57 protein-coding genes, 1 tRNA gene, 2 pseudogenes and 2 other annotated features (1 of these 62 only partly in view) are annotated in these 57,671 nt (G+C 36.4%); of the genes and pseudogenes, 42 read left to right on the plus strand and 18 right to left on the minus strand.

Annotated features, from left to right (window positions below):
- Together Q9B79_RS13650 and Q9B79_RS13655 are read right to left on the minus strand one after the other, a co-directional pair.
- Positions 1-125: the beginning of a YjcG family protein gene (locus tag Q9B79_RS13650; protein WP_000765878.1), read on the minus strand. Its footprint begins 394 nt before the window's first position; 125 of the gene's 519 nt are visible here — the first part of the coding sequence; it begins with the start codon at positions 123-125; the stop codon falls past the left edge of the window.
- A 92-nt stretch (positions 126-217) separates the two neighbouring features.
- The gene (locus tag Q9B79_RS13655; protein ID WP_306185043.1) at positions 218-949 is read right to left on the minus strand and encodes an alpha/beta hydrolase; all 732 of its coding nucleotides are present in this window, start codon (positions 947-949) and stop codon (positions 218-220) included.
- A gap of 202 nt (positions 950-1,151) precedes the next feature.
- On the opposite strand from Q9B79_RS13655, the gene Q9B79_RS13660 reads away from it, so the two are divergent.
- The 3 genes and pseudogenes from Q9B79_RS13660 to Q9B79_RS13670 form a co-directional block, all read left to right on the plus strand.
- Positions 1,152-2,063, plus strand: a complete 912-nt coding sequence (locus Q9B79_RS13660) for a DMT family transporter (protein ID WP_098667945.1) — start codon at positions 1,152-1,154, stop codon at positions 2,061-2,063.
- 76 nt (positions 2,064-2,139) lie between these two features.
- Positions 2,140-2,355, plus strand: a pseudogene (locus Q9B79_RS13665) (PH domain-containing protein); the annotation flags it as partial.
- A 152-nt stretch (positions 2,356-2,507) separates the two neighbouring features.
- Positions 2,508-2,687, plus strand: a pseudogene (locus Q9B79_RS13670) (PH domain-containing protein); the annotation flags it as partial.
- A gap of 24 nt (positions 2,688-2,711) precedes the next feature.
- Here Q9B79_RS13670 and Q9B79_RS13675 read toward each other — a convergent pair.
- Together Q9B79_RS13675 and putP are read right to left on the minus strand one after the other, a co-directional pair.
- On the minus strand, positions 2,712-3,110 hold the full coding sequence (locus tag Q9B79_RS13675) for an Ig-like domain-containing protein (protein WP_306185045.1): 399 nt from the start codon (positions 3,108-3,110) through the stop codon (positions 2,712-2,714).
- Between the two features lie 212 nt (positions 3,111-3,322).
- Complete coding sequence (putP, locus tag Q9B79_RS13680; RefSeq protein WP_306185047.1) at positions 3,323-4,801, minus strand: sodium/proline symporter PutP; 1,479 nt, start codon at positions 4,799-4,801, stop codon at positions 3,323-3,325.
- 306 nt (positions 4,802-5,107) lie between these two features.
- Positions 5,108-5,345 (plus strand) — a binding site (T-box leader).
- A gap of 42 nt (positions 5,346-5,387) precedes the next feature.
- Positions 5,388-5,632, plus strand: a binding site (T-box leader).
- A 52-nt stretch (positions 5,633-5,684) separates the two neighbouring features.
- Here putP and trpE point away from each other — a divergent pair.
- From trpE to Q9B79_RS13730, 10 genes are all read left to right on the plus strand, one after another.
- Positions 5,685-7,103 (plus strand): anthranilate synthase component I, encoded by a 1,419-nt coding sequence (trpE, locus tag Q9B79_RS13685; RefSeq protein WP_306185049.1) that lies wholly within the window; start codon positions 5,685-5,687, stop codon positions 7,101-7,103.
- Entirely contained in the window at positions 7,100-7,687 is a 588-nt protein-coding gene (locus Q9B79_RS13690; protein ID WP_306185051.1) for an anthranilate synthase component II, read from the plus strand. Before trpE ends, Q9B79_RS13690 begins: the two co-directional genes overlap by 4 nt.
- Positions 7,684-8,709 (plus strand): anthranilate phosphoribosyltransferase, encoded by a 1,026-nt coding sequence (gene trpD / locus Q9B79_RS13695; protein WP_306185053.1) that lies wholly within the window; start codon positions 7,684-7,686, stop codon positions 8,707-8,709. The genes Q9B79_RS13690 and trpD overlap by 4 nt, the downstream gene beginning before the upstream one ends.
- A 1-nt stretch (position 8,710) precedes the next feature.
- The gene (gene trpC, locus Q9B79_RS13700; protein ID WP_306185055.1) at positions 8,711-9,472 is read left to right on the plus strand and encodes an indole-3-glycerol phosphate synthase TrpC; all 762 of its coding nucleotides are present in this window, start codon (positions 8,711-8,713) and stop codon (positions 9,470-9,472) included.
- Positions 9,469-10,083, plus strand: a complete 615-nt coding sequence (locus Q9B79_RS13705) for a phosphoribosylanthranilate isomerase (protein ID WP_306185057.1) — start codon at positions 9,469-9,471, stop codon at positions 10,081-10,083. Before trpC ends, Q9B79_RS13705 begins: the two co-directional genes overlap by 4 nt.
- On the plus strand, positions 10,080-11,273 hold the full coding sequence (trpB, locus tag Q9B79_RS13710) for a tryptophan synthase subunit beta (RefSeq protein ID WP_306185059.1): 1,194 nt from the start codon (positions 10,080-10,082) through the stop codon (positions 11,271-11,273). Before Q9B79_RS13705 ends, trpB begins: the two co-directional genes overlap by 4 nt.
- Before the next feature lie 3 nt (positions 11,274-11,276).
- On the plus strand, positions 11,277-12,053 hold the full coding sequence (gene trpA / locus Q9B79_RS13715) for a tryptophan synthase subunit alpha (protein ID WP_306185062.1): 777 nt from the start codon (positions 11,277-11,279) through the stop codon (positions 12,051-12,053).
- Between the two features lie 74 nt (positions 12,054-12,127).
- Positions 12,128-12,487 (plus strand): DUF4029 domain-containing protein, encoded by a 360-nt coding sequence (locus Q9B79_RS13720; protein WP_306185064.1) that lies wholly within the window; start codon positions 12,128-12,130, stop codon positions 12,485-12,487.
- Positions 12,488-12,601: 114 nt separating this feature from the next.
- The gene (locus Q9B79_RS13725; RefSeq protein ID WP_306185067.1) at positions 12,602-14,101 is read left to right on the plus strand and encodes an L-lactate permease; all 1,500 of its coding nucleotides are present in this window, start codon (positions 12,602-12,604) and stop codon (positions 14,099-14,101) included.
- A 90-nt stretch (positions 14,102-14,191) separates the two neighbouring features.
- Complete coding sequence (locus Q9B79_RS13730) at positions 14,192-14,875, plus strand: DUF2278 family protein (RefSeq protein ID WP_306185069.1); 684 nt, start codon at positions 14,192-14,194, stop codon at positions 14,873-14,875.
- Positions 14,876-14,889: 14 nt separating this feature from the next.
- On the opposite strand, the gene Q9B79_RS13735 is transcribed toward Q9B79_RS13730, so the two are convergent.
- Positions 14,890-15,723 (minus strand): hypothetical protein, encoded by an 834-nt coding sequence (locus Q9B79_RS13735; RefSeq protein ID WP_306185071.1) that lies wholly within the window; start codon positions 15,721-15,723, stop codon positions 14,890-14,892.
- Between the two features lie 197 nt (positions 15,724-15,920).
- On the opposite strand from Q9B79_RS13735, the gene Q9B79_RS13740 reads away from it, so the two are divergent.
- A complete protein-coding gene (locus tag Q9B79_RS13740) occupies positions 15,921-16,706 on the plus strand; it encodes a zinc ribbon domain-containing protein (protein WP_306185073.1) in 786 nt (261 codons plus the stop codon).
- A 19-nt stretch (positions 16,707-16,725) separates the two neighbouring features.
- On the plus strand, positions 16,726-17,961 hold the full coding sequence (locus tag Q9B79_RS13745) for a TcaA 3rd/4th domain-containing protein (protein ID WP_306185075.1): 1,236 nt from the start codon (positions 16,726-16,728) through the stop codon (positions 17,959-17,961).
- A gap of 43 nt (positions 17,962-18,004) precedes the next feature.
- On the opposite strand, the gene Q9B79_RS13750 is transcribed toward Q9B79_RS13745, so the two are convergent.
- A complete protein-coding gene (locus tag Q9B79_RS13750; protein ID WP_306185077.1) occupies positions 18,005-18,427 on the minus strand; it encodes a hypothetical protein in 423 nt (140 codons plus the stop codon).
- Positions 18,428-18,626: 199 nt separating this feature from the next.
- Here Q9B79_RS13750 and Q9B79_RS13755 point away from each other — a divergent pair, with 199 nt between their 5' ends.
- From Q9B79_RS13755 to Q9B79_RS13765, 3 genes are all read left to right on the plus strand, one after another.
- Complete coding sequence (locus Q9B79_RS13755; RefSeq protein WP_306185079.1) at positions 18,627-19,961, plus strand: FAD-dependent oxidoreductase; 1,335 nt, start codon at positions 18,627-18,629, stop codon at positions 19,959-19,961.
- Between the two features lie 100 nt (positions 19,962-20,061).
- The gene (locus tag Q9B79_RS13760) at positions 20,062-20,550 is read left to right on the plus strand and encodes a GNAT family N-acetyltransferase (RefSeq protein ID WP_306185081.1); all 489 of its coding nucleotides are present in this window, start codon (positions 20,062-20,064) and stop codon (positions 20,548-20,550) included.
- Between the two features lie 146 nt (positions 20,551-20,696).
- Positions 20,697-21,107 (plus strand): DUF3908 family protein, encoded by a 411-nt coding sequence (locus Q9B79_RS13765; protein WP_306185083.1) that lies wholly within the window; start codon positions 20,697-20,699, stop codon positions 21,105-21,107.
- 30 nt (positions 21,108-21,137) lie between these two features.
- Here Q9B79_RS13765 and Q9B79_RS13770 read toward each other — a convergent pair whose 3' ends face one another.
- The 6 genes from Q9B79_RS13770 to odhA form a co-directional block, all read right to left on the minus strand.
- Entirely contained in the window at positions 21,138-21,728 is a 591-nt protein-coding gene (locus Q9B79_RS13770) for a class I SAM-dependent methyltransferase (protein WP_306185084.1), read from the minus strand.
- Between the two features lie 92 nt (positions 21,729-21,820).
- The gene (locus tag Q9B79_RS13775; RefSeq protein WP_306185086.1) at positions 21,821-23,362 is read right to left on the minus strand and encodes a SagB family peptide dehydrogenase; all 1,542 of its coding nucleotides are present in this window, start codon (positions 23,360-23,362) and stop codon (positions 21,821-21,823) included.
- A gap of 16 nt (positions 23,363-23,378) precedes the next feature.
- A complete protein-coding gene (locus tag Q9B79_RS13780; RefSeq protein WP_306185088.1) occupies positions 23,379-25,328 on the minus strand; it encodes a TOMM precursor leader peptide-binding protein in 1,950 nt (649 codons plus the stop codon).
- The gene (locus tag Q9B79_RS13785; RefSeq protein WP_306185090.1) at positions 25,325-27,244 is read right to left on the minus strand and encodes a putative thiazole-containing bacteriocin maturation protein; all 1,920 of its coding nucleotides are present in this window, start codon (positions 27,242-27,244) and stop codon (positions 25,325-25,327) included. Before Q9B79_RS13785 ends, Q9B79_RS13780 begins: the two co-directional genes overlap by 4 nt.
- Before the next feature lie 123 nt (positions 27,245-27,367).
- Positions 27,368-28,627: a 2-oxoglutarate dehydrogenase complex dihydrolipoyllysine-residue succinyltransferase gene (gene odhB / locus Q9B79_RS13790; RefSeq protein ID WP_000569897.1), complete on the minus strand. Its 1,260-nt coding sequence runs from the start codon at positions 28,625-28,627 to the stop codon at positions 27,368-27,370.
- 134 nt (positions 28,628-28,761) lie between these two features.
- Positions 28,762-31,629 (minus strand): 2-oxoglutarate dehydrogenase E1 component, encoded by a 2,868-nt coding sequence (gene odhA / locus Q9B79_RS13795; RefSeq protein WP_306185093.1) that lies wholly within the window; start codon positions 31,627-31,629, stop codon positions 28,762-28,764.
- Between the two features lie 841 nt (positions 31,630-32,470).
- Here odhA and Q9B79_RS13800 point away from each other — a divergent pair.
- The 7 genes from Q9B79_RS13800 to Q9B79_RS13830 all read left to right on the plus strand — a co-directional run bounded on the left by Q9B79_RS13800 (position 32,471) and on the right by Q9B79_RS13830 (position 35,419).
- Entirely contained in the window at positions 32,471-32,680 is a 210-nt protein-coding gene (locus Q9B79_RS13800) for a helix-turn-helix transcriptional regulator (RefSeq protein WP_306185095.1), read from the plus strand.
- A gap of 2 nt (positions 32,681-32,682) precedes the next feature.
- Positions 32,683-33,060, plus strand: a complete 378-nt coding sequence (locus tag Q9B79_RS13805) for a permease (protein WP_306185097.1) — start codon at positions 32,683-32,685, stop codon at positions 33,058-33,060.
- A 28-nt stretch (positions 33,061-33,088) separates the two neighbouring features.
- The gene (locus Q9B79_RS13810; protein WP_306185099.1) at positions 33,089-33,271 is read left to right on the plus strand and encodes a DUF3976 domain-containing protein; all 183 of its coding nucleotides are present in this window, start codon (positions 33,089-33,091) and stop codon (positions 33,269-33,271) included.
- Between the two features lie 134 nt (positions 33,272-33,405).
- Positions 33,406-33,762 carry a hypothetical protein gene (locus Q9B79_RS13815; RefSeq protein ID WP_306185100.1) on the plus strand — a complete coding sequence of 119 codons (357 nt, stop codon included), beginning with the start codon at positions 33,406-33,408 and terminating at the stop codon, positions 33,760-33,762.
- Positions 33,763-33,819: 57 nt separating this feature from the next.
- Positions 33,820-34,038: a hypothetical protein gene (locus Q9B79_RS13820; protein ID WP_306185101.1), complete on the plus strand. Its 219-nt coding sequence runs from the start codon at positions 33,820-33,822 to the stop codon at positions 34,036-34,038.
- Positions 34,039-34,119: 81 nt separating this feature from the next.
- Positions 34,120-34,665 (plus strand): hypothetical protein, encoded by a 546-nt coding sequence (locus Q9B79_RS13825; RefSeq protein WP_306185103.1) that lies wholly within the window; start codon positions 34,120-34,122, stop codon positions 34,663-34,665.
- A 157-nt stretch (positions 34,666-34,822) separates the two neighbouring features.
- Complete coding sequence (locus Q9B79_RS13830; RefSeq protein WP_306185106.1) at positions 34,823-35,419, plus strand: hypothetical protein; 597 nt, start codon at positions 34,823-34,825, stop codon at positions 35,417-35,419.
- A gap of 64 nt (positions 35,420-35,483) precedes the next feature.
- On the opposite strand, the gene Q9B79_RS13835 is transcribed toward Q9B79_RS13830, so the two are convergent.
- The 3 genes from Q9B79_RS13835 to Q9B79_RS13845 all read right to left on the minus strand — a co-directional run bounded on the left by Q9B79_RS13835 (position 35,484) and on the right by Q9B79_RS13845 (position 37,004).
- Positions 35,484-35,556: transfer RNA gene (locus Q9B79_RS13835), tRNA-Val, on the minus strand.
- A gap of 189 nt (positions 35,557-35,745) precedes the next feature.
- Positions 35,746-35,970: a hypothetical protein gene (locus Q9B79_RS13840; protein ID WP_249709213.1), complete on the minus strand. Its 225-nt coding sequence runs from the start codon at positions 35,968-35,970 to the stop codon at positions 35,746-35,748.
- A gap of 278 nt (positions 35,971-36,248) precedes the next feature.
- Positions 36,249-37,004 carry a class I SAM-dependent methyltransferase gene (locus Q9B79_RS13845; protein ID WP_306185109.1) on the minus strand — a complete coding sequence of 252 codons (756 nt, stop codon included), beginning with the start codon at positions 37,002-37,004 and terminating at the stop codon, positions 36,249-36,251.
- A 365-nt stretch (positions 37,005-37,369) separates the two neighbouring features.
- Between Q9B79_RS13845 and Q9B79_RS13850 the strand changes: the two genes are divergently transcribed.
- From Q9B79_RS13850 to calY, 6 genes are all read left to right on the plus strand, one after another.
- Complete coding sequence (locus Q9B79_RS13850; protein ID WP_306185111.1) at positions 37,370-37,597, plus strand: hypothetical protein; 228 nt, start codon at positions 37,370-37,372, stop codon at positions 37,595-37,597.
- A 155-nt stretch (positions 37,598-37,752) separates the two neighbouring features.
- Positions 37,753-39,039, plus strand: a complete 1,287-nt coding sequence (locus Q9B79_RS13855; RefSeq protein WP_306185113.1) for a D-alanyl-D-alanine carboxypeptidase family protein — start codon at positions 37,753-37,755, stop codon at positions 39,037-39,039.
- A 184-nt stretch (positions 39,040-39,223) separates the two neighbouring features.
- On the plus strand, positions 39,224-39,793 hold the full coding sequence (sipW, locus tag Q9B79_RS13860; protein WP_306185115.1) for a signal peptidase I SipW: 570 nt from the start codon (positions 39,224-39,226) through the stop codon (positions 39,791-39,793).
- Positions 39,794-39,855: 62 nt separating this feature from the next.
- Complete coding sequence (locus Q9B79_RS13865) at positions 39,856-40,443, plus strand: CalY family protein (protein WP_131932890.1); 588 nt, start codon at positions 39,856-39,858, stop codon at positions 40,441-40,443.
- A 162-nt stretch (positions 40,444-40,605) separates the two neighbouring features.
- Complete coding sequence (locus Q9B79_RS13870; RefSeq protein WP_306185119.1) at positions 40,606-41,460, plus strand: DUF4047 domain-containing protein; 855 nt, start codon at positions 40,606-40,608, stop codon at positions 41,458-41,460.
- Between the two features lie 402 nt (positions 41,461-41,862).
- Positions 41,863-42,456 carry a biofilm matrix protein CalY gene (gene calY / locus Q9B79_RS13875; protein ID WP_306185121.1) on the plus strand — a complete coding sequence of 198 codons (594 nt, stop codon included), beginning with the start codon at positions 41,863-41,865 and terminating at the stop codon, positions 42,454-42,456.
- A gap of 75 nt (positions 42,457-42,531) precedes the next feature.
- Here the strand turns inward: calY and Q9B79_RS13880 are convergent, their stop codons facing one another.
- Both Q9B79_RS13880 and Q9B79_RS13885 read right to left on the minus strand, forming a co-directional pair.
- Positions 42,532-42,855 (minus strand): helix-turn-helix domain-containing protein, encoded by a 324-nt coding sequence (locus tag Q9B79_RS13880; RefSeq protein ID WP_000578877.1) that lies wholly within the window; start codon positions 42,853-42,855, stop codon positions 42,532-42,534.
- Between the two features lie 79 nt (positions 42,856-42,934).
- Positions 42,935-43,069, minus strand: a complete 135-nt coding sequence (locus Q9B79_RS13885) for an anti-repressor SinI family protein (RefSeq protein ID WP_000276218.1) — start codon at positions 43,067-43,069, stop codon at positions 42,935-42,937.
- A 343-nt stretch (positions 43,070-43,412) separates the two neighbouring features.
- Between Q9B79_RS13885 and inhA1 the strand changes: the two genes are divergently transcribed.
- The 11 genes from inhA1 (at position 43,413) to Q9B79_RS13940 (ending at position 56,550) form a co-directional block, all read left to right on the plus strand.
- Complete coding sequence (gene inhA1, locus Q9B79_RS13890) at positions 43,413-45,803, plus strand: M6 family metalloprotease immune inhibitor InhA1 (RefSeq protein WP_306185124.1); 2,391 nt, start codon at positions 43,413-43,415, stop codon at positions 45,801-45,803.
- A 171-nt stretch (positions 45,804-45,974) separates the two neighbouring features.
- A complete protein-coding gene (locus tag Q9B79_RS13895; protein ID WP_306185125.1) occupies positions 45,975-47,342 on the plus strand; it encodes an aldehyde dehydrogenase in 1,368 nt (455 codons plus the stop codon).
- Positions 47,343-47,580: 238 nt separating this feature from the next.
- Entirely contained in the window at positions 47,581-48,564 is a 984-nt protein-coding gene (potA, locus tag Q9B79_RS13900) for a spermidine/putrescine ABC transporter ATP-binding protein PotA (RefSeq protein WP_000720319.1), read from the plus strand.
- On the plus strand, positions 48,561-49,409 hold the full coding sequence (gene potB, locus Q9B79_RS13905) for a spermidine/putrescine ABC transporter permease PotB (RefSeq protein WP_306185127.1): 849 nt from the start codon (positions 48,561-48,563) through the stop codon (positions 49,407-49,409). Before potA ends, potB begins: the two co-directional genes overlap by 4 nt.
- A 6-nt stretch (positions 49,410-49,415) precedes the next feature.
- On the plus strand, positions 49,416-50,216 hold the full coding sequence (gene potC / locus Q9B79_RS13910) for a spermidine/putrescine ABC transporter permease PotC (RefSeq protein ID WP_000714198.1): 801 nt from the start codon (positions 49,416-49,418) through the stop codon (positions 50,214-50,216).
- Between the two features lie 38 nt (positions 50,217-50,254).
- Positions 50,255-51,304 carry a spermidine/putrescine ABC transporter substrate-binding protein PotD gene (gene potD / locus Q9B79_RS13915; protein ID WP_098596748.1) on the plus strand — a complete coding sequence of 350 codons (1,050 nt, stop codon included), beginning with the start codon at positions 50,255-50,257 and terminating at the stop codon, positions 51,302-51,304.
- A gap of 59 nt (positions 51,305-51,363) precedes the next feature.
- Positions 51,364-52,011: a phosphatase PAP2 family protein gene (locus tag Q9B79_RS13920; protein ID WP_306185130.1), complete on the plus strand. Its 648-nt coding sequence runs from the start codon at positions 51,364-51,366 to the stop codon at positions 52,009-52,011.
- Positions 52,012-52,120: 109 nt separating this feature from the next.
- The gene (locus Q9B79_RS13925; protein ID WP_306185133.1) at positions 52,121-54,313 is read left to right on the plus strand and encodes an MMPL family transporter; all 2,193 of its coding nucleotides are present in this window, start codon (positions 52,121-52,123) and stop codon (positions 54,311-54,313) included.
- A gap of 101 nt (positions 54,314-54,414) precedes the next feature.
- Complete coding sequence (locus Q9B79_RS13930; protein ID WP_048526774.1) at positions 54,415-54,831, plus strand: hypothetical protein; 417 nt, start codon at positions 54,415-54,417, stop codon at positions 54,829-54,831.
- A 98-nt stretch (positions 54,832-54,929) separates the two neighbouring features.
- Positions 54,930-55,853, plus strand: a complete 924-nt coding sequence (locus Q9B79_RS13935; RefSeq protein ID WP_306185135.1) for an RluA family pseudouridine synthase — start codon at positions 54,930-54,932, stop codon at positions 55,851-55,853.
- 91 nt (positions 55,854-55,944) lie between these two features.
- Positions 55,945-56,550: a DUF1648 domain-containing protein gene (locus Q9B79_RS13940; protein WP_306185137.1), complete on the plus strand. Its 606-nt coding sequence runs from the start codon at positions 55,945-55,947 to the stop codon at positions 56,548-56,550.
- A 40-nt stretch (positions 56,551-56,590) separates the two neighbouring features.
- Here the strand turns inward: Q9B79_RS13940 and Q9B79_RS13945 are convergent, their stop codons facing one another.
- On the minus strand, positions 56,591-57,406 hold the full coding sequence (locus Q9B79_RS13945; protein WP_306185139.1) for a CAP domain-containing protein: 816 nt from the start codon (positions 57,404-57,406) through the stop codon (positions 56,591-56,593).
- Between the last annotated feature and the right edge of the window lie 265 nt (positions 57,407-57,671).

Below are 57,671 nucleotides of genomic sequence, written 5' to 3' on the forward strand. Positions count from 1 at the left end.
TCAAAGGGTGTTTTCAATGTAATATGTGGCGGAACTAATGCGTAGTGCGGATCATAACGTTTACGCAATCCGTTCGCTTTATCTTGAATCATTTTAGATGGAAAAATTACAATGCCTAATTTCATGTTCCAATTCCTCCCTTTGTAAGTCTAGTTAGATTTTGAGAAAATAACTCTCTTAATCTATTATATCAAATTATTCTGAATACTGCTCTCTATTATTTCATTGATAGCATATGAGAGAAAGCTTTCGGTAAATCAGTTTGCCAATATTTCCACGTATGATTACCTTGAAATTCCTCGTAATGTGTAATGAAATTTCTATCTGTCAGAAGTGTATTAAGCTCACGGTTCGGCCCTATGAAATCAGATACTTGTCCATCCGTGCGCTTTACAGCTGTTTCTTCTGTTCCAATGACGTGATAAAGTTCTAGCGCCTCCGGATTTTTGAATTCTTTCGCTAAATTCATCACTGTTTCATCCACAAATGGTGATTGCATAACGACTTTACCGAATGTATGCGGATACATAAGTGCAGTCATAAAGGAAACTGTTCCGCCAAGAGAATCACCAATTAACACACGACCTTTTCCCATTTGGTACGTTGGATAATTTTCGTCGATATATGGTGCAAGTTCATGAGCAAGGAAGCGAATATAAGCAGCGTTTTTTACTTCATTTGGGAAATATTTTTCTTTACGATCGTGTACATTTTTATATGGAATACCGACAATAATTGTACGGTCAATTTCTTCAGTTTCACGAAGGCGCTCAATTACACGGTGCGCTTTACCAAGCTGAAAATAATCTCTACCATCTTGTGCAATGACCACTGTATGTTTGTGCAGTGGTGTGTAATTTACTGGTAAGTAAACGAGAAGTGTAACATCTTCTTGAAGTGATGCACTATAAAATGAAATCTCTTCAATTCTCCCTATTGTTTGATTCATGTGGATCCCCCTAAATAAAAATTTACTGAATGATTGTAAGAGCGACGCTTGTAGTGAAAAAGAAAGAAATATTCACTAATAGGTGCTTTCGTTTCTATTTTACCATAATGGTACGAAGAATCTAAAAAATTAGTATTTAAGTTAGGAAAGAAAACGGATATAATGAAGTGGGATTTTTGACAGGTGAGAGGGGAGACGGAATTTGAAACAAGAAAGATCGATTGCACTACCATTAGCTATTTCCATTATAGCCATTTCATTCGCAGCAGTTTTTGTAAAGATGTCCTCAGCACCATCTTCCATATTAAGCATGTATCGATTATGGATTATCGTACTTATTATGTTGCCTATTGTTTGGAAAAAACGGGAAGAGTTTAGTAAGATTCAAATAAAAGATTGGGGACTTTTAATTGGATCTGGTTTCTTTTTAGCACTTCATTTTCTTTTATGGTTTGAATCTTTAAAGCATACGACAGTTGCGAGTTCGACGATTATATTAGCGCTTCAGCCAATCGTATCTTTAGTTGGAGGTTTTTTCTTATTTAAAGAAAGAACAACATACTCAGCTATTGCGACAATGGGAATTGCGATATTAGGCGTAATGTGTATTGGGTGGGGGGATTTAGGACTAAGTGAACAAGCAATTTATGGAGATATATTATCCTTCTTAAGTGTAATAGCAGTTGTCGGTTATTTATTTATCGGACAAACGACAGTAAAGAAAGTATCACACTGGATTTATAGCTTTACAGTCTTTGCATTCGCAGGTATTTTTATGGGGATTTATAATATAGTATTGCAAGTGCCTTTTATAGGTTATACGAAGTGGGATTGGACCGTTTTTCTTTTACTTGCGGTCGTGCCGACAGTGTCACACGTCATTAATAACTGGCTATTAAACTACGTAAATGCAACAACAATTTCAATGAGTATTTTAGGTGAACCAGTTGGAGCATCAATACTAGCTTTCTTCTTACTCGGGGAAAGATTAAATGCCATGCAAGTGATCGGTAGCATACTTGTATTGTTTGGTGTATCTGTTTTCTTACTACAGCAACAAAAGCGAACGGCAAAAAATGTAGTAAACGAGCCAGCGTATACACAGGAATTATAATGTTAAGAGAGAAAAGAGAAGTGGTGATACTTCTCTTTTTGTTTTATAGAAATACGGGCGTAGAAGGGGTAGGGAAATGGAGTTTCCATCAAAAAAAGATGTCTGGTTATATCCGATTTTTTTCGTTGTCATTGGAGCGTGTTTTGCTCCTTTATTTGCAGGTAGAGAGTATTTTCTTTTATTCTTTACAATCCCATTAGCCATAATATTCATGTGGAGTTGGTTTTCGACAATATACATCGTCGAGGAAGAAACGATTACTATTAGATCCGGTTTCGTGAAAAAGCGCATATTTATCCCGCATTAACGGGCAGTAAGACCCCCACCTCAAAATTCAGGGGAAGCAAAGAATTTAGGAGGGGGATCAACTGCCCGTAAAAGCCCGATTGGTTCAACTAATAATCAGTGGGGGATGAACAAAACCCCCACTGATTAAAGTTTCACTTTATACGAGATATAAAACAAATTTCAAATACGAAAAATCCAATTGCGGCTCATGCTTTATCATTTGATCGATTTGAAATTGTTTACGGCGCGCATCAAACAGAAATTATTTCTCCTAAAGATAAAGCGCAATTCATCCATCTCATTAAAAGTAAAAATCCACATATTGAAATGAAGTAAAAGAGTGGCTACGAAGCCACTCTTTTACTTTGGATTTGTCATATAAGGTTGTACATGAATCATACATAGATCACGGAACTTTCCTTCAGCAGTTGTGACAATGACGACTGCTCTTCCGGCACTTTTTCCAGTAATCGTTACCGTATCCCCCTTTGGATACATTGTGATAACATCGGCATTCATATTTGTCCAAATAAGTTCTTTATTCGTCGCTTGCATCGGCAACACGGAAGCTGATAACTCAGCGCTTTGTCCCGTTCTTATTTTCAACTTATTTTTTTCCATATGAACACCAATGACTGAAATAACAGAAGGAGCAATTGAAATTTTAGGTGGATTAGGTTGTATGTTTAAACAAGACGTAGAAGTATTTGTAATAGGTGAAAATTTTCGTGTTTGTTGTTGCTGGAAAGCTGCTAACATATTGGAGTCCCCTTTCTGTATAAGTGCTGATAGTACTACTATAAAGGAGTAGTGTTATATTTAATTTAACGGAACATAAAGAAATTGTTAAATTCAAGCCGAAGATTGTCGAACTTTGATAATGTGAAACTTTAATCAGTGGGGGGCTTACTGCACGTTAATGCGGGATAAAAAGAAAGCTCTGTTGATACGATATCAGCAGAGCTTTCTTTTTATAGATTATGACTATGTTGTTTTTCGAAATTCTCAAATTGCTCTTCAACTTCTTTTGAAGGTTGTGTTAGTAAACTAACAATTACGATGGCTAGTAAACTAATAGCGAAACCAGGAATCATTTCATATAAGAAATCTTTTAAGAATTCGAATTGAGTCCATATAATAACAGTAGCGGCACCAGAAATCATACCAGCAAGCGCGCCCCATTTCGTCATACGTTTCCAATATAAGCTTAATAAAATAGCAGGTCCGAATGAAGAACCGAACCCAGCCCAAGCGTATCCAACAAGAGCTAAAATCGTATCATTTTGTTTAAACGCTAAAGCGCACCCAACTAATGCAATAACAAGTACAGCCATACGACCGACAAATACAAGTTCTTTATCAGAAGCAGAACGTTTAAAGAATGTACGATATAAGTCTTCCGTTACGGCACTCGAAGTAACGAGTAACTGAGATGAGATTGTACTCATAATCGCTGCTAAAATAGCGGCTAATAAAAATCCAGTAATAAGTGGGTGGAATAAAATTTTTCCTAGTTCAAGGAAAATTGTTTCTGGGTTAGATAATGTTAACCCTTGTTGTGAATAGTAAGCAATACCAATAAGACCAGTAAACATAGCTCCGATAACAGAGAAAATCATCCAGCTCATACCAATTCTTCGTGCGCTTTTCAGTTCTTTTACAGACGAAATCGCCATAAAGCGTACGATGATATGAGGTTGTCCAACATAACCAAGGCCCCATGCGAATAAAGAAATCATTCCTAAAGTAGAGGCACCTTTAAAAATATCTAGACGTGTTGGATCTACAGAACGAATTGTATCAAATGCAGGTCCAAGTCCGTTCGAATTCATAATTGTTACGATAGGAACAAGAATAAGAGCAATTACCATAATGATTCCTTGCACGAAGTCTGTCCAACTTACTGCTAAGAAACCACCAAATAACGTGTAAGCTACAACAACGCCTGCAACAATGAATAATCCAACATGGTAGTTCATACCAAATGAATTTTCAAATAATACAGCACCTGAAACTAATCCTGAAGCTACATAAAAAGTAAAGAAAATCATAATAACAAGTCCAGATACTAAGCGTAGCATATGAGATTTGTCGTGGAAACGGTGTTCCAAAAATTCTGGGATAGTAATAGAGTTGTTTGCAATTTCAGAGTAGGTACGTAAGCGAGGAGCAACATATAGCCAGTTTGCGTATGCGCCTAGTGTTAGGCCGATCGCAATCCAACTACTACTTAATCCAACGCTAAACATTGCACCGGGTAGTCCCATTAAAAGCCAACCACTCATATCGGATGCTCCAGCGCTTAATGCTGTTACTGCGGGGCCTAGTGTACGCCCGCCAAGCATATAATCTGTTAAGTTGGACGTTCGTTTATAGGCGAAATAGCCAATGACTAACATCCCGAGCATGTAAATAGAGATTGAAGTTAAAGTTAACATCTGCGTACTCATGTAGTTCCCCTTCCTTTTGTCATGTCTTTTGATGCGTTATGCATATTTATAATCTATCATGATTATTCTGAAAAATCCATACAGAAATATGAATTTTCAGAAATGTAAGCGTTTTTTGATAACATTTTACTTTTTTAATATATAATATTCATACAAAAAACCTTATTTTTAATAGAGTATTTATTATATTTACATAAAAAGAGGTTGTTTTGTCAATATAATATTGAAAGGAGAGAAAAATAAAATTTTTTAAAAAGTATTGACTTATGAAAAAAGTTAAGTCTATAATGAGTGCAACTTAAAAAAATGCAAGCGTTGATGAAGAAGAGTACACATGATGAACATGTCAGAGAGCTGATGGTTGGTGCGAATCAGTATGGAATTGATGTGGAATGGGCTTCGGAGCTTCCAAACCGAAACGAAAGAAGTAGGCTTTGGCGACATGATCTCATCGATACAAGAGACACGTATTGTTTTTGATACGGTAAAGTGCGTTACGTTCGTAACGAATTAAGGTGGCACCACGGGAGTACCCGTCCTTTCTATAGGATGAGTACTCCCTTTTTGTGTATAAAAAATTAAATAAATGAAATCGTTTAAGTAAGAAGAGTACGTATAATGGAGACGTTACAGAGAGCTGGGGATAGGTGGGAGCCCGGTGCGGTACCGTATACGGAATGGGCTTACGAGAGGTATGCTGAACAATTATTTTCAGTAGGCAACCCGGGTTCCGCCGTTACAAGGATAAGGTATATATTTTGTACCTGAATAAAGCGGGATGCTTTTGCATCCAACACGAGGTGGTACCGCGGTAAATTTATCGTCCTCTACATATTTTCGATATGTAGAGGACTTTTTTATTTTTCAGATTGAGGTGAAAGGCATGATGACAAAAGAGGAATTTATGAAGCAAAAAGAACAGGGAAGAGCATTTTTAGTAATCGCTGAAGAAGAAGGAGATAGCATTACGCCAATTTCTTTATATAGACGTATGAAAGGGAAGAAAAAGTTTTTATTAGAAAGTTCGCAACTTCATCAAGATAAAGGGCGCTATTCTTACTTAGGATGTAATCCATATGGTGAAGTGAAGAGTGTTGGTACGGAAGTGGAACGAACGATTTACGGCCGGACAGAAAAGTTGCAAGGTAACGTACTACAAGTGTTAGAAGAAGAAACCCGGTCAGCTCAAGTAGACAGTCCATTCCCGTTTTGCGGAGGAGCAGTTGGTTATATTGGCTATGACGTCATTCGGCAATATGAAAACATTGGAGCAGATTTACATGATCCATTGAATATTCCAGAAGTACACCTTTTACTGTACCGTGAGTTTATCGTGTATGACCACTTACGCCAAAAATTATCATTTGTATATGTATGCAGGGAAGATGATTCAGCAGATTATGAAGAAGTATATAAAAGATTGCAAGTATATAAAGAGCAAGTGTTACAGGGAGAAGAAGCAGAAGTAACTGAAATAAGATCAACATTATCATTCACTTCTTCTATAACAGAAAAAGAATTTTGCGTGATGGTAGAAACGGCGAAAGAACATATTCGGGCCGGGGACATATTCCAAGTCGTATTATCCCAGCGTTTGCAAAGTGAATGTATTGGTGATCCATTCGCGTTATACCGAAAACTTCGCATTGCCAATCCATCACCATATATGTTCTATATCGATTTTCAAGATTATGTTGTACTCGGTTCTTCGCCCGAAAGTTTGTTATCAGTAAGAGAGGATAAAGTGATGACGAATCCAATTGCGGGTACGAGGCCGAGAGGGAAAACGATGCAGGAAGATGCGGAAATTGAAAAAGAGCTGTTAGAAAACGAGAAAGAACGAGCAGAGCATATGATGCTTGTAGATCTTGGGCGAAACGATATTGGTAGAGTGAGTGAAATCGGCTCAGTTACGATAGATAAATATATGAAAGTAGAAAAATATTCTCACGTTATGCACATTGTAACTGAAGTTTACGGAACATTGCGAAAACGAATGAGCGGGTTTGATGCATTAGCGTATTGCTTACCAGCGGGGACTGTATCAGGTGCTCCGAAAATTAGAGCGATGGAAATTATAAATGAGCTAGAGAATGAAAAAAGAAATGTATACGCCGGTGCAGTTGGATACGTTAGTTTTTCAGGAAATCTTGATATGGCGCTCGCCATTCGAACGATGGTCGTAAAGGATGAAAAAGCATACGTTCAGGCAGGAGCGGGTATCGTCTACGATTCAGATCCAGTAGCTGAATATGAAGAAACATTAAATAAAGCGAGAGCGCTATTGGAGGTAATGAAATGATTGTACTGATTGATAATTACGATTCATTCACATATAACTTGTACCAACTATTAGGCGAATACGAGGAAGAAATTGTTGTCGTAAGAAATGATCAAATAACGATAGAACAATTAGAAGAAATGAAGCCGAAAGGAATTGTGCTTTCACCAGGACCAGGAAAACCAGAAGATGCTGGTATTTGTATTGAAGTGATTCGTCATTTTTATAAGAACGTTCCCATATTAGGTGTTTGCCTTGGTCATCAAGCAATCATATCGGCATTTGGAGGAGAGATTGTAAGAGCAGAACGCGTTAAACACGGAAAAACATCGCGTGTGAAACATAACGGAACGTCAATCTTTTCATACGCTACACAGCCGCTAACGGCAATGCGCTATCATTCTCTTGTTGCAGAGCAAACGAGCTTGCCAGAGTGTTTTGACATACTAGCGACAGCGATGGACGATGGAGAGATAATGGCAGTTCGTCACAATTATTATCCGCTATTCGGATTACAGTTTCACCCGGAATCAATCGCAACAGAGGAAGGCGGAAAGTTAATACGTGCCTTTATAGGCGAAGTGAAAGAGGAGGAAAGAGTATGAATAACTATCTTCGTAAATTAGTGGAGGGCCAACATTTAACAGAAGAGGAGATGTATAGAGCAGGGCTTCTTTTATTAAATGAAAACATATTGGAAAGTGAAATTGCAGCTTTCTTAGTATTACTGAAAGCGAAAGGTGAAACAGCAGAAGAAATATATGGTCTCGTTCGAGCTCTTCGTGACAAGGCATTACCGTTTTCGAACCATATACAAGGAGCGATGGACAATTGCGGGACAGGTGGTGACGGTGCCCAAACGTTTAATATTAGTACAACATCGGCATTTGTACTGGCGGGAGCTAGCGTAAAGGTTGCAAAACATGGTAATCGTGCTGTTTCTAGTAAAACAGGAAGTGCAGATTTATTAGAAGAACTCGGTGTAAATATTAGCAGTACGCCAAATGAAATTGATTATTTATTAGAGCATGTCGGGATCGCATTTTTATTCGCACCAGCGATGCATCCAGCATTAAGACGCATTATGAAAATAAGAAAAGAATTGAACGTGCCGACGATCTTTAACTTAATTGGCCCTTTAACAAATCCGGTGAATTTAGAAACACAATTTGTCGGCATTTATAAACGAGATATGTTACTACCAGTTGCACAAGTATTACAGAAACTAGGAAGAAAACAAGCGGTCGTCGTAAACGGGAGTGGTTTTTTAGATGAAGCCTCATTACAAGGAGAAAATCATGTTGTCATTTTAAAAGATAATGAAATAGTAGAAACGAGTATTGAACCTGAGAAATATGGTTTCTCAGTAGTGAAAAATGAAGAGATTAGAGGCGGGAATTCGAAAGAGAATGCAAAGATTACGCTCGGAGTATTAAGCGGGGAAAAGAGTGTTTACCGCGATACTGTTTTATTCAATGCAGGTCTAGCTCTTTTTGCAAATGGAAAAACGGAAACGATTGAAGAAGGAATTACACTAGCGGCACATAGCATTGACTCTGGAAAAGCATTAGCCAAATTAAACTTATTAATAGCAGCAAGTAATGAGAAATTAGAAAGGGTGAATTAACGTGGGGACGATTTTAGACAAAATTGTAGACCAAAAGAAAAAGGAAGTTGCGGCATTATATGAAACGTATACACCAGTAAAAGAAAGTAGAAAGACACATTCACTTGTAGAAGCATTACTGCAGTTTACTGTCATTGCAGAAGTAAAGCGAGCATCACCATCAAAAGGAGATATCAATTTACACGTTGATGTACGAAAACAAGTGAAAACATATGAAGAATGCGGTGCAGGAGCAGTTTCTGTTTTAACAGACGGTCAGTTTTTTAAAGGATCGTTTCATGATTTACAAACGGCGAGAGAAGAAAGTAACATTCCGCTTTTATGCAAAGATTTCATAATCGATAAAATTCAAATTGATAGGGCGTATGAAGCTGGCGCAGATATTATTTTATTAATCGTAGCGGCGTTAACGAAAGAGAAGTTAAAAGAGCTGTATCACTACGTACTAGAAAAAGGATTAGAAGCAATTGTTGAAGTTCATGATGAGCAGGAATTAGAAATTGCGGTCCAATTAAATCCGCACGTTATCGGTATTAACAACCGTAATTTAAAAACGTTTGAAGTGGATTTAGGCCAAACGGAAAAGCTTGGAAAACGATTAAATGAGGAGAAATTACTTTGGATTAGTGAGAGCGGGATTCATTCAAAAGAAGATATGATCCGCGTCAAGCGAGCCGGGGCAAAAGGTGTATTAGTTGGAGAAGCACTTATGACATCATCTTCTATTCGCACTTTTTTTGAAGATTGTAAGGTGAACATATGAAAGTGAAAATTTGCGGCATCACGAATATCGAAATGGCAAAACGTGCTTGCGAATATGGAGCTGATGCACTCGGATTTGTTTTTGCAGAAAGTAAGCGGAAAATTACTCCAGGGTTAGCGAAAGAAATCATTCAGGAACTTCCAGCAAACGTGTTAAAGGTCGGTGTTTTCGTAAATGAATCAGTAGAGGTAATCCAAAAAATTGCAGATGAATGCGGGTTAACGCATGTGCAACTACATGGAGATGAAGATAATCATCAAATTAAGAGATTGAATATTCCGTCTATAAAATCACTAGGAGTAAATTCAGAGAATGATTTGAAAAATGCTCAAGTATATGAAACGGATTATATATTGTTTGATAGCCCGAAGGAAAAGTTTCACGGAGGAAATGGAAAGACATTTTCATGGGAGCTACTCACACATATGCCAAAAGAGTTACGCGAGAAAACGATAGTGGCTGGTGGATTAAACGCTCTTAATATAGAAGAAGCGATTCGAACGATTCAGCCATACATGGTCGATGTAAGTAGCGGAGTGGAGACAGAAGGAAAGAAAGACGTAGAGAAAATAAAACAATTCATAAAAAAAGCGAAGGAGTGTTCCAAATGAATTACGCATATCCAGATGAAAAAGGTCACTACGGTATATACGGAGGACGATACGTTCCAGAAACGTTAATGCAATCTGTATTAGAACTAGAAGAAGCATATAAAGAAGCGATGCAAGATGAGGCGTTTCAAAAGGAATTAAATCATTATTTAAAAACGTACGTCGGAAGAGAAACACCGCTTTATTTCGCTGAAAATATGACGAAGTATTGCGGCGGTGCAAAAATTTATTTGAAACGTGAAGATTTGAACCATACAGGAGCTCATAAAATTAACAATACAATCGGTCAGGCACTTCTTGCAGTACGAATGGGCAAGAAAAAAGTTGTCGCTGAAACAGGGGCAGGACAACACGGTGTTGCAACCGCTACTGTATGTGCTCTACTCGGATTAGAATGCGTCATCTTTATGGGAGAAGAAGATGTGAGACGTCAAAAATTAAATGTGTTCCGAATGGAATTACTCGGAGCGAAAGTAGAAAGCGTAGCAGCAGGTAGCGGCACATTAAAAGATGCGGTGAACGAGGCGCTTCGCTACTGGGTTTCACACGTGCATGATACACACTACATTATGGGATCTGTTCTCGGACCGCATCCATTCCCGCAAATTGTTCGTGATTTCCAAAGTGTAATTGGGAAAGAAACGAAAAAACAATATGAAGCGTTAGAAGGGAAGTTACCAGAAGCTGTCGTTGCTTGTATTGGCGGTGGTAGCAATGCGATGGGCATGTTTTATCCGTTCGTGCATGATGAAGAAGTTGCTCTTTACGGCGTAGAAGCAGCTGGAAAAGGCGTTCATACAGAAAAGCATGCAGCTACTTTAACGAAAGGAAGCGTTGGTGTTTTACACGGATCGATGATGTACCTTCTGCAAAATGAAGAAGGACAAATTCAAGAAGCTCACTCTATTTCAGCAGGACTTGATTATCCGGGTGTTGGGCCAGAACATAGTTTACTAAAAGATATTGGCCGCGTTTCTTATCATTCCATTACTGATGATGAGGCGTTAGAAGCATTTCAATTATTAACGAAAAAAGAAGGAATTATTCCAGCTTTAGAAAGCTCACATGCTGTCGCATATGCATTAAAATTAGCGCCGCAAATGAAGAAAGACGAAGGGCTTGTCATTTGTTTATCTGGCCGCGGAGATAAAGATGTAGAGAGTATAAAACGTTATATGGAAGAGGTATAAAAAATGGGAGTAGAAAAAATTAAAGCAGCGTTTGAAACTGGTAAGAAAGCATTTATTCCGTACGTAATGGGGGGAGATGGTGGCCTTGAAAAATTAAAAGAAAGAATTCGTTTTCTAGACGAAGCAGGAGCAAGCATCGTTGAAATTGGCATCCCGTTTTCAGATCCAGTTGCAGATGGTCCAACAATTCAAAGAGCAGGGAAACGAGCGCTAGATAGCGGTGTAACAGTAAATGGTATTTTTCAAGCATTAATAGAGGTAAGGAAAGAAGTACAAATTCCGTTTGTACTCATGACATATTTAAATCCAGTACTCGCATTCGGAAAAGAAAGATTCATCGAAAACTGTATAGAAGCAGGTGTAGACGGCATCATCGTTCCGGATTTACCGTATGAAGAACAAAATATTATTGCCCCGTTACTGCAAGAGGCAAACATAGCGCTAATTCCACTCGTTACCGTAACGAGCCCAATTGAGCGAATCGAAAAAATTACGAGTGAATCAGAAGGATTCGTCTACGCTGTTACAGTAGCGGGCGTAACAGGCGTACGTCAAAACTTTAAAGAGGAGATTCATAGTTACTTAGAAAAAGTAAAATCACATACGCATTTACCGGTAGTGGCAGGGTTCGGTATTTCGACGAAGGAACATGTAGAAGAAATGATTACAATATGTGACGGAGTTGTCGTTGGAAGTAAAGTCATTGAGCTGTTAGAAAACGAAAAACGAGAAGAAATATGTGAATTAATACAGGTAACAAAACAAAAAGAAGAGGCGTAAGTCTCTTCTTTTTGTTTTGTGTAATAAATGTTAAAATATACAGAAAATACATATGATTTAGAGGGTGAGATAGCATGCTAAGACGGAAACTACTATATCTTCTTTTAACTGTACCATTCTACGCTTGGCTCATTAGCATGACGAAAATAGAGTTGATGGCTCTATTTTTAGGATATGTATTCATCTTTTCCAACTTAAATCGTATTCAAGAGCAATCTATTTTAGAAATATGTATATTTTCGATTAGTATAGAACTATTTAGTATCGTTTCAATTGTATTATTAAATGAATTATTCCGATGGATCCATTCATTTGAATTCATGAAGTTTGGAAATGTTGTATTGCAAGTCATATGTGCTTATATTGTGTTTGTTCTGTTAGACAAAATGGTCGGACAGCAGACAGTTTTTCAGGATAATAGAAAATGGGAGTAATTAAAAAGGAGCCGGTCGGTTCCTTTTTTTTATCTGTTGCAAAAACAATTGAAATTTATGATATCTGTTATATAATAGTTAAAAATTGTATTTTTAATGAAAAGAGATGATAACATGGCCATATTGTTGGCACTTATCCCAATTATGATGATTTTCATTTGTTTATTTTTATTTAAACAAACGTCATTAAGGTCTTCTTTAATTGCTTACGTTGTGTCTGTTGGAATCGTTTTACTCTCGCCAACGTTTCAACTAGGGATAAGTGAAACTGTGCATGCAACGATTAAAGGTTGGTTAATTTGTTTTATTGTCGGGTACGTTTTATTTTTCGGTATTTTTTTATTTCACCTCATGAACAAAATGGGGTACATCGATCAAGTAGCACGTTTTCTAGAAGAAGTGACACACGATCGTTTATTACAAATGCTTCTTATGTGTTTTGGTATTTGCCCACTAATTGAATCAGTAAGTGGATTTGGAATTGGCTTTATGGTTGCAGCACCTATTCTTCTCTCATTAGGCTATAAACCGTTTCAAGCTGTACTGCTCTCGTTTATCGGTTTACTAGCTAGTTCATGGGGCGCAATGGCAACTGGTACGATTATCGGTTCGCAGCTTATAAACATGCCCCTTACAACACTTGGCACAAATACAGCACTACTAAGCATTCCGATGTTTGCTTATTTCGTCATCCTTTCTTTACACATTGTCGGTGGCTGGCTGGCCGTGATTGAAAAGTGGAAGGAAGGATTCGGTTTCTTTCTATTATTTTCTCTCGGAATCTACCTTTCTAACGCATATGTAAGTGTTGAACTTGCAGGTATATTAAGTTCTATCGTTACAATTACATTTGGCTTTATTATCGTTAAATTAAAAGGAAAAAGGGAGCAAAATCTAATAACAGAACATGCTGCAGCAACGGAAAGAGAAGCATCTATTATAAAAATTATTAGCCCTTATATATTCTTAACTGTTTGTATATTGCTTTCTCGCCTCGTGCCAGCATTATATGATTTGTTCAGATCATATGCAGTCTTAGATTTAAAATCATACTCTTATAAACTAGAGTTACTATATTCACCAGGATTTTGGCTCGGTATGACTTGCTTATTTACGATTATTTTCTTCCGTATTCCATCTCATATTATTAAACAATCGATCACGCAAACGATAAAACAATGGATTCCTTTTGCGATTACGACGACAATGTTTATCGCCATTTCAGAACTAATGGGTGCATCTGGCATGCATTCATTACTGGCAAAAACAGCCGGTGAAACGTTTGGAACGTTTTTCGTTTTCGTTGCTCCGTTTATCGGAGGAATCGGTGGATTCTTAACAGGTAGTAACGCAGGATCAAATGCGATGTTTATAAAACTACAAATGCAAACTGCGCAAAATGTAGCACTCCCGTGGCAATACGTTACAACACTGCAAAACACCGCATCATCAGTAGCGACAATCGCTTGCCCGTCACGTATTACACTTGGCGCTTACTTATGTAACATCCCATATCGTGAAAATGAACTATTAAAGAAGACGACGTTAATGATCTTTGGTGCGGTGTTGCTCGTAGTAGTAGAGGTTATTGTTTGGTATATGTTGAGAAATTAAAAATCCTCCTAACATAGGAGGATTTTTTTTATGATTGGATAATGTTTTAAATATGTAAAGCTTCTACTAAATGAATAGGAGATGAAATGTATGCCCCTAAAAAACTACGGCGTATTAAAAGGTACAGTTATACAATCGAAGATCGGAAAAGGGAAAACTCCTCATTATCAAGTTCATTTACAAGGTGAAGCAGAGGTAGATTATCGTATTGCAATTAACGTGAAATCGCAAAGTTATCCGTCAGAGGTTTTATATTTTGCGAGTAACAATATTCGGTCAGAGGCGATTCATATTTTACCAACATTACCGTTTGGTTTTACAGAAGTAAAAAACAATGAACCAAAAGTAGCTTTAGACTATGTGAGAGGTAATTTATTTGATTCAAAACAAATGATTCCTTTACCTGCTGAAAAAGTAGGAGTAGACAATGATTTAAATGAAAAAATAGAACATTATATAAAACGAGCGATAGAAGAAAAAGCGATTATTTACGCGTTCGGTGAAAGATGGGGACCAGAAGAAAATACACCCGATTCTTACTTCCATTTCGAACCAGGAAACGGTATACACGATATTCACATGAATCAAGGGAATGTAGAGAAATGGAAAGGCGATAATGGTATATGGCAAGACGGAGGCATACTCATTCACTTCGAAAAGGAAAAAGAATGGATCGGTATCTTTCTCGCCTTCCAGTCGCAGTCATGGTGTACGGATGAAGAAGGACATGCTCGTGTGCCGGTTGAGCAGTGTGATTATAAGGGGAATAATTGAGGAGAGGAGGGCGTTCAAAACGAACGCCCTCCTCTTATTTTATAAAACCCAAAACTAACAAGTGTAGAAATACAAGAAAATAGTAGTGCCACACTAGAAAATGCGATGAGGTACATATTATACTTCATCACTTTGCCAATGAGCTGGTTACTGTCGTACTGGAACAGTCCTGCGATTATGTTGAATAAAAATAATACGATAAACATGACGATTACACCATCTATTGATCCTTTAATGTCTGGTTGACTTAAAGCGATATGTGCAGAAATACAAATGGCGATAAATAAAAATAGCCAGAAAGAAGGATTCAATAAATTATTCAGTGTAAATAAGCTTTTCAATAATACAAACGTCGACAAGAGCATGTTTTGAACCATTTCTACATTAATAGAAGTAGAAGCGATTGTTTTTTCGAGAGTTGTATTAAATAAGAAATATGAATTTGGTACGAAATAGCGCATTAAAAGGATGAGTGCAGTAATACCGGAAATAATAGGGCCAATTCCAATGAAGAAGTTCCCAATTCGTTGATATACACTTTTTTGATTGTATTGATGTTGTACGTAGCCTAAAGCGCCCTGACTTGTATCTGTTGGGAAAAACTGCGTTGCTACAATTTTATGACGAAATAGTACGCACATAATGGCATGTCCAAGTTCGTGAATCGGAACGCCGATCCAAGCTGTTAAAAGGAATCCTTTTCTTCCGAAAGCTCTCGACCAATACATGCGTGTAAGAGATTCTAAATAACCGAATAGAAATCCAATTACAATGATAACGCCAATTAAGGAAAATAATTGGATTACGCTTGTAAGGAGTATTTGAAAAATTGAGTTTACCAATTCCATTGCCAGTCATCCAATCTGTTCAAAATGTTATTTGTTCTGTTTCATAATAGCATTATTTTTCAAGATTGCTAGCACATATATTTTCATTTGAAAGAAGGATTTCATAATCTTTTTCTTGTAGTCATGTTTTATGTACAAAGTCATATATTGAATTTGTAACACCCTATATGGTATCTGCTTAAGGGGGGAATGCGAGAATGAAATGTCCAGCGTGTCATACGGAAAATACAGCAGAGGCAAAATTTTGCGGGAATTGTGGACATTCGTTGACGGAGGAAGTAGTAGCGAGTGGTGCACAGGAGGAAGGTGAGCAACAAGCACGCGTAGCACCAGCAAAGGAAACTCGACCAAATGAAACGGTAGAGCAAGCGAAGCGGTTTGCAAGTGGCTATTTTCAGTTTTTTAAACACGCATTACAAGTACCGACAGCGATTATGAAAAGTGGAAAGGTTGAAGTACGAAATGGAATTGTAAGTCTTGTTCTTATTTGTTTTTTAGGGGCATGTATTTTTTATAGAATGACGAGTGCTGCAGCAGCTGTTACGAAAACATTTGCACCAGATATATCTACTTCTACATTCTTTTTGGACTCTGTAACGGTCTTTTTATTTTTACTCATTTTAACTTTATTTGTCGGATTTATTATTTTTGTCAGTGGGAGGATGATGAAATCATCTTTTTCGTTTCTTGAAGTATTCGGTATATGGGGAACGATAGCGACGCCAGCTCTTGCTATATTAGTTCTTTCTTTTCTTTTTAGTTTTTTATTAATCTTTTTCTTACCAATTTTATTAGGGCTGGCTACAACATATATGGCAATTAGTATAATTGTAGCTATAGTAAAACTAGATAACGGTGGATTAGATCTTGTTTACACTCTTTTTATCGCAAATATTTTCATTGGAATTGCAACGTTTATCGTGTTTTGGTCTTACATAAACACGATAATGCAAACCTTTACACAGGGATTAACTGGTCTCTAAAGAAAAGGTGGTTGAATGGATGAATGTATGTACAATGTGTGGGACCCAGCTTGAAGAAGGTGTGCAATTTTGTCAAAGCTGCGGTCAGAAGAGGGAGAGTCTGGCAGTAAAGAAGAAAATGAGCAGCGGTACAAAGGTTGGCATTACACTCTTAACATTACTTGCTGTAGTGATTATTGGACTGTATTTGTATGGATCATCGTATTATAAGCAGGCAGCACAAGTAGATCGGATCATTACTATTTTACAAGAGAGGAACGGGGAGAAGTTAGCTGAAATCGTCACGGCAGATGATCCATCAGTTACTATAACGAGAGAGAGTCTAATGCCACTAGTTTCGTATATAAAAGAAAATCCATCTTATGTGAATGAATTGAAAGAACAGTTGAGGATAGGTGAAAAACAAGGGAACGGAATCGAAAGAGTAGACTTTTCGTTAACAAAAGACGGAAAGTATTTCTTTTTATTTGATCGGTATAAATTGAAAGCGAAGACGTATTATACGACATTGCTTTCCAATGAAAAAGGTACATCTTTAAAAATGAATGGAAAAGAAATAGATAAAACGGATGACAAAGAGTTTGAGAAGCAATATGGACCGTTTCTTCCAGGGGCTCAAGTGTTTCAAGCAGAATATAAAAATGACTATGTGAAATTATCACGTGAAGAAAAGGTTGTACTTATGAAACAAGGACAAAATAACGTAACGATAGATTTAACGTTGCAAGGAAAATATATTACGGTTCAAACGAACGCGCCTGATGCGACATTGTACGTGAATAAAAAACCAGTTACAGCGCTAGCGGGAGAAGAAATTACGTGGGGACCGGTAGCAACTGATGGAAGTGCAATGATTTATTTAGAACGAAATGGAGAAAACGGAAGGGAAACGACGAAGGTAGAAACCGTAACGGCACTTCCTTCTTATCATCTTCCATTCCAAAAGAAAAGTACAGAAAAAACAGTTGTTTATAATGTTACTCCGCCATCTACCACTCCGGATGTATATAATGGTTTCATTTTCCCAGATAGTGATATTCGAAAACTAACGAGTATGGACTTAGCATATTTATCGAAAGAACAATTGAAAATAGCGAGAAACGAAATATATGCAAGACATGGACATATGTTTCAAACGAGAGATATGCAAGAGTATTTTTTAAAACAATCTTGGTATAGAGAAAATCCGTATTTTACAGGAAAGCTAACAGATATTGAAACTTATAATGTTGAATTGATTAAATCAAGAGAATAAACACGTGGAAAAGGTACAGTGCATAACTGTACCTTTTTTATGGTTATTTAGCTGGAATAGGATCTCTCGAGAAAAAGATATGAAAGAGGAAAGTGACTTTGCTTGCTCCACCTGATGTACGTGCTTGCACATCAGATAACGCGCTAGATGTTAAAGCAGCTTCAGAGCGAGGAGGAACGATTATTTTTAGAGCATCATCTGATTCTGAGGATATAGTAACTGTTATTGTATCCTCAGAAAAATTTAAAATTTTAACAGTACCAACTGGGAAGATGGACTTATTAGCGTGTGATGCGGAAGAGAAGCGAGAGGATTTCCAAATAGTTTGTGAGAAAGTGTCATTGTCAGATAACCAAGCACGAGCGCTGTATAAAGTTGTACTAATGGTAAACTCTTGCTCAAGTGGGAGGGCGGGTTTTGGTTCTCTTGGTTCTTCTGGGAGCTGGGCGAGAAGGCCGGCACACATGTATGTTTCACCTACTTTCGATTGTTACTGTAATAGCATATTAAACATGTTATTTATAAGACACGACGGCTACCTATTCAGGCATAGGTTTGTGCACCAAATTTGAAGATGAAATGCTCTTTCTTTACAATGGAAATAGGTGTTATTTCTGAAAAATATGGAAAACGTAAAGAGTATGTAGAAAAGAAGGAGTGGTAAAGTGAACTATGTCATTATTGGCGGAGATGCAGCTGGTATGAGTGCAGCTATGCAAATTGTTAGAAACGATGAAAATGCAAACGTTGTAACGTTAGAAAAAGGTGAAATTTATTCGTACGCGCAGTGTGGATTACCGTATGTCATTAGTGGTGCTATCGCTTCAACGGAAAAATTAGTCGCGCGCAATGTGAAGACGTTTCGTGATAAATACGGCATTGATGCGAAAGTACGACACGAAGTAACGAAAGTAAATACGGAAAAGAAAATCGTGTATGCAGAGCATACGAAGACGAAAGATATTTTTGAATTTCCGTACGATCGATTATTAATCGCGACTGGAGTACGGCCTGTTATGCCAGAATGGGAAGGTCGAGATTTGCAAGGTGTTCATCTTTTAAAAACAATTCCTGATGCTGAGCGCATATTAAAAACGTTAGAAACAAATAAAGTTGAAGATGTAACGATTATTGGCGGCGGTGCAATTGGACTAGAGATGGCAGAAACATTCGTCGAACTTGGTAAGAAAGTAAGGATGATTGAGCGAAATGATCATATCGGTACGATTTATGATGCGGATATGGCTGAGTATATACATAAAGAAGCAGATAAACATCATATTGAAATTTTAACGAATGAAAATGTAAAAGCATTTAAAGGAAATGAAAGAGTAGAACAAATTGAAACCGATAAAGGAACGTATAAAGCAGATCTTGTTTTAGTATCGGTTGGAGTGAAGCCGAATACTGATTTTCTTGAAGGAACAAATATACGTACAAATCATAAAGGGGCAATTGAAGTAAATGCATATATGCAAACGAATGTGGAGGACGTATATGCAGCTGGTGATTGCGCAACACATTACCACGTTATAAAGGAAATTCATGATCATATCCCACTCGGAACGACTGCGAATAAACAAGGCCGACTTGCAGGACTGAATATACTTGATAAACGAAGGGCCTTTAAAGGTACGTTAGGTACAGGTATTATTAAATTTATGGATTTAACGCTTGCAAGAACAGGTTTAAATGAAAAAGAGGCAAAAGGACTACATATTCCGTATAAAACGGTCAAAGTAGATTCTACAAATATGGCGGGTTATTATCCAAATGCGAAACCACTTTACTTGAAATTACTATATCGTTCTGACACGAAACAATTATTAGGCGGACAAGTAATTGGAGAAGAAGGTGTAGATAAACGGATTGATGTGATTGCAATGGCACTTTTCAATAAAATGAGCATTCACGATTTAGAAGATGTTGACTTAAGTTACGCACCACCATATAACAGCGTTTGGGATCCAATTCAGCAAGCGGCAAGGCGAGCAGAATAGCACTTTTTAAGTGCTATTTTTTTCGTTAAAGGGGAATCATCATTTTTGGCGAAAGAAGCGAATTGGAAATAGTTATATATAGGGAAGGGGATCATTAAAAATGTTTGTAACACTTCAAACAGTTCAAGAATCAGAAAAAGAAATATTACGTAATTTGTATGCACTATATCTTCATGACCTCTCTACATTCACACTTAATATAAAGATTGGGGCAAATGGATTTTTTGAATACGAAGATTTGTACATGTTTTGGGAAAATGACGGAATTACTCCGTATTTTATTAAAAGTAATAATGATATTGTAGGATTTTTATTACTATTGGAACGTCCATTTTTGAAAAAAGAAAATGACTTTTGTATTCATGACATTTTCATATTGAATCAGTACAAAGGAAAAGGAATCGGTAAACGAGTTATTGAGCATTTATTAAAAGAGAAACGAGGACAGTATGTCGTTATTGAACTTGTGAAAAATGTACCAGCTGTTTCTTTTTGGAAGAAAGTATATAGGGAACTAAACATTGAATTTGATGAGAAAACACAGTTAATCGATGATGAAGAATGTCTCGTTCAAACGTTTAAAATATAATGAAATGGATTCTTTTAGTATATTACTTTGAAATTTAACTTTATTTTGAATATATCTTTCACCCTTGAAAACATAGTACGTATCGCTTATATTGTCATATAGTATTTATTTTAAAACAAAGCAATGAACGAACCAGGGGGCGCAGTATGGCAATTAATATGAAAACAATCGAAGAATGGATTGCTGAATCAAACGCAAGACATGAAGAAGACTTTGGACACGTTATTGAAGAGATGAAAGAAGTATGTGTCGGACTTGATAATGCGACATTAATTTATACGAAAAATGTATTTTGTTTCGGTAAGAAAGTAGAAGTATTGTTCTTCTTCCAAGACCATGTCGTAATCGGACAAGAAAAAGAAGAGTATATTGAGATTGAAAAATTAAAGTATGATGCTATTACACATAGTAACTTAAAAACAAATGATAAAAATACAACGCTAGAATTAAAGTTTGCTAACGGACAATCTATCAATTTAGATAGTTTAAATGATAACTACGGTACGAAAAACTGGTTATTTGCGAGACAAATTAAGAGTATTTTTAAGTTAATCTAATGAAAAAGCAGACCTTAAAAGGTCTGCTTTTTACTTGTTTCCTATTACACAAAGGCATCCTCTTTCTTCGTAGCATTTCACGCTTGTAAAACCTGTTTTATAAAATAGGTTTATTAATTCTTCAGTCGTTTTATATTTCTCCATATGATATTGAATTTTGAAAATTTCAACCACTAATAAAAAGGATCCGTTCGGCTGTAGGACGCGAAATACTTCTTTTATATCTTGTTCCACATCAGGCCAGAAGTAGTGTGTTTGAAAAGCGGTAATGAGATCGAAGAAGTTTGTAGGATAGGGAATAGAAGAAACGCTTGCTTGTTGAACAATGACTTTTTGTTTTTGAACATCCTTTATATTCATCTGTATAGAATTTTTTACAGCTTGGTCGGAGTAATCAATTCCGTATATTTTCCCATGTGGAGTTCGTTTTGAAAGAGTGTGTATCGTTTTACCGCCGCCACAACCGATATCTAATATGATTGCATCTTTCTTTATATATACTTTCTGTAGTGCCCAATTGGTTAGTCTCGTATGTGCACTGTTCATAATACAAAGCATGGAAGAACCAATTGTCCCGCGAGGATTTTTTGCTTGCTGGATTAATCGTTGTAAAATGCTCAAGTTAAACTCTCCTTTTATGTAAGAATATATACTCATTTCGCTTTTTATAAATTAAGTCCTTTAAAAAAAGCACGCCGTACACCGGCGTGCTTCTAATTACGCAAATCCCCTTTTAACCAATTCCGCGCCCGATAAGCTCCAACAGGAATTTGAATGAGAGACGTTTCATTTCCAGTATTTATCCTGTACAACTGATCACATGAATTTGTATCAAAACTAAGTAAAGGATGCCCAGCCATTCCCATTGCGGTCGCTGCAAAAACGAGTTTATGAACGAGTATACCAGCTTCCATTTGGTGAATACGGTATCCTCTATAGTTTAATGTATTTGTATAGTAATCTTTCTTTCCGACTACATGTAGGCAAAGTGGTACTTGAAAAAGGTTTACATTATCCATCGTCATGCTAGATTGAAGGGGATAACGAAGGTCTCCATATCGAAGTGGTTGTATGGAATGCGTTTTACTGTTATATGAATAAGCACCGTTTTCTATATCTTTTACGTTATAAAAACACCCATATAATGAGACGCGTGCATTTTCATTTACATACTTACCGTCAAGGTCGTTGTAATAAGGGAAGGAGAGGCTCGCTTCTTGTAGTAAAGTAGCGAGCTCGGCTGCATCCCATTTCGTTAAAGTAAAGTCAGCATCAGGGGAATACCGTTGTTTACAAAGTTGTAAGAAATCGTATGATAATCGCTCTACTTTCGGTAGTTGTACAGCGTGTGCATGATGTTGATAGTGCTCTTCATGATGTAGTGTTTGGAAGTGCGCTGTCGATTCGATCATAGAAGCTTCATTTATTTTTGTTATCATCGGATATTCATTTACATGTTTTGAGCGAACGAAATGTTCATGTGCTAACGGCGGAATTTGCTGTAACAACTCATGGGAAGTAACGGTTTTATTTTCACGGTAATCATTGTGAAACCAATTCGTTTGCGGTTCTGTACTTAAAGGAACGACAGCATACACGCTTTCTTCGCCTTCTGACAGTCCGAGTAAATGATTGATTGCCCGGTCCAGAAACTGAAAATATACGCCATTTGTGTAACCGAATTGTTTGGCACATTCAAGTAATTGTCCGATGAGAACACCACTATCTAATCCTTGAAGTCGATATGAAAAGTTATTGTATTTAAAGTAGTTTTTCCAAAACATAGTGGATACGAATGCAGCGCCAAAACAAGACTGTATGTTACAACGATTGCCAAGTGCTTCTGTAATATAAGAATCGAAATTTCCTTCGCGAAGTAAAATAAGTCGGTGGTGCGCAGCGTCGTAATGGTAAATACCGTCTGGATAATCGTCAATCTTTAAATATATATACAATTCATTTGGATATAAAGCACCGCCTGAAGGGATAGATCTTCGGAATAAAATTTTCTCGCTATTTAGCTGACATAACTGTGTTAAACCAAATGAGATCCAAAGGTAATGACCAATCTCCTTTAAAGTAGGTGTAATAGAAGAGTTAGGTAAAGATAATGGGATTTCTAAAGAGAGTGGAATGATAGGTACATTTCGATATAGTTTATAAGGAAGCGGTGCATCTTCCCAGTCCACTTCCTGATTCGGCATAATTTCATCGATAGAAAAATGGAGATGATGTAAAAAAGTATCCAGCTGCATAGAATCCCCTCCTTTACTATGGAAACGGATGCGGATGTGGATTTAATTGTTCATTCGTTAAAGGTTCATTTGTATATCCAAGTGTCATCGGCACAGTATACACTCTATCCAGCCCTGTAACCCGAGTGAGATGGTGGCCGAATGTCATCGGTAGCATGCCTGGAATAATGACCTTTACACAATGTAATCCGTTTTTTTCTATAAGAGGTACTGTTTGATCTACAACGATTACGTCAAGTCCAGATTGCTCTAGACGGTTTAAAAGTTGATGAAGATCGGATGTTAAATCTAGATCAACTGGTTGTAATACATTCATTTCTTGGAACGATTGCACCGGAGCATCGTCACGTAAAAGGAAGTGAAGACGTTCTTCTGCTTCTTTTAATCCGTACAGCATACTATGGTCTCCCATTTGGCTAACGAGATAAGGGTCCTGTAAGCAGTTTTCGTAGTGCTCTCTTTTTTGTTCAAGCTCATCGTCTGTTATAAGTAACATGCCTGCTATTTCGTGAATGGCACTCTTTAAAGCGCGGACTGGGTCCAAATGAGAGCCTCCAGCGCAAACAACGTTCATTCCATTTTCACGCGTATTTTTCGCAATTACCCATAAGCTTGGGATGCCATGTTCCATCGTTGCGTTAAAAGCATGCAATTCATAACCGGTAATCGTGTACAGCCGCTGAATCATTAATTGTAATTCCGTATCATTTGCTGAACTAAGATCAAGACGGGGAAGAGGTAATTCGGCATACCAAGTGAGCAAAAAGGCGTCACGCTCTACAACTTCTAAAATGCCGTGAAAAATGGCTTCTTCTAAACTACCACCAATGGCACATCCATTTGATGTTTCATATACGTAAGCATCTCGATGACCGAGGCTATAATAAGCGATTGATTCAGGAACTAAAATTGGCCGGTTTTGTGACAATGAATATCCCCATACCCAGTTTTGTTCATAGTCAGGATCAAACGGTTTAAATGGAAAACCATCACGATTATAATGTTCATTTGTATGAACACCGAGCGTAAGGGGATTCAGTGCATAATCCTCTAAATCATGAAAACTACCATGCACATTCGTCTTTTTCCCTCGAGGTGACATACCACAATATCGTTCTAAACCTTCTAAAATAGCAGTTGCTTCACTTATTGCAAATGAAAGAGTTCGGCCTGCAACGCCTTCATTTCCAAACAGTAACGGCATGTTTATAATAACGTCAGCAAACGGTAATAAAGAATGTTGCATTTTTCCATTCAACATACCGACTCGGTAATCTAAATAATCTCTCGTTAAAAATGTGTTTAGTTCATGAATGGAGCGACAGCGATACGTTGCATCACTTGTTTTTAAGCTCGGTTGTAACGAGATCACTGCTGCATCTGCCGTGTCATCAGGTAAATTGCTACATACGGGGCAAAGCGGATCTGGAAGAAAAGAATGCCGCGTACATTGCAGTGTTTGTAAGTTTAGTAAAATGAGCTCATTTTCTAAAGAAGAATACTCATGAGCTAATATCTTCTCTGTTTCTGCGCAAATAAGATGGCACATTTGTAACATGCCATTTTGAGTGGCACGTACATCACGCCTTGTTACATTATCTGTCTTTAATGCATATTTCCGCTGTAGTTCCCACATTTCTTGTTGATCAAAGCCAGCGATAAACCGGCGTCCATCAGAACAATGGGAACAGCCAGTTGAAGAGGGATGAATGTAAGGGCCGATAATACCTTCACCAAATGAAGTAAACCCGCGTAGCCACGGAATATGATTCGACCGAAAAATAAGCTCAGCATCATGATGAATAGCAGAAGGAGAGCCATCATGTAATACGAGAGCGAATGCAATGTTTTCAGGGAGTTCGTCTGTAAGGCTATGTTGGCGAATGATAGAATATTGTTTGCATAGTTGATCATGTACATAGTTTGCCAGAAGGCCATCTCCTATAAGCAATATATTTTGAGTCATAGACTATCCTCCTTTGCAATTAATACCCCGTACACACCATTTAAGTTTTCTTTCAAAAATGATTCAATTGCTAAATCAAACACGAATGGATAATAATTATGTTCTTCTAAATGTTGTAAGGCAAGCTGTACAGATTGCGTGCTTGGAATTTCTTCTTCCGGTTGTATTTCTAATCTAAAAGAATCCGTGTCATATAAAATAATAGAGGATTCAGGCAAAATATTAGCTCTGTATGGAGTCTCTTCATTTTGAACGTGAAGAAGGGATAGTTGTAGTGCGTTTCGTAACGCTAACGTTGTATTAATATTAGATGCCCCGTACCATCGATCATGTATACCGACCCAAACGACTGGAAAGCTGAGAATCTCTTCACTTACTGCTATTTTAGGTGCTTCATGAATTGTAGCGAGAGCATCGTAATAAAATCTACAATGTTTATCATGAATTTCGGTTAAGTCGACCGTCGTAATTTCTTCTAGCATATATGACTGCCGCTCATACAATTTATTATTTAAATGTTGTTGTAGCGCCCGGTATACACCTTCTGTCATTGTTTCCCCAGCGCCAATACCGATATCGTTATGTTCAGGAATAAGGCGGTGCATAATTTCTGCTACATATGTTTCAATTCCTGTTAAACCAGCTTCTCGGCGCGCTTCATTATGAGTCAAACCACCACAAGTCATAAGAGGCAGGAGGGAAGCAGGACCATCTGATAGTGGAGTAGCTACTTGAATATGGCATTGTGATAAAGGTAATTGATGTAAATCTTCTTCATCCCATACGTGGAATATACCAGCTTCTTTAGAAGTTAATGAATCGAAAAAACGGAATAAATCAGTTGAAGTATGTTCGTTGGACCGATGCTCAAGTTGTGCAGAAAGGTTTTCTATTGTATCAATTGTAAAACTTTCATCGGTTGCGAGAGGATGTTTTATAAAAGGATGCCATGTCCCTTCGAGTGTTTCATAGTTTAATAAAAAGAATTGTGGATTCTTTTCTCGATGTGAATCATTAGCAACATGTTTAAATAATTCAAAAACGATTATATTTGCTAACATTGCAGATGTAACTGGTGAAAATGATGCTGATGAATGTTCCTCTTGTAAAGTTGTTTCATGTAGCCGGTGCCACGCGGATTCCCAGCATTCTTCTCGATTAGCTGTTACGACAGGACCAGCTATACCAAGTGTTGATAAACAGACGGCTGGTATGAAATTCTTTCCTATTTCTCTACAAATCGTATGAATTGCTCTTAAGCCTTCAATATCTCCATTTTGAGAAACGTACAAAATCCAGTCGAAAGGCTCGAACACTTCATGCAGAGGTCGATCAATGGTCGTATCTATTTCTTGAACAAGTACAGTATCATCAACTTCATGGGCAAGTTTTACTAGCTCATGAATACGGTCGTAATTTGTTTCCGTATAATCTGTCACAAGGTAATGAAAGGTCGGTAATCCGGATTCTAATAAAGAAGAAACTAAGGAAGTAAGCATATCACCAGAACCAATTATAAGAACATTTGCTGTGCGGTACGTTTCGAATTTTAGAGCACCTGAATGAGAATCTGCTTCTAAAAATTCAATTTGCGAAGCATATCTATCAAGTAATGCGCTGTTTAATTCATGAGGTGCATCTTGACTTACATCACGGACAAATCCATTTGTATATAAAATCTCTCCAATTTCAAGCACACGATTTTGATAGGGAAGAGGGAGACCATCTGTAATTTCTGCTAAAGAATAATTACCGTCAAACATCGGCATTAATTTTTCAATCCAGTTATAAATTCCGTCACCGTCCATACGAAATGAACTGGCGTTATTTCGAAAATAGACACCCCCGTTTGAGTCGGGGAGGAAGAAAGTATCCTTATTTGCTTTAAGTTTTGCATGAATTGGAAGGTTACTCATTTTAATCCTCCTTACGTTATAGGCATACATTATTAGCTTATGTCATGCAATTTGTCCCGTATGAACGCAATAAAAAAGGCTGTAGAATGATTATTCTACAGCCTGTAATAGATTATTAATCTATCAACCTTCTAATAATAATGATTTTGGATCTTCAAGCATATCTTTAACAGCAACAAGGAAGCTAACTGCTTCTTTACCATCAACGATACGGTGATCGTAAGATAAAGCGATGTACATCATTGGACGGTTTTCCATACGTTCTGCATCAATTGCAACAGGACGTACTTGGATTTTGTGCATTCCTAAAATACCAACTTGTGGGCTGTTTAGGATCGGTGTTGACATTAGAGAACCGAACACACCACCGTTTGTAATTGTGAATGTACCACCTTGTAGTTCTTTTAATGAAAGTTTGTTGTCACGTGCTTTTTTACCTAATTCACGAATTTCGCTTTCGATTTCAGCGAAGTTTAATTGGTTCGCATCGCGTACAACTGGAACAACTAATCCATCTGGAGCTGCTACTGCAATACCGATATCATAGAATTTTTTAATGATAAGCTCGTCGCCTTGAATTTCAGCATTTAATAATGGGAATTGTTTTAATGCTGCAACAACTGCTTTTGTGAAGAATGACATGAAACCAAGACGTACATCATGTTTTTTCTCGAAAGCGTCTTTACGCTCTTTACGTAATTCCATGATTGCAGTCATATCAACTTCGTTAAATGTTGTTAACATTGCAGATGTTTGTTGAACTTCTACAAGGCGTTTTGCAATTGTTTGACGGCGGCGGGACATTTTCACGCGCTCAACTGGTTTTTCAAATTCAGTTTTTGCAACTGGAGCAGGAGCTGGACTTTTTGGAGCAGCTGGTGCTTCTTTTGGTGCTGCAGCATGAGCTTGTACATCGTGTGGTCTCACACGTCCAAGTGGATCTGTGCTACGTACGTCGTTTAAGTCGATTCCTAATTCACGAGCCATTTTTCTAGCAGCTGGTGATGCAATAGGACGGTTTGTATTTGGTAAACCTTGTAGAGTTGCAGTTTGTTCAGCACTTGGTGCCGCAGCTTTTGGTGCTTCAGCCGTTTCTTGTTTTGGTTGCTCAGCAGCCGGTGCAGGTGTACTTACTGCAACTGGTGCTCCATTTGCATCTAAAATAGCGATAGTTGCGCCAACTTCAACTGTATCCCCAGGTTCGCCTAGTAACTTCGATACAATACCTGAATCTTCTGCAATGATTTCTACATTGACTTTATCAGTTTCAAGCTCAACAACGCTGCCACCTTTCTCAACTTTGTCGCCTACGTTGATAAGCCATTGTGAAATAGTTCCTTCTGTAATAGATTCTGCAAGCTCAGGTACTTTAATTTCGATCATTTTAAATGTCCTCCCCTTATTTGCCTAACGGTGTGTTTTTTCTTCTTTTGTCTTCGGTAATCTCCATTTGTTAGCCGCCCCCTGGGCAGAATATCTGCCCAGGGGAACAAGCTAGAAACCTTCATTGTTACTTTTTAGTTGCTGAAAACTTCAATTTCTAGTTTATCTTGACGGAAGTTATACTTCACGTCTAAAGCGTGAGCAACAATTAATTCTTGCTCAGCTTTGTGAGCGAATGGATCGCCACCAGATGGGCTAGAGCGATCTGGGCGTCCAATATAACCTGTTTTCACTTTATCTCCAGCTAGTTCGAACAGAATTGGAGCCATGTAATGCCATGCGCCCATATTACGAGGTTCTTCTTGAACCCAAATAATTTCTTCTAAGTTTTTAAAGCGTTTAATAATAGATTGAACTTTCTCAGCAGGGAATGGGTATAGCTGTTCAATACGAACGACATGAATTTCATCTAAGCTGTAGTCATGTTTACTAGACTCGATTTCTGCTGCTAAGTCAATCGCCATTTTACCTGTGCTTAAAACAAGGCGTTTTACTTTGTTTGGTTTCGTGCCAAGGTTTTCTTGTTCTAGAGCAGGTTGGAAACGTCCTTCGCTTAACTGACTAGCAGTTGAAAGCGTAAGTGGGTGACGTAATAAACTCTTCGGCGTCATCAGCACTAATGGTCGAACAGCTTCTGTTCCTAAGATAGATGCTTGACGACGTAAAATATGGAAGTATTGTGCCGCGCTCGTTAAGTTGGCAACTGTCCAGTTATTCTCAGCAGCTAACTGTAAGAAACGCTCTGGACGTGCACTAGAGTGCTCTGGTCCTTGGCCTTCATAACCGTGTGGTAATAGAAGAACTAAACCAGATTTTTGACCCCATTTTGCTCTTCCTGCTGAAACATATTGATCAAATAATGCTTGCGCAGTATTTGAGAAGTCACCATATTGCGCTTCCCACATAACAAGCGTTTCTGGAGCGAATACGTTATAACCATACTCGTAACCAACAACAGCAGCCTCTGATAACGGACTGTTATGAACAGAGAATGAAGCGTTAATGTTTGGTAAGCGATGTAATGGTGAATATGTTTCATTTGTATCAGTATCGTGTAATACGATGTGACGATGCGCGAATGTACCACGCTGTGAATCTTGACCAGTTAAACGAATTGGTGTACCTTCTTGTAAAATAGAAGCGAATGCTAATGACTCAGCAAGTGCCCATTCAATTTTACCGTTCTCTTCAAGAGCATCTTTACGACGTTCAAGAATTTTCTTCACTTTCGGATATACGTTAAAGCCTTCTGGCCAAGATAGTAGACCTTCATTAATTGCACGAAGTGAGTCAAGCTCAACACCAGTATCAATTGACTGAATGCCCTTTGCAACAACATCTGGCACTTTAACGTGAATTGTTGCATCGCTCGTATCAGCTGGTGGTACTTGTGCATAGTCAGATTTTAATTGTTCTTGTGTAAACTGAGTAATTGTTTCAATCTCATCTGCATTTAGAACACCAGCAGCTTGTAATTGATCTGCATAAATTGCTCTTACAGTTGGGTGATTTTTAATCTTTTTGTACACTTGTGGTTGTGTCACTGCTGGGTCATCCATTTCGTTATGACCGTAGCGGCGGTAACCAATTAAATCGATTAAGAAATCTTTTTTGAATAACATGCGATATTGAATCGCAAGATTAGCAGCTGCAAGACAAGCTTCCGGATCATCAGCGTTCACATGAACAATCGGAATATCGAAACCTTTTGCAAGGTCGCTTGAATATTTCGTAGAACGAGAATCATAGCTATCAGTCGTAAAACCAACTGCATTGTTTGCGATAACATGAATTGTTCCGCCCGTTTGGTATGCGTTCAATCTGCTTAAGTTCAACGTTTCAGATACAATACCTTGACCAGGGAATGCAGCATCACCATGAACTAAAATTACGAATGATTTTGAAGTATCTTGTTCTGGAAGACCAGACTTTTTACGATTTTCTTGAGCCGCACGTGCAAAACCTTCTACAACAGGATTAACGAACTCAAGGTGACTTGGGTTATTTGCTAATGTAACGCGAGTGCTAACTTCTTCGTTACTAACGACTTGTTCTCTACCTAAATGGTATTTCACGTCGCCAGTCCAGCCAGAGTTTGCCACTGCGCCTTCTATTTTTGCATGTTTGAATTCGGCAAACATGTGACTATATGGTTTTTCTAATACGTGTGCAAGTACGCTTAGGCGACCGCGGTGAGCCATACCAATCATGACATCCTCTACGCCATTTTTAGCACCTTCTAGCACAATCTCATCTAGAACAGGTACAAGCATATCAACGCCCTCAATAGAGAAACGCTTTTGCCCAACGAATGTTTTATGCAAGAATTGCTCGAAACCTTCAACAGCTGTTAAACGTTTTAAAAGAGCAGTTCGTTTTTTATTTGATAGTGGTTGACGCAATGAATTTGATTCCACCATTTGATGCAACCACGCGCGTTCTTCACTATCTTGTATATGAGAAAATTCATAAGCTAAAGTTTGTGTATACACTTCTTTTAATCTATGAATTACATCAAGTGCAGTGTGAATACCCTCTGGTGCATCTTGCCATACTGCCTTAGCTGGAATCGCTTTCAAGTCAGCATCGCTCAGTTCGTTCATTGCTTTCTCAAGAAGAGATTGTCCATTTGCAGCATCTTCCATCGGATTGATGTGAGCTAACGTATGCCCGAAAGAACGAATCTGTTCAACAAGCTGAACGACTTTAAGAATTTTTTCGATGTTCCCTGTGTTTTGAGGAGAAAAATGTGTTGCTGTGTTGTCCCCTGTTACGACATCATCTTGAAACGAAGGAGCTCCAAAAATTTCAAAAAGCTCTTGTAATTCCGGATCAACAGAACCTGCTCCAGTTACGTAAAGATCATACTGCTCAATAACATAACCAAGGTTCGGACCGTGGAACTTGGCCCAAGGGTTTGTCGTTGTATTCTTCCTCGTCATTTGTTTAAACCTCCCAATGCATATAATCCTTTTTCCATACAAAAAGGTGCATTTTGCTCTTTTCAATAATTGATGAACCAATAATCAATGTAAATGTTTTCTTTACTCTTATGTTATTACAATAATTTACATAATACCAAACACTATTACTTATCTGTTTTGTAAAAAAACATTCACAATAACTTATCACCCAAGTTAATCTTTCATGTTATAAAGTAATTTTACAGAAAAATGGGGTGGATATATTTGGTATACCTATACAAACGACTAAAATTGTTGCATGTAAATATAAGTATAATAGTTAGAATGTTTTGATAAAAATGAGTTCGAATTATGTATATTGAAATAATAAGCGCTTTCATTGATATTATACAACAATATAACGGGATATAGTATAAAAAATAAAAAATTATGAATTTAGAGTAAACTTTATTTAGATAGTGTTAAATATTGAAAGGAAAGTGAAGGATTTCTACAAAAAAAGTTGCTAAACATAAAAAATGCTTCATAAACAGTTAGTTTCTATAAATATGACGAAAAACACTGTAAAACCAATAATGCATTTCGTGGAATAAAGAGAGAAATGAAATGTTTTAAAAGGATAAAACAAATATGGAGATATTAAATTTAAAAAAAAGAGAGGAGGAGATATAGTAACAGTTATTTACATTGCTCCATGTTTCATTACAAAATAGACGTACTGAAATTCAAAAAGTTTCTTCTATATAAATAGCGTGAATAATAATTAAAATGAATGTAAAGGAAACTTGACGTAAAGGAAACTTGACGTAAAGTTTCCTTTACGTATATACTCGGTATAAGGGAGGAGGGAGAAAATTCCTTGGAAAATAAAATGGTCGAATACCGAAAAAAATTTGGACTATCTCAAGAAAAATTGGCTGAGAAACTTGGCGTTTCCAGACAAACCATCATTTCAATTGAAAAAGGAAAATACGATCCATCACTTCCGTTAGCATTTGAAATAGCAAAAACATTTCAGACAACGATAGAACATGTATTTATTTATGCAGGAAAAGAAGGGGAGGAGTAAAGATGAATTATTCACAAAAGTACTTCGTAATTATGGGGATTATTTTTCTATTTATGAGTGGATTTATGATACTAACAGGTGTAATGACGCATTCGGCACCACCAGAAGCAACTTATCCATTACTTGGTATGATGATTATGTGTTTTTGCCTAAGTTATTTACACCCACAATTTAAAGAAAAAGACGAGCGCATGAAACTTATTCGTTATAAAGGGATGTTCGTGACCTTTTTTGCATTAACAGCGTATTATCTTCTTTTCTCTATCGGCTTAAACTTAAAAATACTTACACTATCTGCTACTGAACTATTGAACATACTTATGGCACTTACGATGAGTACCGTCTTTATCTCATTTGTTGTTTTAGCGAAAAGATATTAAGATGGAAGAAAGAAAGGAAGATTAACATATGCAAATGTTGTATGCTTTTGGCATTGGGCTTGTATTATTTTTAGCCGTATTCTTATTTATTCGTAAAGACGTTCAAGGTGGGACGTTAACGAAAAGAGGCTTTTATAAAATGATCGGCTGTTTAGTTGTTATGTTTATAGCGATTATCGTCATGATCGTTTTAATAAATCGGTCACTATAGAATGTAAAAATGTAACCTTACTTGAGTAAGGTTTTTCCTTTTTATATAAAACCCTAAAAATTCTACTAAATCCATTTACTACATATATTGGGTATTATATAATTTGATAAAATGATAGTTAGGGAGCATATTATATGAATAAAAAAACTATCTTCTTTTTAGTAACATGTCTACTACTTGCTAGTATTACTTATATAATATGTAACAAACGAGAACAAGTGCCACCTATGTTAGTATGGGAGGGTCAGGAATACTACGTAACGAATGAACCTGCCGAAGCTGAAAAAGTCGGGCAAAGGATCGGAGAAGTTACAAAGAAAATTGAAACAAGTAAAAAGCCTATTAAAAATAGTGAATCCAACGTATTACAAGAAAAAACAGAAGTATTCATAATCATAGAAGAAGAAAAAAATCCTCACTCACCTTTAATCATAAAGGAGCCTCATAGTGACGAATATAGGGTAGTAAGACCGATGTTAAAGGTACTATAAAGTGAATAGGAGATTCATATGTAGATAGTAACTTCATATCCATGGTCGTTAAGAAAAATGTTTGTTTTTTTCCTTTGCTTCATCCTTTCGCCAATTGGTACGATGTATATTTTGATGAATAGAGAAGCACTACAAAAGAGAGATTTCATTTTATATGTATTATTTGCTGCTATTAATATATCGCTTATGATCTTTGAGCGGAATATGTGGATGGTAGCGGGGTATTATGTACTTGGAGCAATTGTAATTGTTTTTTCGAATATGAATAAGAGATAAACCAGCGACCTTAAAGTTGCTGGTTTTTATTTTGCTATTTATAATGAAGAAACAAATTTTTAATAGAGAGTAGTGGGCGTTATGAGATGGAAAGAGGGAACGTTTGAAAAAATAGAAATGAATGACTCATCTGTTGAGCAACTCATACATATATTCAAGGAGCAAAACGTAAATGGCGGAGCGGTTATAAGCTGTTTTAAAGTACATAATGAAAATTTTTTCAAAGAAATACCACATTCGAAAGAGGGACACGAACACTTCTTTAGAAGAATCGTTAACTCTTTAGATATAATACATAGCTTAGAAGAGCTAAAAATACATACGTCAGAAAAATATAAGTTTCGTTTTAAAGAGCAGCTGGCAGTCATGCTTGATGGTAGCATTGCCGCGCAAATTTTGTGGGGCGGAGCATATGAAGCGTTTAAGGAACGACCAGTTATCGCAAAGCAATTAGCAGTCAATGTATGCCAATATATGTTCCAAGATCGATACGAAGATATTAAAGTGTTCCAAAGCTACCGCCCTTGGACAGAATGGTTTTACGATGTTGCGTGGGATGTTACTTGGATGGTGTTAGATAGTAAGGAGCAGAAAATGTGGCTCATTTGTGCTACGGATACGGATTGATAGAGGAGGGCCTTGTAGGAATGCTGCAAGGCTCTTTATCTTTTGGGAATGAATAGAAAATGAATCATGTAAATGCTGTACTAAAAAATGTTTGTAATGCCAGTTTCATACTATTATATAGTGGTGACTTACTAGAAAAGATAAGAGGAGAATAAACGTGAAAAAGATACAGAAATTATCGCTGTTAATGATGGTAGTAGGATTAACAGTCGGTGTATTAGCAGGATGTGCAAATCCGAAAGATACAACGGAACAATTTTTAACTGCGATACAAAAAGGTGATGTTGAAAAGGCTCGTACATTTGTTGGGAGTGACAAGGAATTTAATAAACTAAATGAAAAAACAGATGATGCTGAGGCAAAAGCAATGCTGAGTGCAATTACGAAAAACTTTAAATTTGAAAAGCCTGAAGAAGTATCGAAAAAAGATGACAAAGCAGAAGTGAAAGTGAAAATTACATCTGCCGATCTATCCGTTGCTGTAACAAAAGCAGTGGGAGAAGTTATGCCAATGGCCTTTGCTAGTGCCTTTAGCGAAGACAAAGAGCAATCTGAAAAAGCAATCGAAAAAACAATGACATCAGCAATCGTCAAACACTTATCAGATAAAGATGCAATCATGGCAACTCGCGAAGTTACATTGAACTTAAAGAAAAACAAAGATGGCGACTATAAAATCGTTGCAGATGATAACTTGAAAGAAGTATTATTTGCCAATGCGAAGTCTTTGGAGAAGATGTTTGGTGGGAAGTGATTAGCTTAGATAAAAAAGAGAAACCATATCACGTAGAAGGTTGATATGGTTTCTCTTTTTTTTATGACCCCGGAGAGGCTCGAACTCACGACCTCCACCCTGTCAAGGTGGCGCTCTCCCTGCTGAGCTACGGGATCTTCAAAAATACTTATGTAATAGCATCTTTAATCATTATGTTAAAGCAATTATATATAATTAACCGAAAATTTACAATGTTTTTATAGTAATCTTTTGAAAGGAAAGAATTTGGAATCAAGTTAGTAGTGTATTAAGGAATATATAAGTAGAAAGTTTAATTAAAGGTGGATTCGAATAAAGCGGTTATATTATTTTTTTCGATACCAATCTAAAGGACCTTCATCACTCAAATCAACAAGAAAAGGTAATAAGAAGTGTAAAGGTAAGCTTAAAAGTTCTGGCATAGCGTTTATTGTTTTCTTTGATAGGTATTGCCTTCCGAAACAATACGGACAATCTTTTTCAAATGTCACGAGTATCGACCATACATCTTTTACTTTCCATTTCGTTTTACAATACGTACAGTGCGCCATGAAGTTCCTCCTCGGTTTTAGGTATTTTCTAATATATTCCATTTCGTTGTACTAAAGTCAAGTGTATTTCGTGTGATAAAATGTGAGTTTTTTATAAAGAGATAATAAAGCTATTACATTTCATCACCTAAAACAAGCATACCCCCGTTCTGAATTTAGGACGGGGGGATGCTTGCTTAATTTTGAATATAGTGTACTGCATTATGAATTTAAGGTTTATGCAATGATCACGCTCGATTGGTAAGGGCTGATTAAAGTTTCACTTTATGTCCGGCTGTTTACACATGGCCCATATAACTTCGCGTTAAGTTTGGGAGAATAATTTTTCCATTCTTACTGTATTTGTCGAATAACTCTGATAGGAGAAGAACAAAGTTTTTATACTCTTCATCATTTTTTTTCGGAGCATAGGAAGCTGATAGATTTCTTCCTAAAAAACCTTCATAATCAAAAAGTAAATCATTTTGATATTCTTTAAACTCGTACTTTCCATCTTTAAAAAAGCTGTTAAACATTTCTGGCGTTTCCTCAATTCCACCGCTAAATCCTTTGAAATTCGGGCAGGTTTTCTCGCAAATGTCTGCATTTTCTTTAATAATGGGACTAGTTACATCTCTACTATTCCAAACAAGAGCAACATTTGCTTTTTGTTTCAAAATTCGTTGGCATTCGATTTTGAAAGCTTCTTTATCAAACCAATGAAATGCTTGAGCAACAGTTACTAAATCTACACTATTTTCTTTTAAAGTGGTATGTTCGGCAGTTGCTTTTATGGATTGAAAACGAGGATATCGTTTTAACGATTGTTCTGCCATTTTTCTCATGTCATCATTTGGCTCAACTCCAATAACATGTAAACCACTTTCAAGTAGCTGACGGCTAAATATCCCCGTACCTGAACCAATATCGGCCACAATCTGATTCTCATTTAGTTCGTTAGCTGAAAGCAAATACTCAATATATTCATTGGGATAACTAGGTCGATATTTCGCATATATATCGGCCTTGTCAGTAAAATTTTCTGTTGTTTTCACCGTACTACCTTCTTTCCAGCAATATTATGTATAGAAATAGGAACCAAATAGTAATTTCCGCATCAGTCTCTAAGTCTACAACGTAAAAGTTCATCTAAATGGAGCTGCCTTAGTGCTCTTATTCAAATTATACTATTTTGCGTGATATCTTCCAAAAGAGCATAATTTTTTATTCATCTAAATGGTCTAATTGTTGAATACTATGACCATTTGTATATCGCACGAGGTTTATGGAGGATAAGAGATTTCTATGTTTAATGTCCAAATTGGCCAATATATCCTTTTTACAATTTACTTAAAATCATGTATAACAGAGATACAAGATTATTTTATAAATATTCAAGAGTAGAGGGAGAATTATTGTAATGGTTAGGAAAACGTTCAAGATGCGTGTATCTAGAAATAGAACGATTTCGATTAATGGATCAATTCTTGATGTGGATGTTACACATGATGAGTTTTTACACGAGTTTGTTGAGTGGGTTGATTCTAAAGGTTGGTCGTTTATGGGGATGACAGATGAGATTACACCTGAGGAAGCTAGTCAAAAATTAATAGATTCATTGATTGATGAGAAGGATAAGAAAGAATAATTCTTTCTTATTTTTTATTGTATATTTATGTCATCCATCGTAAAAATATGATATAGTAAAAAATAGTGAATATTCTTCCAATTTAATACAATTTACATATGGATTGGTAGATTCAGTTTTTAAGCTATGAGAGTATAGTGAAAAGGGAGAGTCATATGGTAAATTTAAAGAGAATTTTGGCTTTTATTACCGTTATTTATTTAATTTTTTTGACACCTATGACGTTACGTGCTGAGACGAATATTGGAGTAAATCCAGAACAAGTGGCACCACCACCTAAGGAAGGGCCAAATGTTTTTAGTCAGTTTGCAACTACGATTGATGCGAAAACAGGAGATATGTTGTATGACAAAAATGCACATCATCGCGCGTTTCCAGCTAGTATGACGAAGGTGTTAACGGCGATTTTACTTATGGAGCATACGAAGCCAGAGGATCAGTTTACGTTTTCACAATTAGCATTAGATCAAGAGAAGAGTAATTATCAAATTGAGTTTCAACCTGGTGAGACGATTAATAGAAATACTGCGCTTATGATTTTAATGGTGCTGAGTGCGAATGATGTGTCGTATGCGATTGCGGAGCGTATTGGTGGAAGTGTTGAGAATTTCGCTCATATGATGAATGAGAGAGCGAAACAATTAGGGGCTACAGATAGTCATTTTGTCACACCAAATGGATTGCATAATCCAAATCATTATACTACGCCATATGATATGGCGATGATTACGAGAGGTGTGCAAAAGTATCCTGAAATTCTGCAAGCAATGAATACGAAAAGAACGACAGTTACGACATCTAGACAGACGGTGTCTATTTTTAACAAGTCTACTTATTTTGAAAATCCATATAGTATTGGTGGGAAGACTGGTTTTACAAATGAAGCGCGCAATACACTCGTTTTATTAAATGAGAAGGATGGAAATCGTATTATAAATGTAGTAATGGCTTCTCAAAGACCCGAAATTTATGAAGATTTGAAGCAGATGGCGGACTATTCTTTCGGTCAATTTGTGAAGCAAACTGTACTAGATAAACATAGTTGGCATCAAAAGACAACATATTTAAATAAAGATATTGATAGCGAACTTGAGCAAAGTGCAGAACTTATGCTTAAGAAAGATGAAGGGAAAAATGTAAGGACGATTTTTCGTGCGGCTTCATTAGATAAAGATTCTTTATATCATAAAGGAATTCATCGTGGTGAGGTAGTTGGGGCAGTTGATATTACGAAAAATAATCAAACAATTGCGACGGTAAATGTTCTTTCAAAAGAGGATGTTACTTTTGCGATGCCTAAAAAAGATACGGCTACGCCTGAAGTAAACGAATCAAATGTGAAAATAATAAGCGCTGGGATAGGTGCTGCTGTACTATTTGGAGCCATTTTATTTGTAGTGCTACGCCGAAATACAACAGGAATGAAATCAGAAGAAAAATAAATTACTAGTAAAAAGGCTGTTCCGAGTGAACAGCCTTTTTATTTTTAAAATAACTAATAATTGTAAATATTATTATTGCATTTCTGATTTGTTCGTTATATTATTTAGTTGTGTTCTTGTTAAAGAACGTAAATGAATATTGCATACTTCAAATAATATAAAACAACGGAGAGGAAGAGATACGATGAAATTAATTTGGAAGGTGATTAGCAACGTTATCTCATTTGTTTTATTTGCGTTGATGGTTTGCTTAGCTTTTGTAGTTATTTCTTCAAAAGCGAGTGGTGGTGATCCAACAGTAATGGGATATCAATTTAAGAGTGTTCTTTCAGGATCGATGGAGCCAACATTTTTAACAGGATCAATCATTGCGATAGAGCCGACGAAAGATGGTTCTAAATATCAAAAAGGTGATGTTATTACTTTTAAAGAGAAAGATCAAAAAATTATCACTCACCGTATTATCGGTGTGAAAGATATAAATGGAAAAGTAATGTATGAAACAAAAGGGGATAACAACAACGGGCCAGATTTAGAACCAGTACTTGCGGAGAATGTCATTGGAAAATACGCGGATATTACAGTTCCTTATGCAGGGTATGCATTAAATTATGCGAATTCAAAAGCGGGAGCTGCTTTACTTCTTATTATTCCAGGAGTCTTTTTACTAGGATATTCCGCTATTACTATTTTTAGTGCTATTCGTAGCATAGACGGAGAAAAGAAAGAGAACAAGGTAGAACAATCCGTCTAGTTTATTTGGTTATACTTTCCGTTTAGGAAGTTGACAAATATATAAATCAAGGGGATATGGACATGACTTTAAAGAAAAAATTAGGAATGGGTATCGCATCGGCAGTATTAGGAGCAGCGTTAGTTGGCGGAGGAACGTTTGCATTTTTCAGTGATAAAGAAGTATCAAACAATACATTTGCGGCTGGTACGCTTGATTTAGCGTTAAATCCATCAACAGTTGTGAATGTGTCGAATTTAAAACCTGGTGATACAGTTGAAAAAGAATTTAAATTAGAAAATAAAGGAACATTAGATATTAAAAAAGTACTACTAAAAACAGATTATAATGTAGAAGATGTGAAGAAAGATAATAAAGATGATTTTGGTAAACATATTAAAGTAACATTCTTAAAAAATGTAGACAAGCATGAAACAATCGTCAAGGAAACAACGCTAGATAAATTGAAGAGTGAAACACTTACTGCGGTAAATAACGATTTAGCTGCTTGGTTCTGGGATGAAAAAGGTATTTCTGCAGGTAAATCCGATAAATTCAAAGTGAAATTTGAGTTCGTTGATAATAAAAAAGATCAAAATGAATTCCAGGGGGATAAGCTACAATTAACTTGGACGTTTGATGCACAACAAGGTGACGCTGAAGCAAAATAATAATGACAAGAAATAGAGACTATCAAAAATGATAGTCTCCTTTTCTGTTAAAAGGGAAATGTAAAAAGAAAGATAATTTTTTATATCATTTTATAATTCACTTTATTATAATAAAGGTATGGTTCTTGATAAAGAACAAGTTGTTCGATAGGAGAGATTAAAATGCTGAAGCCACCTCGCAATTTCAAAAAGATGCTTATATTGCCATGTTTGTGTTCGATTACTTTTTATTTAGGCTCTCAAATGATGACTTATACAGAAGCAGCTTTCGTTCATGAAACGAAAGTAACGGCTACTATTTCTACAGCAAGTATTTTTCCAAAAACAGTTGATCAATTAACAGAACAAGCTAAGCAACATAAGGAAGTTATTTTGCATGAGTATAAAGAGATGAAATCAAAAGTAACTGTTACCTCCGTTCAAGAGTTAGAACAGGCTCTTGTTACGTGGAAGCAAGGGCGTGAGAAAATAGTTGCTGAGAGAGAATCGTTACAAAAAGTGTATAACTCAATAGAAGAACCTTATAATCAAGTACAAGAAGAGTTAAAAGGAAATACAATTGAATCGAATAAGCAAGTATTCTCGTATGTGAATGCTGGCTTCCATATAGTGAAAGAAAACTGTGAGTATGTTGATAAAGAAGTTAATTTACAAGTGATTGATAAACAAATTCAAGATTTTGAGAAGTTACTAGTAGATGAAACAACAAAACAAGTGAGTGAGAGTAAGAAACAAGAAGAAGCGAAAAAGCTAGAAGAGAGTAAGAAACAAGAAGAAGCGAAAAAGTTAGAAGAGAGTAAGAAACAAGAAGAAGTGAAAAAATTAGAAGAGAGTAAGAAACAAGAAGAAGCGAAAAAATTAGAAGAGGGTAAGAAACAAGAGGAAGCGAAAAAATTAGAAGAGAGTAAGAAACAAGAGGAAACGAAAAAGTTAGAAGAGAGTAAGAAACAAGAGGAAGCGAAAAAATTAGAAGAGAGTAAGAAACAAGAAGAACAGAAAAATAAAGATAGCAAGTAAAATGTAGTAACATTCTAGAGTAGATAGGGATTATAAACGAATAGGTGAGGAGAGCACTATCACTCGCCTATTTTTTCGTGTCCTTTTTATTTTATTCAGCCACCTAAAGTTAATTAGATGGATGAAGGCTATTCATTAGTGGAGATAGGTCAAGACATTAACAAAATATTATTTTTATCTTTCTGTATTTTACTGAAAAGTCAAAATAATATTGAGAAATAAAAATGACTGAAAATATTAATAAATATTTGTTGTATTTATATAGGTTTGTTCGTTATAATGAACATAAGGTTTTTAAAAAAGAACAAATATTAGCTAATGCTAATATAGTTTTAGTTACATCTCTTATTTTAAATAAGAGATAGCAATAAAAATATAAAAAACAGCTAGGGGGAATTGATTGTGAGTCTGAAAAAGAAATTAGGTATGGGAGTTGCATCAGCAGCATTGGGGTTATCTTTAATTGGTGGAGGAACATTCGCATACTTTAGCGATAAAGAAGTATCGAATAATACATTTGCGGCTGGGACGTTAGATCTTACATTAGACCCTACAACGCTTGTAGATATTAAAGATTTAAAACCAGGGGATTCTGTTAAGAAAGAGTTCTTATTAAAGAATAGCGGTTCATTAACAATTAAAGACGTTAAACTAGCGACAAAGTATACTGTGAAAGATGCAAAAGGCGATAATGCTGGTGAAGACTTTGGTAAGCACATTAAAGTGAAATTCCTTTGGAACTGGGATAAACAAAGTGAGCCTGTATATGAAACAACTTTAGCAGACTTACAAAAAACTGATCCAGATCTTTTAGCTAAAGACATCTTTGCTCCTGAGTGGGGAGAAAAGGGTGGATTAGAAGCTGGTACAGAGGATTATTTATGGGTACAATTTGAATTTGTAGATGATGGAAAAGACCAAAATGTCTTCCAAGGTGATTCATTGAATTTAGAATGGACATTCAATGCTAACCAAGAAGCTGGCGAAGAAAAATAATAAAAAAGCGGGTATCCCCCGCTTTTTTTTATAAAGAAAAAAGAAGTGCCGGTTGTAAGCACTTCTTTCTATTTATTATTTTTGATCTTGCTTCCATTTTGTAAATTCAAGAAATTCACGAAATTGTTCTTTGGAGACACCAGAGTTCATTGCATCTTTGACGAGCTGTGTCCATTCGGAGTCTAGGTTAGCTTCCTTTGTTGTTTCATCATGAAGTAAAGTATCAACTGGAATTTGTAGAACTGCTGCGATCTTTTCAAGAAACTGAATGGAAGGGTTCTTTTGTAAATTTCGTTCTATAGAACTAATGTAAGATTTAGCAACACCAGCTTTTTCGGCAAGTTCAGTTAATGAAATACCTTTTTGTAAACGCAGGCGTTTTATACGTTCTCCAATCATATTTGCGCACCTTTCTATCAATATGTCGTCGTCTTATGATGTCATTATTATAACATAAACTTCGTTAAAAAGAACAAACCTATTGAGCCTGAGTGGATGGCTTCATACGTTGGAAAAAATGTTCGATATCTTGCAGGGCGATACCAGCGTCTAGAGCTTCAAGTATTAAATCAATCCATTCTTGGTCCAGTGCGTCAGTCTTATCTTTGTACAAATGTAATTCCTCCCTAATTATCGGTCATAATTGCTGCTACAGAATACGTGATAATACAATCAGATTTTGTATTTTTATGTAGTGAATTATCAAATATTTTGTAGATAAAACAAAGATAAAATCCCCATTAAATTCCCTCTATGGCGATTATAAAGTTTCTGACAAATATTTTCAATATTTTCAGAAAACATTGTTGAATTGTGATATATTCGTATGCTAACTATGGAATTTTTACAAATATATTAAAAACATTACATAATATGACTAAATATTGAAAAAATATTGAATTTTTAATAAAATTCAATTTGTAATACATATTATTTATTAGGGGAGGAAATAAGGGATGAACAAGAAACCGTTCAAAGTTTTATCATCAATTGCTTTGACAGCTGTATTAGGTCTTTCATTCGGAGCAGGTGGCCAGTCTGCATATGCTGAAACACCTGTAAATAAGACAGCTACGAGCCCAGTTGATGATCATTTAATTCCGGAAGAACGTTTAGCGGATGCGCTAAAAAAACGTGGGGTAATTGATTCGAAGGCTTCAGAGACAGAAACAAAGAAAGCTGTCGAAAAATACGTAGAGAACAAAAAAGGTGAAAATCCTGGGAAAGAAGTATCAAATGGGGACCCACTTACGAAAGAAGCATCTGACTTTTTAAAGAAAGTGAAAGATGCAAAAGCAGATACGAAAGAAAAGGTAGATAAACCAGCAACAGGAACACCTGCAGCGACAGGGCCAGTTAAAGGTGGTCTAAATGGTAAAGTACCAACATCTCCAGCAAAGCAAAAAGCGTACAACGGTGATGTTCGTAAAGATAAAGTACTCGTTTTACTTGTAGAGTACGCTGACTTTAAACATAACAATATCGATAAAGAACCTGGTTATATGTATTCGGAAGATTTTAACAAAGAACATTATGAAAAAATGTTATTCGGTAATGAGCCATTCACATTAGATGATGGAAGTAAAATCGAAACATTTAAACAATATTACGAAGAGCAATCTGGTGGTAGTTACACAGTAGATGGAACAGTTACAAAATGGTTAACAGTTCCTGGTAAAGCTGCTGATTACGGTGCAGATGCAGCAAGTGGCGGTCATGATAATAAAGGACCAAAAGGACCACGAGATTTAGTAAAAGATGCATTAAAAGCGGCTGTAGATAGCGGTATTGATTTATCAGAGTTCGACCAATTTGACCAATACGATGTAAATGGTGATGGAAATCAAAATCAACCGGACGGTTTAATCGATCACTTAATGATTATTCATGCAGGTGTTGGACAAGAAGCTGGTGGTGGTAAATTAGGTGACGATGCGATTTGGTCACACCGCTGGACTGTTGGACCGAAACCATTCCCAATCGAAGGCACACAAGCGAAAGTTCCGTATTGGGGCGGAAAGATAGCAGCATTTGACTACACAATTGAGCCAGAAGATGGCGCAGTTGGTGTATTCGCACATGAATACGGTCATGATTTAGGTCTTCCAGATGAGTATGATACGCAATATAGCGGTCAAGGTGAGCCGATTGAATCTTGGTCTATTATGAGTGGTGGTAGCTGGGCTGGTAAAATTGCAGGAACAACGCCAACAAGTTTCTCACCGCAAAATAAAGAGTTTTTCCAAAAAACAATCGGTGGTAACTGGGCAAATATCCTAGAAGTAGATTACGAGAAATTAAATAAAGGTATTGGTCTAGCAACATATTTAGACCAAAGTGTTACGAAATCAGAAAGACCAGGTATGATTCGTGTAAACTTACCTGATAAAGATGTAAAAACAATTGCTCCAGCATTTGGTAAACAGTATTACTACAGCACAAAAGGTGACGATCTTCATACGAAGATGGAAACACCACTGTTCGATTTAACGAATGCAACGACTGCAAAATTTGATTTCAAATCATTATATGAAATTGAAGCGGAGTATGACTTCCTTGAAGTACATGCTGTAACAGAAGATGGTAAACAAACATTAATTGAAAGACTTGGTGAGAAAGCTAATAGTGGAAATGCAGATTCGACAAATGGAAAATGGATTGACAAATCATATGACTTAAGCCAGTTCAAAGGTAAGAAAGTAAAATTAACATTTGATTACATTACTGATGGTGGTTTAGCATTAAATGGATTTGCTCTTGATAATGCTTCATTAACAGTAGATGGTAAAGTAGTATTCTCTGATGATGCAGAAGGTACACCACAATTAAAATTAGATGGCTTCGTTGTATCTAACGGAACTGAGAAGAAAAAACATAACTATTATGTAGAGTGGAGAAACTATGCTGGTGCAGATAACGCATTGAAATTTGCACGCGGTCCAGTATTTAACACTGGTATGGTTGTATGGTATGCGGACTCTGCTTACACAGATAACTGGGTTGGCGTACATCCAGGACACGGTTTCCTTGGCGTAGTTGATTCTCACCCAGAAGCGATTGTAGGAACTTTAAATGGTAAACCGACAGTTAAGAGTAGTACACGATTCCAAATTGCTGATGCTGCGTTCTCATTCGACAAAACGCCAGCTTGGAAAGTTGTATCTCCAACGCGTGGAACGTTTACGTATGATGGCTTAGCAGGTGTACCGAAGTTTGACGATTCAAAAACGTATATTAATCAACAGATTCCAGATGCAGGACGTATTTTACCGAATCTTGGCCTGAAGTTTGAAGTTGTAGGACAAGCTGATGATAATTCTGCAGGTGCTGTTCGTTTATATCGTTAACACAGTAAAACTACCGAGAGATTTTCTTTCGGTAGTTTTTTTGTGAGCAATGAATTTTATATAAAAGAAGAAATTATATATAATGTAACTTTACGAATAGAATTTTATTATATATGAAGTCTATATAAATAATGAAGGAATTGGATAAAAATAGTGGGAGAAGGTGAATGAATGAGTGTTTCTTCTATTGTAAATAAACAAAAGGCATATTTTTATAATGGCCATACGAGAAGTATAGAAGTGAGAAAGAATAATTTGAACAAGCTTTATGAAGGCATTCAGCGCTTTGAAGAAGAAATATTTCAGGCATTGAAATTAGATTTAAATAAATCAGCTCACGAGTCATTTACAACGGAAGTTGGATATGTATTAAAGGAAATTTCCTTTCAATTGAAGCATATTTCATCGTGGAGTAAACCGAAGCGAGTTCGAACAGCACTTACTCACTTTGGATCAAAGGGAAAAGTAGTGCCAGAACCGTACGGTGTGACACTTATTATTGCACCGTGGAATTATCCGTTTCAATTAGCAATTGCCCCACTTGTAGGAGCGCTGGCAGCTGGAAATACAATCGTTTTAAAGCCGTCAGAGTTAACGCCAAACGTTTCCAAAGTGCTAACAAGAATGTTAGGCGAATTATTCCAAGAAGAGCTTGTAGCGGTAGTAGAAGGCGGCGTTGAAGAGAGTACGGCTTTGCTGAAGGAACCATTTGATTATATTTTCTTTACAGGTAGTGTGGGCGTTGGGAAAGTTATCATGGAGGCAGCAGCAAAACAGTTGACGCCGCTTACGTTAGAACTTGGCGGAAAGAGTCCATGTATTGTACATAAAGATGCCAAAATAGACGTAACAGCAAGACGAATTGTTTGGGGGAAGTTTTTAAATGCAGGGCAAACGTGTGTAGCGCCTGATTATATGTATGTGCATGCTTCGGTGAAAGAACAGTTAATTGAAGCGTTGCGACATGAAATTGAGGAGCAGTATGGAAAAGAGCCACTGCACAATGATAATTATGTACGAATTGTGAGTGAACGTCATTTTGAACGTTTATGTACGTTTTTGAAAGATGGTAAAACTATAATTGGTGGGAACTATAAAAAAGAAACATTACATATAGAACCAACAGTGTTAACTAATGTTACATGGAAAAGTACTGTTATGGAAGACGAAATTTTTGGTCCGATTTTACCAATTATAGAATACGACAACATAGAAGAGGTAATTGACACGATTCAGCAACATCCAAAGCCGTTAGCGTTATATGTATTTTCTGAAGATAAAGAAGTGCAAAAGAAAGTAACGAGTAATATTTCATATGGTGGAGGCTGTATTAATGATGTTGTCTATCATCTTGCAACGCCATATCTACCTTTTGGTGGCGTCGGAAATAGTGGATTAGGGAGTTATCATGGGGAAGAAAGTTTTCGGACTTTTTCACATTATAAAAGCATTTTAGCCCAATCTACAGCATTCGATATGAAAATTCGCTACTCTTCTACAAAAAGTGCTTTAAAATTCATACGAAAGTTGTTAAAATGATGATGGTGTTTATCAGTAGGCGTAGCCGTATGATAATAGCCCCTTCGCAATGGAAGGGGTTTTTCTGTTCGACATTATGTATCATGCGAAAATGAATCAAACATACTACATAAAGAATAGAAGTGAACGCTTGCTAAATAACCATTTTTGTTTGGATCGAAACAAAAAATAGTCTATAGAACATAAATATTTATTCATGAATATAAAAATTAAAATTTAAGGTAGATTGGACGGGAAAATGAAAAAGATTATTAAAGTTGAAGCAGTAGAAAAACATTTTGGAAATCAAGTGATTATCCCACCGCTTTCTTTAGATATTAAAGAAGGGGAATTTTTAACGATTTTAGGGCCAAGTGGTTGCGGGAAAACGACGTTACTTCGTATGATCGCAGGATTTGAAACCCCAACTAAAGGGAATCTTTTATTAGATGATGAAAAGATTAACGATTTGCCACCATATAAACGTCATATGAACCTAGTGTTCCAACATTATGCGTTATTCCCACATATGAATGTGGAGAAAAATATTTGTTTCGGTATGAAAATGCAGAAAGTACCGGCAGCAGAGCAGAAAGAGCGTGCTGAAGAGGCAATGCGTTTAACGCAGTTACTTGAGTTCCGTAATCGTAAACCTGCAAAGCTTTCTGGTGGACAGCAACAGCGTGTGGCAATTGCGAGAGCGATTGTAAATAACCCGCGTGTATTATTACTAGATGAGCCACTTGGGGCGTTAGACTTTAAGTTAAGAAAAGACTTGCAACGTGAATTGAAAAACTTACAACGTAATTTAGGAATTACGTTCATATACGTAACGCACGATCAAGAAGAAGCGATGAGCATGAGTGATCGTATCGTTGTTATGAATAAAGGACATATTGAACAAATCGGAACGCCAAAAGAAATTTATAATAAGCCGAAAACATTGTTCGTTGCGACATTTATCGGTGAAAATAATATTGTGAAAAATGGGGAAGGCTATGTAGCAATTCGCCCTGAAAACGTAAAAGTGCGTTCGGTTGAAGAACCGATTTTAAAAGAATACCATCTTGGACATATTGAAGACATTGAGTTTGTTGGAAATATGGAAAAGCTTTATGTACGTGATGAGAAAACGTCAGAATTACTAATGGCATATCAAACTGCTGAAGAAGCAGCGCAGTGGAGCATTGGAGATAATGTATACGTAGGCTGGGAGCAAGAGGACGAGGTGACCTTAAATTGAAAAAAGGGAAATTACTCGCACTACCTACAGTCGCATGGCTGTTAATCTTCTTCCTAATTCCCCTTCTGTTTGTATTGGCATTTGCTTTCATGCAGCGCGGAGCATATGGGACAGTGGAAATGCAATTTACATTAGAGAACATAGCACGTGTATTTGATCCATTATATATGGGGACGTTATGGGAAACAGTAAAAATTGCGGTTATTACCACAGTAATATGTTTACTAATTGGTTATCCATTTGCGTATACAATTACAATTGTTGATCGTAAGTATCGTTCCATTCTTTTATTATTGGCAACGATCCCGTTTTGGATTAACTTCCTTGTTCGTTCATACGCATGGATTGTTATTTTACGTTCACAAGGTCTTGTAAACACATTGCTATTGAAGCTAGGTATTATTAGTGAACCGTTAAATTTACTATATAATACACCTTCTGTAATACTCGGAATGGTATATTCTTTATTACCATTTATGATTTTACCGGTGTATGCAGCGATTGAGCAGCTTGATAAGCGTAAGCTAGAAGCCGCTTATGATTTAGGGGCCACACCAGTAAAGGCATTTTGGAATGTAACAGTACCAATGACGTTGTCTGGGATTGCTACTGGTTCTATTTTAGTGTTTGTTTCTTCTATCGGAATGTTTGTTGTATCAGACGTTATGGGTGGATCGAAAGTAGCATTAATCGGAAACGTAATTCAAAATCAATTCTTAGGAGCGCGTGATTGGCCGTTTGGATCTGCGTTATCTATGATTGTTGTTCTATTCTCTGTTCTGTTAATTTACTTATATTATCGTGCAACGAAAGTATATAAATATGATGGGAACGGAGGGGAATAGGCAAAAATGAAGAAGTTTTTAGTTTCTTATTCTTGGTTAATTTTATTGTTCTTGTATTTTCCAATGATGGTTTTAATGGTATATTCCTTCAATGATTCTCGCATTAATGCGGAATGGGAAGGATTCACATTCCATTGGTATACAGATTTATTTCAAAAACAAGATGTTATTGATGCGTTTGTAAATAGTATGACGATTGCAATCGTAACGACGATTGTAACGACTGTTCTTGGTGTGATTTTCGCAATTGCATTACATCGTTATAAATATCGTTATGAAGGGGCCATTAACGGTCTTGTATATTTACCAATTTTAATTCCTGATATTTTAATGGGATTATCTTTACTTATTTTATTTAGTCAATTAGGTATGGAGCTTGGTAAAACAACAATTATTATTGCACACATTACATTTAGTATTTCATTTGTTGTCGTTATTTTAGCAGCACGTCTTTCTGGTATGGGACGTGATTTAGAAGAGGCTGCGAATGATTTAGGAGCAACGCCGTGGCAAACATTTCGTTTTGTAACGTTTCCAGCAATTGCACCTGGAGTTATTTCAGCTGCATTATTAACATTCACATTATCAATTGATGATTTTGTAATTAGTTTCTTCGTATCAGGACCAGGATCAACAACATTGCCATTATACATTTACAGTATGGTTAAGCGTGGAGTATCACCAGAAATTAATGCACTTTCTACAATTTTAATTGTAGCTATCGTAGGATTAATGGTTCTATCTGAAATCTTCCGTAACAAAGGTGCAGATGGTGAAGAAAACTCTGGAGGACACCTTCCTTTATAATACGAATGATATAGAAAGTACGAGGGGGTAATAAACCGATGAAATTAATGAAAAGATTAGCCGGCGCAGCAATTAGCTTTAGCCTTGTTGCTGGTGTACTTGCTGGCTGTGGTGAAAAAAAAGAAGAGTTAAACATTTATAGCTGGGCTGACAATTTTGATGAGCAAGTGCTAAAAGATTTTGAAAAGAAATATAACGTGAAAATAAACTATGATAAGTATGCAAGTAATGAAGAAATGCTTGCGAAATTACAAGCTGGTGGCGCGAAGTATGATTTAATTCAGCCATCCGATTACATGGTTAAAACAATGGCGAAAATGGACTTATTAGCGCCGTTAGATAAAAAGAATATCCCGAATATCGAAAATATGATTTCTAATTTCAAAACACCGGCGTTTGATCCAGAGAATAAATATTCTTTAGTATATACTTGGGGCGTAACAGGTATAGCATACAATAAAAAGTATGTGAAAGAAGCACCTACAAGCTGGGCTGACTTATGGAATGAGAAATATAAAGGGCATGTAACTTTATTAAATGATTCTCGTGAAGTTTTAGGAATGGGACTTAAGAAGCATGGATTCTCAAACAGCACGAAAGACGATGCGCAGTTAAAGACTGCAGCAGATGATTTAAAAAAGTTGCTTCCAAACTTATTAGCATTTGATACAGATAATATTAAACAAAAATTCATTACAGAAGATGCTTGGATCGGAACAGTTTGGTCTGGAGATGCAGCATTTATCGCAAAAGATAATAAAGATGTAGAATACGTTGTGCCAAAAGAAGGCGGCACAATTTGGGCTGACACGTTAGCAATTCCAAAAGGCGCGAAAAACAAAGAGCTTGCAGAGAAATTTATGAACTACTTACTAGATGAGAAAGTAAGTGTGAAAAACTACGAGTCAATTGGATACAGTAATCCAAATGAAAAAGCTCATCCTCTTCATAGTAAAGAATATCGTGATAACCACATGATTTTCTTAACGAAGGAAGAATTAGATCGTACAGAATGGCTTGTTGATGTAGACGATAAGTTAAAAGACTATGATCGTTACTGGACAGAGCTAAAAACAAAAGGTAAATAAGTAAGAAAATGCGGTTTCTACAGTAGAAATCGCATTTTTTCATAGTAGGAGGAAATCGTTTGAAAAAGAAGTTACATCAATATGAGCTAGTATGTATCGCTTTATTACTTGTTGTATTTGGCATTGTTGCTTGGCGTGTACATGCGGGTGGCGTTACAGTGATGGATACATATGTCCGAGGATTAGTAAAAGGATTACAAACAGAAGGTTCGCTTACATTTTTCTCACACTATACAAAATTAGGATCTGCCATTGGAATTGTAACTACCCTCATTATAAGTTTACTTGTTTTTGGGAGAAAACGTTATTATGCTGCGATGATCGTATATCCAATGGGCATTTTAATAACACATCTTGTGAATAAAGGAATAAAAGAAATTATGAAAAGAGATCGTCCTTCGTTAAACGAAGCATTGGATGCACTTGGATATAGCTTTCCTAGTGGACATGCAATGTTATCTATTATGACATTCGGATTTCTTGCTTATATTATTGCGGCAAATTTGAAGGGTGTAACAGGGAAATATGTGATAACGATTTTGATGGGAATAGTCATTGTATCGATTGGATTAAGTAGGGTTATTTTAAATGTACATTATCCAACTGATATTTTAGCTGGTTATTGCGTAGGTGGTATTTTGTTAATTATGGCGATTTATTGCCATCGTTTACTTACTGAGAGACTTGGTCTTAATAAAGAGAGATAAAAAACGTCTGGAAACACTATCATTATAGTGTTTCCAGACGTTTTTTGTTTGTATGAAGATATGATACAGTATAAGTGACAATTGAAATATTTAAAGTAGGTGAAAATGTGTGAAAACAAATGTACATAAAGTAGATAAGTGGGGGAAATTAGGAGCTTTTTTGTATCAGTTTCGTTATACGGTAATTGTAGCATTACTATTGCTTGCGATAGCACTCGGTATTTTCGCTCCAAAGTTACCGGGAGTATTAGGTGGTGACGGTTTCCAAACAGAAGGAGACTATCAAAAAACGAAAGAAATTTTAGATAAAGATTTTAAGAGGTCTCAAGATACGCTGTTACTCGTTTTTGAAAAAAATAAAGGCATTTCACATGAGGAATTTCAAAAGCAAGTAGAGGGAATTGTAAAAAATGTACAAGAGAAAGAGACATATGAATCTTTCCATCACCCAGTGCAAAATAAAGAAATGTTACAAGATGATATCGGCTATGCGACAATTTTATTTTCCGGGAAAACAAATAAGGAACGAATGGAAAAGACGTTACAATTTGCTGATAAAATCGAAAAGGAAAGTAATGCAGCATTAAAAGTAACACCTACAGGATTTCCAAAGATTAATCAAGAGATCAATGAAAGAACGCAAAATGATTTAAAAGTAGCAGAAATGATTGGATTACCAATTGCATTTCTCGTATTACTATTTTCATTTGGTAGCCTTTTGGCATCTATTTTACCAATTGTAAATGGGGCACTTAGTGTTATTAGTACGATGGGCATACTATACTTTATAGGTGTCGATAAGGAACTATCTATCTTTGTGTTAAATGTTGCACCGATGATTGGACTTGCGTTATCTATTGATTTTGCACTATTATTTGTAAATCGATTTCGAGAGGAAGTTGCAAAGCGAACGGTAAAAGAAGCGATAGCAATTACATATCAGACAGCAGGGCGTGCAATCGTATTTTCAGGGTTATGTGTATTTGTTGGATTATCTGGTTTGTTCTTCTTTAAAATTGATTACATTCAGTCAGTCGCAATTAGCGGAATGATTGTTGTGATTATGAGTATCTTATTTTCACTCACACTCCTTCCAGCGCTACTATCTTTAATTGGTAAACGAATATTAAAAAAGAATCAAGTAGCACATACGCCGGCAAAGGCGTGGCGTACATTTGCACAATTTGTAATGAAACATCCAATTGCAATGATTATTGTTGTTACAACATTTATTGTGATTTGCTTATTACCATTACGTACGGCTAATTTACAGTTCCCTGATGTAGAAGCTTTACCTAAACAAAGTGATACAAGAATAGCATATGAGAAGTACGAAGAGGCATTTAATGAAACTGCAAAAACACATGCTGATGTTACGTTAGTGGTAGAGACGAAAAAAGATATGAAAGAAAAAGAAAGTTTACAAAAGGTAGAAGAAGTCGTTAAAAAGTTAAAAGATGATAAAAAAGTTCATGAAGTAAGAAGCTTATACGACGGGTTAACTGGAATGAAAGCAGATCAAGTTGCTGGAATATTAGCGTCGCCAGAAGCAGCAAAACTAGCTCCTATATTTGAAGTGTACGCGAAAGGGAATAAAACGACGATAGAAGTCTTTCTAAAAACAAAACCACGTGATGAAACTGCTAAACAGTGGGTTCGTGAATTTAAACAAAATTATAAAGAAACAGATGTGACGTATTATTTAGGCGGAATGACGACGTTCCAACAAGAGTTAGAAGATGAAATTAAAGATAAAGTTGCAATTGGGATGTCTGTTATATTTGGATCGACCTTCGTTATATTATTATTCGCATTCCGATCTATACTCATTCCAATTAAGGCAATTATTATGAATATACTTAGTTTAAGCGCAACAATTGGAATTGTTGTTTGGTTATTTGAAGGTGGGCATTTCGGTTTAGAAGCAAGTCCTGTTCTATTTGTCTTACCAATCTTCATTTTCGGTCTCGTATTTGGGCTTAGCATGGATTATGAAGTCTTTCTTATTTCACGTATCCATGAGTTATATGAAGAAACAGGAGATAACGATCAAGCGACGTTAGAAGGACTTGTGTCAACAAGTAGAATTATTACATCAGCTGCATTAATTATGATTGTTGTAACGGGTGCGTTCGCCTTTACTGATATTTTACCAGTACGGCAAATGGGGCTTGGTGTTGCATTAGCGATATTCCTTGATGCAACAATTATTCGTCTTATGCTTGTACCAAGTTTAATGAAATTGTTTGGAGACTGGAATTGGTGGTTACCATTTCGAAAGAAAAGAGAAAAATCATCATAAAAAATACTCATCTATAAGATGAGTATTTTTTTATGAATAGCAAGACCTATATTTTGCAAATAGTATGTGATAAGAACATTACATATAAGTAGGTGAAGGCAATGTTTCGTTATTTTAAGTTTAAGCTAAATGATACAGTACAGTTTGCAGAAAACGATGGGCATATGTATCGCATTGTCGGTTATCGGTTAGAAAAAGGGTTTTATCCAAAAGATGAATGGACTCATATCATTTATGAACTGCTTAGAGATTTTGATGGGTATACGATGGATGCGGAGGAAGAGGAACTTGTAAAAGTTATTCAAGTAGAGGATGAGTACTACAAAATACAAGAAGTATCGGGCTATCGTTATCCCGTAAAAATGAAGCAAAAACAGCAAGTGATGAAAGTAGAAAAGATGGATGACTTATTAGATACGTATAATGATTATAAAAGATTGGCGGATTTCTTTAAAGATTTATCGTATGAACAAAAAGCGGAAGAAGTATTGCAGGAAATGAAAAAGCGTAGAGCGTGAGGGACAGTCTATTATAAGACTGTCCTCTATTTTTGACGGTGCATCAAATTCTATTTTCCGTTACAATGAGAGAATCAATAGAAATAAGGTGATACAGTATGGAAACGAAGAAGAAGGGCGAATGGTGTGAAATGACTGTTCCAGCGAAATGGAATGGTATAAGCATTGAGTCATTATTAAAAATAGAATGGGAAATACCGAAAAAGTTGTTACATCAGCTTCGTATGGAAAAAGGTATTACTGTTAATGGAGAACAGAGAAGATGGAATGAGCTTCTAAAAGAGGGCGATAAGTTACAAGTTCATATGTTTATGGAGGAAGAGTACGATGTAGAGCCTGAGTATGGTGAATTACATGTAGTATATGAAGACGATCACGTACTCATCGTAAATAAGCCTGAGAAGATGGATACGCACCCTGCTGAAAAAGGTGGAATGGGAACACTTGCAAACCTTGTTGCCTTTCATTTTCAAATGCAAGGTTTAGAGACGAAAGTGCGTCATATTCATCGGTTAGATAAAGATACGACAGGTGGTGTCGTATTTGCTAAGCATAGAATTGCTGGTGCAATTATGGATCGTTTATTAATGGAACGAAAAATTAAAAGAACGTATGCGGCGCTTGTGGAAGGAAAAGTAAAAAAGAAGCAAGGGAAAATTGACGCAGCTATTGGAAGAGATCGCCATCATGCGACGAGACGACGTGTTTCTCCAAAGGGAGACCAAGCCATCACATATTATAAAGTGGAGAAGTATTTTAAAAACCAAAATGTTACGCTCGTAACGTTACAATTAGAAACGGGTAGAACTCATCAAATTCGTGTTCATATGAGCTATAATGGTAATCCCTTAATTGGAGATGTATTATATGGTGGACAAACGAAATATATGTCTAGGCAAGCATTACATGCGATGAAGATAAACTTCTTACATCCCATTACGAAAGAAGAGATCGAAGTGGATGTACCATTTCCTATGAAATTAAATAATACAATAAAAGAATTTCAAAGAATGAATGCATAAAGCATAAGTTTAAATTTGAGAAAAGTAGATTCTTGCAGGAATTTCTCTAAAAGAAGCGAAGCCGTTAAGAGAAAAGAGAGGTGAGAATCACTTGGTCAAATATAAATATATACTAGGAATATTTTTCGCTTGTCTTTTAGTTACTCTATGCCTTTATCCATATGTACCAAACCTTATGGCAGTGCATTGGAATGAAAATGGCGGGCCGAACGAGTTTATGAATAAACAAGTTGTTATAGCATTTATTCCTTTTCTTCTTATTTTTTTACATGGATTGATGTATATTATTTCACATAATATATATAAGTTTAATGAAGGCGAGCATGTCATTATAGGTGGATTTCTAAAGGTGATTACTTTATTCATGTTGTTTATCCATATGCTCATTCTCTTTATTAATTTTGGAAGTATGATATCCTTTCAAACAGGACTAACAATTGGGATTAGTATGTTTCTTTTTATGCTTAGTAAGTTGTTTAAACAAGTTCAGAGTACGGAAAAAGACCTAATCAAATTAAAAAAGATTCGTTTAGTGAGTAGGCGGATTTTTCAAGTGATGGCATGTGGCATATTGTTTTCATTGTTTTTGAACTTAAAATGGGGATTCTACATGTTACTTACTGTAATAAGTTGTGGCTCTATTTTGTTTATGTTCTACATATTGTACTCATACATAATAGAAAGTTATGAAACATAAAAAAGAGTCTTCTCATAATGAGAAGGCTCTTTTAATCTATTTATTTCGTAATAAATTGTTGTGTCCAGTAGTTGCCACTTTCTACATAACCAACACCGATATGAGTGAAGCCGTTATTTAAGATGTTTGCACGGTGCCCAGCACTGTTCATCCAAGCTTGTACTACTTCTTCAGGTGTACGTTGGCCTTGAGCGATGTTTTCACCTGCAGATGTATAAGAAATACCAAATTTCTTCATCATGTCAAACGGAGATCCGTAAGTAGGGCTGTTATGATCAAAGTAGTTGTTTTTTTGCATATCTTCAGATTTAATACGTGCTACTTTGCTTAATTCAGTGTCGATTTTTAAAGCTGGTAAACCTTGTTTTGCACGCTCAGCGTTTGTTAATTCAACAACACGTTGTTCGAACTCGCTTAAAGATTTTGCTTCTTCAGCAGGCTTTTGCTCAGCTGGTTTTTGCTCAGCTGGTTTTTGTTCAGCCGGTTTTTGAGCTTCTGGTTTTTGAACTTCTTCAGCAGGCTTTTGCTCAACTGGTTTTTGCTCAGCAGGCTTTTGAGTTTCTGGCTTAGCTGTTGGTTGCTCAGTTACAACATTTTCAGTAGGTTGTTGACCAGGAATATAGCAATTTGGTTGGAAGTTTCCTTGTTGCCATTGTGCTAATGATTCTACGCCCATAGATTGTAAGAATGCTTGTAATTCTTGTTGGCTCATTTGCTTCATCATCACTTTTGAATGCTGAATATTTTGAACCTTTATGTTAGATGGTTGTACTGTTGCAGCTTGTGCATCTAGAGAAGATACTCCTAAAGTAAGAGCTGTTGCAGCAGCTACAGATAATAAAACACGCTTTTTCATGATGTGTGTCCCCCTATGTAAAGTTTTAATTTGTTTTCACACGATTTGTTTTTGACAGCCTGTCTGTCTGACTGACAAATTCATCGTAGCATACAATTTGCGAGAAAAAAGATGGAAAAAAATTCATAGTCTTTAAAATTACCTAATTTATCCTAAGAGGGTAAAAGAGAAAAAATAAGAGAAACATAGAGTATAAAAGGAATTTTCAGCATTTTTATACTATGTTATAGAAGGGGGTTTTTGGATGAATTTACCTAAATAGAAA

The sequence above is a fragment of the Bacillus sp. MHSD_36 genome (genome assembly GCF_030757775.1).
Taxonomy (GTDB): domain Bacteria; phylum Bacillota; class Bacilli; order Bacillales; family Bacillaceae_G; genus Bacillus_A.

Excerpts from the sequence above, each read along its gene's own strand:
- Q9B79_RS13815 (WP_306185100.1), top strand. The coding sequence starts at position 33,406 with ATGAATAAAAAAACTATCTTCTTTTTAGTAACATGTCTACTACTTGCT.
- Q9B79_RS13775 (WP_306185086.1), bottom strand. The coding sequence starts at position 23,362 with ATGCAGCTGGATACTTTTTTACATCATCTCCATTTTTCTATCGATGAA.
- Q9B79_RS13855 (WP_306185113.1), top strand. The coding sequence starts at position 37,753 with ATGGTAAATTTAAAGAGAATTTTGGCTTTTATTACCGTTATTTATTTA.
- Q9B79_RS13760 (WP_306185081.1), top strand. The coding sequence starts at position 20,062 with ATGTTTGTAACACTTCAAACAGTTCAAGAATCAGAAAAAGAAATATTA.
- Q9B79_RS13810 (WP_306185099.1), top strand. The coding sequence starts at position 33,089 with ATGCAAATGTTGTATGCTTTTGGCATTGGGCTTGTATTATTTTTAGCC.
- Q9B79_RS13725 (WP_306185067.1), top strand. The coding sequence starts at position 12,602 with ATGGCCATATTGTTGGCACTTATCCCAATTATGATGATTTTCATTTGT.
- Q9B79_RS13690 (WP_306185051.1), top strand. The coding sequence starts at position 7,100 with ATGATTGTACTGATTGATAATTACGATTCATTCACATATAACTTGTAC.
- trpA (WP_306185062.1), top strand. The coding sequence starts at position 11,277 with ATGGGAGTAGAAAAAATTAAAGCAGCGTTTGAAACTGGTAAGAAAGCA.
- Q9B79_RS13735 (WP_306185071.1), bottom strand. The coding sequence starts at position 15,723 with ATGGAATTGGTAAACTCAATTTTTCAAATACTCCTTACAAGCGTAATC.
- trpE (WP_306185049.1), top strand. The coding sequence starts at position 5,685 with ATGATGACAAAAGAGGAATTTATGAAGCAAAAAGAACAGGGAAGAGCA.
- Q9B79_RS13730 (WP_306185069.1), top strand. The coding sequence starts at position 14,192 with ATGCCCCTAAAAAACTACGGCGTATTAAAAGGTACAGTTATACAATCG.
- potD (WP_098596748.1), top strand. The coding sequence starts at position 50,255 with ATGAAATTAATGAAAAGATTAGCCGGCGCAGCAATTAGCTTTAGCCTT.
- trpB (WP_306185059.1), top strand. The coding sequence starts at position 10,080 with ATGAATTACGCATATCCAGATGAAAAAGGTCACTACGGTATATACGGA.
- Q9B79_RS13865 (WP_131932890.1), top strand. The coding sequence starts at position 39,856 with ATGACTTTAAAGAAAAAATTAGGAATGGGTATCGCATCGGCAGTATTA.
- Q9B79_RS13825 (WP_306185103.1), top strand. The coding sequence starts at position 34,120 with ATGAGATGGAAAGAGGGAACGTTTGAAAAAATAGAAATGAATGACTCA.
- Q9B79_RS13895 (WP_306185125.1), top strand. The coding sequence starts at position 45,975 with ATGAGTGTTTCTTCTATTGTAAATAAACAAAAGGCATATTTTTATAAT.
- Q9B79_RS13705 (WP_306185057.1), top strand. The coding sequence starts at position 9,469 with ATGAAAGTGAAAATTTGCGGCATCACGAATATCGAAATGGCAAAACGT.
- Q9B79_RS13935 (WP_306185135.1), top strand. The coding sequence starts at position 54,930 with ATGGAAACGAAGAAGAAGGGCGAATGGTGTGAAATGACTGTTCCAGCG.
- trpD (WP_306185053.1), top strand. The coding sequence starts at position 7,684 with ATGAATAACTATCTTCGTAAATTAGTGGAGGGCCAACATTTAACAGAA.
- odhA (WP_306185093.1), bottom strand. The coding sequence starts at position 31,629 with ATGACGAGGAAGAATACAACGACAAACCCTTGGGCCAAGTTCCACGGT.
- Q9B79_RS13930 (WP_048526774.1), top strand. The coding sequence starts at position 54,415 with ATGTTTCGTTATTTTAAGTTTAAGCTAAATGATACAGTACAGTTTGCA.
- Q9B79_RS13850 (WP_306185111.1), top strand. The coding sequence starts at position 37,370 with ATGGTTAGGAAAACGTTCAAGATGCGTGTATCTAGAAATAGAACGATT.
- inhA1 (WP_306185124.1), top strand. The coding sequence starts at position 43,413 with ATGAACAAGAAACCGTTCAAAGTTTTATCATCAATTGCTTTGACAGCT.
- Q9B79_RS13675 (WP_306185045.1), bottom strand. The coding sequence starts at position 3,110 with ATGTTAGCAGCTTTCCAGCAACAACAAACACGAAAATTTTCACCTATT.
- Q9B79_RS13655 (WP_306185043.1), bottom strand. The coding sequence starts at position 949 with ATGAATCAAACAATAGGGAGAATTGAAGAGATTTCATTTTATAGTGCA.
- Q9B79_RS13820 (WP_306185101.1), top strand. The coding sequence starts at position 33,820 with ATGTTTGTTTTTTTCCTTTGCTTCATCCTTTCGCCAATTGGTACGATG.
- Q9B79_RS13740 (WP_306185073.1), top strand. The coding sequence starts at position 15,921 with ATGAAATGTCCAGCGTGTCATACGGAAAATACAGCAGAGGCAAAATTT.
- Q9B79_RS13880 (WP_000578877.1), bottom strand. The coding sequence starts at position 42,855 with ATGATTGGAGAACGTATAAAACGCCTGCGTTTACAAAAAGGTATTTCA.
- putP (WP_306185047.1), bottom strand. The coding sequence starts at position 4,801 with ATGAGTACGCAGATGTTAACTTTAACTTCAATCTCTATTTACATGCTC.
- Q9B79_RS13870 (WP_306185119.1), top strand. The coding sequence starts at position 40,606 with ATGCTGAAGCCACCTCGCAATTTCAAAAAGATGCTTATATTGCCATGT.
- odhB (WP_000569897.1), bottom strand. The coding sequence starts at position 28,627 with ATGATCGAAATTAAAGTACCTGAGCTTGCAGAATCTATTACAGAAGGA.
- potC (WP_000714198.1), top strand. The coding sequence starts at position 49,416 with ATGAAGAAGTTTTTAGTTTCTTATTCTTGGTTAATTTTATTGTTCTTG.
- Q9B79_RS13785 (WP_306185090.1), bottom strand. The coding sequence starts at position 27,244 with ATGAGTAACCTTCCAATTCATGCAAAACTTAAAGCAAATAAGGATACT.
- Q9B79_RS13720 (WP_306185064.1), top strand. The coding sequence starts at position 12,128 with ATGCTAAGACGGAAACTACTATATCTTCTTTTAACTGTACCATTCTAC.
- Q9B79_RS13750 (WP_306185077.1), bottom strand. The coding sequence starts at position 18,427 with ATGTGTGCCGGCCTTCTCGCCCAGCTCCCAGAAGAACCAAGAGAACCA.
- Q9B79_RS13840 (WP_249709213.1), bottom strand. The coding sequence starts at position 35,970 with ATGGCGCACTGTACGTATTGTAAAACGAAATGGAAAGTAAAAGATGTA.
- Q9B79_RS13805 (WP_306185097.1), top strand. The coding sequence starts at position 32,683 with ATGAATTATTCACAAAAGTACTTCGTAATTATGGGGATTATTTTTCTA.
- potA (WP_000720319.1), top strand. The coding sequence starts at position 47,581 with ATGAAAAAGATTATTAAAGTTGAAGCAGTAGAAAAACATTTTGGAAAT.
- Q9B79_RS13745 (WP_306185075.1), top strand. The coding sequence starts at position 16,726 with ATGAATGTATGTACAATGTGTGGGACCCAGCTTGAAGAAGGTGTGCAA.
- Q9B79_RS13945 (WP_306185139.1), bottom strand. The coding sequence starts at position 57,406 with ATGAAAAAGCGTGTTTTATTATCTGTAGCTGCTGCAACAGCTCTTACT.
- Q9B79_RS13780 (WP_306185088.1), bottom strand. The coding sequence starts at position 25,328 with ATGACTCAAAATATATTGCTTATAGGAGATGGCCTTCTGGCAAACTAT.
- Q9B79_RS13765 (WP_306185083.1), top strand. The coding sequence starts at position 20,697 with ATGGCAATTAATATGAAAACAATCGAAGAATGGATTGCTGAATCAAAC.
- sipW (WP_306185115.1), top strand. The coding sequence starts at position 39,224 with ATGAAATTAATTTGGAAGGTGATTAGCAACGTTATCTCATTTGTTTTA.